This is a genomic window from Xanthomonas maliensis (assembly GCF_009192945.1).
In the GTDB taxonomy this organism is placed as follows: Bacteria; Pseudomonadota; Gammaproteobacteria; order Xanthomonadales; family Xanthomonadaceae; genus Xanthomonas; species Xanthomonas maliensis.
The window spans coordinates 115344-159643 of the sequence record NZ_NSET01000053.1 but is presented as its reverse complement, the minus strand read 5'-3'; the positions used below and the strand labels follow the sequence as shown (position 1 = coordinate 159643).

Below are 44300 nucleotides of genomic sequence, written 5' to 3'. Positions count from 1 at the left end.
TCGCCGCGCAGTTGCACGCCACGCATCTGCAGGGCGGTCGCAGCCGCAGGCAGAAAGCGCGCGGCGACATCGGCGTGGACCAGCAAGGTCTCCAGGGAATTGCAGGCCGATGGACGTGTGGTCTTGCCGTCGACCAGCAGCCTCATCGCCAACTCCAGGTTCGCCGAGGCATCGACGAACAAGTGGCAGACCCCCTTGTAGTGCTTGATCACCGGCACGCGTGCGTGTTCGGCAACGAAGCGAATCAGGCCCTCGCCACCGCGCGGGATCGCCAGGTCGACGATGTCGGTCAGCTGCAGCAGCTCCAGCATGGTATCGCGACGCAGATCTTCGACCAGGGTGAGTGCCGCCTGCCCGATGCCGGCAGCCTCCAACGCCCCTTGCAAGGCGCGCGCAATGGCGGTGTTGGAATGGATCGCCTCGGAACCGCCGCGCAGGATCACGCCGTTGCCGGCCTTGATGCACAGCGCCGCCGCGTCGGCGGTGACGTTTGGGCGTGCCTCGTAGATCATCGCCACCACGCCCAGTGGAACGCGGACCTTCTGCACGCGGATGCCGTTGGGACGGGTGTCGTCGCGGGTGACCTGTCCGACCGGATCGGGCAGCTGCGCCACCTCGCGCACGGCGGCGGCGATGCCGGCCAAGCGCTTGTCGTCCAGCGCCAGGCGGTCGAGCATGGCCGTACCGGTGCCCTTCGCGCGCGCGGCATCGAGGTCGCGCGCGTTGGCGGCGAGAATCGATGCGGCGTCGGCCTCCAGCGCGGCTGCCATCGCTTCGAGCAGGTCACGCTTGGCCTGTGCAGGCAGTTGCGAGAGCACCTGCGCGGCCTCCCGGCACTGCAGGGCCAACGTTCTGATAGTGGACATGGTCAACACATTCGGCCAGCAAGACTGCAGCAGAAAATAGCGTAAAGCGCGGCAGAGAGCGAAAGCCGTCGCGCCTGCAACGATTTCTCCCGGCGCATCGCGCCCGCGCGCAACTAGGCGCAGCGAAGATGGCCTCGTCCCGCCCGCTGCACGGACAACGCTCTGCGCTACAGCACCACCAGGTCGTCGCGGTGGACGACATTCTCGCCGTAGCTATAGCCCAGCACGCTGGCGATCTCGCGCGAATGGCGGCCAGCGATGCGACGAATATCGACCGCGGAATACTGACTGACGCCACGCGCCACGCAGGGCGCACCGTCGCTGCCGCCATGGCGGATCTCGACCATGTCGCCGCGACGAAAGTCGCCCAGTGCGCCAGCCACGCCGCCCGGCAGCAGCGAGGCACCCTTGCCGGTCAAGGCCGCGGCGGCGCCATCGTCGATCAGGATCGCACCCGCCTCCACCGGCGCATGCCGGAGCCAGTACTTGCGCGCAGCGATGCGCGTGCGGCCGGCATGCAGCCGCGTGCCATACAGGCGATCCTGCGCCAGTGCACGCACCACCTCGCCGCTGCGGCCGTTGAACAGATAGGTCTCGATACCGGCGGCACCGGCCTTGGCGGCCGCTTCCAGCTTGGTGCGCATGCCACCGGTGCCCACCGTGCTGCCGCTGCCGCCGGCCATCGCCAGCACCGCAGGCGTGAGCTCGGGGACATCGGCCAGCGGTTGCGCAGTGGGGTTGCTGCGCGGATCAGCGCTGTACAGGCCGTCGATATCGGTGGCGATGAACAACGCATCGGCATCGACCAGGGCCGCCACGATCGCCGCCAAGTTGTCGTTGTCGCCCAGCTTGAGTTCGTCCACCGAGACGGTGTCGTTCTCGTTGACCACCGGCAGTGCGCCCAGCCGCAGCAATTCCTGCAGGGTGGCGCGCGCGTTGAGATAGCGACGCCGGTTGCGCAGATCGTCGTGGGTCAGCAGCACCTGCGCCGCCGGGCGTTCGAAGAACCGCTGCCACAGCGCGATCAGTTGCGCTTGCCCAAGCGCCGCCAGCGCCTGCCGCGCGGCCATCGCCGCGCCGGCGTCGGCTGCCCGCGGCAGGATGGCACGTCCGGCTGCCACCGCGCCGGAGGACACGATCACCAACTCGCGCCCGGCCGCCAGATTGGCCGAGACGAACTGGGCCAGACCCAGCGCGAAACGTGGCGACAACCCGCCGCCATCGGCGGCGAGCAGACTGCTGCCGACCTTGAGCACCGCACGCCGCCAGGGCGGCAGCTGCTGCGGCGGGAACGGCGAAGCGACGGCGGCGGCCTGCGGGGTCATGGTCGCGATCTCAGCGGATGGTCCATTCGTGCACGCTCAGGTCCGAGACCTGCATCGTCGCCAACGGATCAGTGGCGACGATCGCCTGCGCCTGCGCCAGGCTGTCGACATTGCACAGCACATAGGCGCCACCGCTGCCGTCGCTGAAGCCGCCGGTGAGATGCAGCCGGCCTTGCGCGCGCAGCGCATCGAGAAAGTCGCGATGCGGCTGCACCGCGGCAGCGTCGAAGTTCGGCCGACGCATGGCCAGCACCAGGTAGAGCGTGGTCATTGCAGCACCTCCGCCGGCACGATGTCGCGATCGCCATGGCTGTACGGCGAGGACACGACCCGCAAGCGCACGTCCGCCTGCAAGGCGTCGTGCAGCTGGTGGGGCGCGCCCGGCGGAACATGCAGACCGTCGCCGGCGCGCAAGACGTGCGTCGTGCCGTCCAGTTCCAGCATCGCCTGGCCATCGAGCACACGAAAGAATTGCCGCGCACGCAGATGGCGACGGCGGGTTTCGCTGGCCAAGGGCGGCACGCGCTCCTCGATCACGCTCAACTCCGGCAGGCCCAGCAGGTGCCAGCCATCGCAGGCGCCACCCCAGCGATCATGCGGCGCCGACGATCGATTGATGACGGCCATCAGGCCAGCGCCTCCCAGCGCGCCTGCAGCACGTCCAACTGCAGGTCGGCTGCCGCGCCCGGGGACACGCGCGCGGCCAGGCTGCCCTCCGGTGTCCTGCCCTGCCCGGCCGTGTCGGCACTGGCGGCAGCGGCCTTGTAGGCCTCGCGGAACGGCACTCCTGCGACGGCCGCTTCCACCGCGACATCGGTGGCATACATGCCGGAGTCGATCGCCGCGCGCAGACGGTCTTCCCGCCATTCCAGATTGGCCAGCAGCGCCGGCAGCAGCTCCAGCGCCGCCAGTCCGCGCGCAAAGCCGTGCACGAGGGCGCCCTTGCTGTTCTGCAGGTCGCGGTGATAACCGGAGCTCAGCGACAGCAGTTGCTCGATCTCGGTGCGTGCGGCGGCGACGCTGGCGTGGGTGGCCCGCATCAGCTCGATCACATCGGGATTGCGCTTGTTGGGCATGATCGAGCTGCCGGTGGTGTACTGCGCCGGCAGCGCGACGAAGCCGAATTCGCCACTGGTGAACAGCGACAGATCCCACGCGATGCGACGCAAATCGAGCGTGGCGCCGCCCAGCGCTTCCAGTGCAGCCAGCTCGAATTTGCCACGCGACAGCTGCGCGTACATCGGCGAGACCTGCAGCCGTGCGAAGCCCAGCGCCTGGGTGGTGTGCGCGCGGTCCAGCGGCAGGTTGACGCCGTAGCCGGCAGCCGTGCCCAGCGGATTGGCATCGATCAGCGTCAGCGTGTCGGTGGCGCGGATCGCGTTGTCGATGAAGCCCTCTGCCCAACCGGCCCACCACATGCCTGCCGAGGACACCACGGCGCGCTGGATGTGGGTGTACCCGGGCACCGGCAAGTCCTTTTCGGCCTGCGCGCGATCGAGCGCGACGCGCGCGATCTCGCGACTGAGCTCCGCCACGCGCGCCAGCTTGTCCTTCAACCACAGCCGGGTTGCGACCAGGATTTGATCGTTGCGGCTGCGGCCGGTGTGGATGCGCCGGCCGGCATCGCCCAGGCGTTCGGTCAGGCGCGCCTCGATCGCCGAGTGGCAATCTTCGTACTGCGCATCCAGCACGAAAGCGCCGCTGCGAAAGTCCTCGGCCAGCAGTGCCAGCTCGCGCTTCAGTCCGGCCAGCTCGTCGGCACTGAGGATGCCGATATGCTGCAGGCCCTCGGCATGCGCGGTACTGGCGGCGATGTCGTGCAGGAAAAATTCGCGATCCAGCACCACGTCATCGCCCGCCAGGAAGGTCTGGATCTTGGCATCGACAGCGACACCGGGTTTTTGCCACAACAGGTTGGTCATTGGGTCCTCTTTTCAGGACCCGGGGCTCGGGACCCGGGACCCGGAAAAACAAAAGCATCGGCTCTTGCTCTACCTGGTCACGGGCCCGGGTCCCGGGTCCCAACAATCACAGTGAAATCGCAGTCAACTCATCCAAACCGAAACAGCAGCGTTTGCCCTTGCTCCTCCGGGTCCCGGGTCCCAGGCCCCGAGTCCCGAAAATCACACTGGAATGGCAGTCAACTCATCCAAACCCAGTGCCAGGTTCAGATTCTGCATGGCCTGCGTCGCCGCGCCCTTCAGCAGGTTGTCCAGCGTCGCCACCACCACCACCCGCTTGTTGCCCGGCGCCAGCGTGATGCCGCCGATCTGCACGCCGTGCCGGCCGGCGATGTGGCTCACCCACGGCGCCTGGTCGACCAGCTCGATCAACGGCTCGTCGACGTAGCGCTGCGCATAGCGCGCCTGGATCTGCTCGCGCGTCAGCGGCTGCTGCAGCCATAGGTTGATGGTCATGGTGATACCGCGGAAATGCGGCGCCACGTGCGGCATGAACTCGACCGGCACGCCGAGCTGGCGCGAAACTTCGCGCTCATGCATGTGATCGGTGAGCGCGTACGGCATCAGATTGTCTGCCAGCAGCGCGGGATTGTTCTTGTCCGACGGCGTGGTGCCGGCACCGGAATAGCCGGAGACGCCGAAGCACTGCGGTGGCCCGGCCAGTTGCTCCAGCAACGGCGCGATCGCCAGCTGCATCGCGGTGGCATAGCATCCGGGATTGCTGATGCGCTTCTGCCCGGCGTAACGGCCGCGGGTCAACTCCGGCAGACCGTAGTACCAGCCGGCATCGAAACGGTAGTCGGCCGACAGGTCGATCACGATCGTATCCGGCGCCTGCGCGTCCAGCGCCTCCACATAAGGCGCCGCCTTGCCGTTGGGCAGCGCCAGGATCACCACGTTGGCGCGCTTGGCCGCCACCGCGTCGGCAGTCAGGCTCTCAAAGCGCAGCGCACCGGCGTAGCCAGGGTTATGCTCGGCCACCGCTTGGCCATCCAGCTCGCGCGAGGAGACGAAGGCCAGCTGCAGTTGCGGATGCGCGGCCACCAAGGTGATCAATTCGCTGCCGGTGTGGCCGCGCGCGCCGACGATGCCGACGGTGTAGGAAATGCTCATGCGTGTGCTTCCAGGCGATGGCGCAGGTGGCGTTTCACGCCCTGCCATTCGCTGTCGATGATGGAGAAAACGACGGTATCGCGAGGCGTGCCGTCGGGGTGACGTTTATGATTGCGCAGGATGCCGTCCTGCTTGGCACCCAAACGGGCGATCGCGGTGCGCGAGGCATGGTTGAACCAGCTGGTCTCGAAGGCCACGCTGAGGCAACCCAGGGTCTCGAAGGCATACCCGAGCAACAGCAGCTTGGCCTCGGTGTTGACGCCGCTGCGCTGCACCCGTGGCAAGTACCAGGTGTAGCCGAGCAGCAACTTCGGCACGTCCGCTTCGAGCCCGTAGAAGCGCGTACTACCGACGATGGCCCCGTCGCAGTCGCGCACCACGAACGGCAGCGAGTGGCCGGCCGCCTGCGCCTGCAGTGCCGCTTCCACATATGCCGTCGCCTGCGCCGCTGCCGGCACGCTGGTGTACCACAGCTGCTCCAGCCCGCTGCCATCCAGTGCGGCGCCCAATGCATCGGCATGGCCAGCCTGCAATGGTTCCAAGGTGACGTGGACGCCGCACAGCGTCGGCGCTTCGCGCCACAGCGGCGGCAACGCGAGGGGGCTCATGCTCAGCCTTCCAGGGTCGGTTGGCGGGTGGCGCAATGCGCCACGCACTGCTGGATCTGCGCGAAGCTCTCCAGCCCGTACCAGAACACCTTCCACTTCTCCTGCTTGAAGCAGCCGTCCGATTCAGCGTAGTAGAAGATGTTGACCTGGTTGTTGTGGCGCGAGCGCCAGAACAGTTGCGGAGTTTCCTCGCGCATCACGTTCCAGACCGCACGCCCCAGGCCCTCGCCTTGCGCGTCGTCGAGCACGGCGAACTTGTCCAGGTAGGTGTAGCCCTCGGCCTCGGTCAGGATCACCGCGGCGCGATAGTTTTCGCTGACGTAGGCGCGCAGCAACACGGTCTTGTCGAAATAGTCCGGCACCAATGTGCGCCCGAAGCTGGACTCGATCAGCCGCTTCATCCGCTCCAGATCCAGTTCGGCCCAGCGGGTGGCGCGCAGCACGCGCTCGCCGCGGCGCACCAGCGTGCCCGAGCCCTTGTGGGTGAACAATTCCTTGGCCAGGTCCGCCGGGCGGGTGATCGACACCGAGGATTCCAGCGGCAGCTTGTCCAGCAGGTCCTTGATCTGCTCGATCTTGACCTTCATGCCGCCGTGGATCCACGGCTGCTCGATCAGGTGCGCGTACTCGGTGGACAGATTGATCGAGTCGATCACCTTGCCGTACTCGTCGAGCAAGCCACCGGTACCGGTGAGGAAGATGATCTTGTACGGCTGCAGCTCGCGGACCAGCTCGTTGGCGGCAAAGTCGGCATTGATGTTGAGGATCTGCCCACTGGCGGTTTCGCCCAGGCTGGTGATCACGGGGATCGAACCGGCTTTCAGGCTGGCTTCGATTGGCGCCAGGTTGACCTTGCGTACCTCGCCGACCAGGCCGTAAGTCGCCTGGTCCAGGTACTCGGCCTCGAACACGCCGCCGGTGATCGAGGTGGCGCGCGCACCGTTCTGCTGCAGCGCTTCGACCAACTTCAGATTGGACGCCTGGAACACCCGGCGCACGATCGCCAGGCCTTCCGGCGAGGTCACGCGTAATCCATTGACGGTCTGCTTGACGATGCCGGCGGCCGACAGCTCGGCATCCAGCTGCGGGCCGGCGCCGTGCAACACGATCGGCGTCAGTCCGACCTCCTGCAGGAAGGTCAGCGAGGAGGTCAGGTCCTCCAGCTCGTCGCGCAACACCGCGCCGCCGACCTTGACCACGGCGAAGCGCTTGGCATCCAGCTGCGAGAAGCGCTTGAGGTATTGGCTGATCTCCTTGGCACTGGCCATGCTGGAGAGCAGGCGCACGATGGTCTGGCGGGTCTGGATGTGGGGAGCGGCAAGGTTCACGGTGGTGGGATCTGTGGAAGGTGGAAACGGCCGGCACGCAGCCGGCGGCGGCGTGACGGCATCAGGAACGGCGATTGATGATGCGGTCGACCGAGGTCGCGTAGCGCTGCAACTGCTCCAGCGTCACGAACTCGTCGGCGGTGTGCGCCTGGGCGATATCGCCTGGGCCATAGACCAGCGCGGTGTAACCGCCGGCGGAGAACAGCGACGCCTCGGTCCAGAAGTCCACCGCATTGCCGATCGGCAACTCCAGCGCGTCGGCGACGTCGCGCGCGGCCAACCGGCGTTCTTCGGCACGGGCGATGTCCCCCGACGGCAGGCTCGGCCCACGGAAAGTCTCTTCGAAATGCGCCGCGGTCGGTTCGGCGAAGCCGGCAAAGGTGGCCAGCAACGCATCGACGTCCATCGACGGCAATGGCCGAAAGCCGAAGCGCAGCTCGGCCGCTGGCGCGATCATGTTGGCCTTGATGCCACCGTCGACCCGGCCGATGTTGAAGCGCAGCCCGGTCAGCCCGCCGAAGCGCGCATGCGCCAACGACTCGACGTGGTCCAGCGCCTTGCCACCCCAGCGCATCGCCTGGTGCAGTGCGCTGGCAGCCGGATCCTGCTTGCCGGAGGCATGCCCAGCGCGGCCGGCGAAGCGCATCAACACCGAGCTGATGCCGCGATGGGCCAACACTGCTTCGCCCATGGTGGGTTCAGCGACGATGATCGCTTCGTAGGCCGGGACCCGGGAAGCAGCGGCGGAAGCCGCGGGATGAGCGGCCAGGAACTCGGCGATGCAGCGTGGGTCGTTGGCTTCCTCGTCGCTGGAGAACAGGAAGGCAGCATCGCCATCGCCGGCATTGGCGGCGGCGATCAACGCCGCTGCCGCGCCCTTGATGTCGCACACGCCCAGGCCGACCACGCGGTCGTCGAGCCGACGCATCACATGCGGATCGGCGCTCCAGTGCGGCGAATCAGGCACCGTGTCCAGATGCACGTTGAACAGGTACGTCGGCGTGCCGCGTACCGCATACAGGCTCACCGCGCCAGCACCGTGGTCGATCACCTGCACCGCGAAGCCGGGCAGCTGGGCACGGATGTAGTCGAAGATGCCGCCCTCGGCGGCGATGGCGCGCGGCGGATTGCGGGTGTCGAAGGACACCAGCCGGTCGAGATGCGCGAGTGTGGATTCCAGCAGGAGTTCGGTCATCGGGAGAGCAACGATGTCAGTTCACCGCAGCGTCGCGGTAGAGGTCGGGATGGGAGATTTCCATCAGCGTCTGCGGCCGCGCAGGCGCGGCGAAGCCGTATTGCGCATACAACGCATGCGCGTCGGCCGTCGCCAGCATGAAGCGGCGCAAGCCCTGCAACTGCGGATGGCCGATCACGGCCTCCATCAGCTGTTTCGCATGGCCCTGGCCGCGATGCTCGGGCAGCACGAAGACATCGGCCAGGTAGGCGAAGGTGGCGCAGTCGGAGATCACCCGTGCGAACGCCACTTGCCCCACCCCATCGAGGTAACCGCCGAAGCACAGCGAGCCGGCGATCGCCCGCTGCACCGTCCCCAGCGGGATACCGGGCGACCAGTACGCCTGCTCGGAGAGGAAGCGGTGGATCATCACCAGGTCCAACTCGGCGCGATTGCTGCTGATGCGGAGGGTGCTCATCGAAATCCTCGAAACCATGCTGCTCAGTGCGCCGTCCTGCCCGCGGAGGCGGACAGGACGGACCGCGACCCCGGCCATCGGCCGGGGTGCCAGGCTCAGCGATTGACCTGCGCGTACAACGTGGAGCTCATGCCGAACAGCTTGATGAAACCTTCGGCCTCTTCCACGCCCCAGTCCGCCGACTGCGCATAGGTGGCGCCCTTGGCATTGAGCAGGTGCGGCGAGCGCACTGCCACCGCGTCGACACGGCCGCCGCGGGTCTCCAGCGTCACGTCGCCGTTGACCTTGGCCTGCGAGGAGTGCAGGAAGGCCTCCAGGTCGGTCTTCAGCGGGTCGTGGTAGAAGCCTTCGTACACCAGCTCCACCCACTTGCGCGCCACGTCCGGCTTGAAGCGGTTCTGCTGCTTGGTCAGCACCGCATCTTCCAGCGCACGATGCGCGGCCAGCAACGAGATCAGGCCCGGTGCTTCATAGACGATGCGGCCTTTCAGACCGATCACGGTATCGCCGGTGTAGACGCCGCGGCCGACGCCATAGCGGGCGAACAAGCCGTTCAAGCGCGCCAGGATCTGTGCGCCCGGCAACTCCTCCCCATCCAGCGCCACCGCTTCGCCCTCGACGAAGCGCAGCGTCACCTGCAGCGCCTCTTCCGGCCATTCGCTGCGCGGCGCGCACCAGCCACGCGCGCCCTCGCCCGGCACTTCCCATTTGTCGATCTCGCCGCCGGACATGGTCACGCCGAGCAGGTTCTCGTTGATGGTGTAGCTCTTCTGCTTGGCGCGCACGCCGAAGCCGCGCTCTTCCAGATACTGCTGCTCGTAGGCGCGGGTCTGGGTGTGCTCCTTCTGGATCTCGCGGATCGGCGCAACGATGCGGTAGTCGCCCAAGGCCTTGACCGCCAGGTCGAAACGCACCTGGTCGTTCCCCATGCCGGTGCAGCCGTGGGCGATGGCGCGCGTGCCCAACTCCTCGGCGCGCTTGAGCGCGGCATCGACGATCAGGTAGCGGTCCGAGACCAGCAGCGGATACTGGCCCTGGTACGCCTCGCCGGCCCAGACGAACGGTTTGACGAAGCCCTCCCAGATCGCCGGGCCGCCGTCGACGGTGAGGTGGCTGGCCGCGCCGAGTTCGGCGGCGCGCTTCTCGATGAAGTCCCGTTCCTCGGCATCCACGCCGCCGGTGTCGGCGAACACGGTATGCACCGCGTAGCCGCGCTCCTGCAGGTAGGGAATGCAGAAGCTGGTGTCGAGTCCACCGGAGAAGGCGAGGACGATGTCGTTGCTCATGGCTATGGAGTCCTGGGGTCGGTCAAGCGGGAGAGGAAGGGAAACGGGCGCAGCGGGAGCGTCATGGCTCCGCTGCGCACGTCTGGGCGGTCAGCTCCGCCAATCCGGCATCGGCCGGTCGGCGGCGGCGTTGCAATTCGGCGATCACGCTGCGCCGGGTGGCCGGCGACTTGTTCTGGCCAAGCTTGAACTTGCCGTCGATGCGTGTCGGCACGATGGCAATGCCGACCACCGCACGCAGCAGGCTGTCGAGATAGTCGGCAGGGGCGTCGTCCAGCGACCAGGGCTGTGGTTCGTCGGCCTCGTGGCGCGCAGTGAGCGTGCGCAGGAAGCTCCGCAGCCAGGTGGCATCGTCATGCACCTGCAACCGACCGTGCACCTGCACCACGGCGTAGTTCCAGGTCGGCACTTCGCGTCCGGTCAAGGCCTTGTCCGGGTACCAGTTCGGGCTGACATAGCCATCCGGCCCCTGGAACACCGCCAGTACCGGCGCGGCGTGCAGCCGCGCCAGCGGGTTGCCGCGCGCGACATGGCCGCACAGCACGCCATCGATCAGTTCCAGCGGCAGGTGCTCGGCCGCCGGACCATCGGCACCGGCGCTCACCACGCTGGCGAACGGATGCGCGCGCATCAGCGCGGCAAGTCGCTCGGCACGGCTTTCGCGGAAGGCGGAGGGCAGGTACATGGCGAGATCGCGCTGACTTAGCGCTGGCCGATCAGCGCAGCCATCACCGCCTTCTGCACATGCAGGCGGTTCTCGGCTTCGTCGATGGCGATGCAGCTGGGCGAGTCCATCACCGCATCGGTGGCCTTGACGTTACGGCGCAGCGGCAGGCAGTGCGAGAACACGCCATTGTTGGTCAGCGCCATCTTGGCCTCGTCGACGATGAAGTGCTTGTACTGATCGCGGATCGGCTTCTCCGGCTCCCAATTGCCGAAGAACGGCAGCGCCCCCCAGCTCTTGGCGTACACCACATCGGCACCAGCGTAGGCGCTCTCGATATCGTGGCTGACCTGCAGCGAGCCGCCGCTCTCGGCGACGTTCTGCGCGGCCCAATCCATGTAGCGCTGATCCAGGATGTAGTCCGGCGTCGGGCACAGCAAGGTCACGTCCATGCCCATGCGGGTGGCGATCGTCAACGCCGAGTTGGCGACCGCGGTGTTGAGCGGCTTGGGATGGTAGGTCCAGGTCAGCACGTACTTCTTGCCGCGCAGGTCCTGGGTGCCGAACCGCTCCTGCAGTGCCATCGCATGCGCCAGCTCCTGGCACGGATGGGTGATCGTCTCCATGTTGATCACCGGTACCGGCGAATACTGGGCGAAGGCCTTCAGCACGACGTCCTGGCGGTCGTAGGCCCAATCGACGAACTTGGGGAAAGCGCGCACGCCGATCAGGTCGACATAGCGACCGAGCACGCGCGCCACTTCGGCGATGTGCTCTTCGGTATCGCCATCCATCACCGTGCCCAGGTTGAATTCGATCGGCCAGGCGTCCTTGCCGGGTTGCAGCACCACCGCATGGCCGCCAAGCTGGAAGGCGCCCAACTCGAAGCTGGTGCGCGTGCGCATGGACGGGTTGAAGAACACCAGCGCGATCGACTTGCCCTTCAGCTCGCTACCGAGCTTGTTGCGTTTGAACAGCGCGGCCTGGGTCAACAGCGCGTCCAGTTCGGCACGGCTCCAGTCCTGGGTGTTCAAGAAGTGCTTCAGTGACATCGATCGATCCTTTGCTGCATGCTTCTGCTGCGTGATCCGCCAGGAGCGACGGGGTGCGCGGAATGCGCGTTTCTTGCGGTTGAAACCTTTCCGGCGCCCGAAACGAAAAAACCCAGCCGGGGCTGGGTTTTCAGAACGGACAGCACAACACTCCGGTCACCCAGCGAAACTGTGGGATTCCGGTCGGCGGGCACGCGAGGTCATCCCGGAGGCCATCCGGGCGGCACTGGTGTCGTGTTGGAAGGGGTTTGCCTGCATAGGGCGCGAATCCTCGCACGCATGCGCCTACTGTGCAACCGCTGCCGTGCTCAGCGCGGCGGCGCGACGATGGCGTCAGGGATATAGGGCGTCACCGAGACCCGGATGCGCAGCCGGTTGCCGGGGTCTTCCGGCAGCCGCGAACGGTATTTGGTGCCCTTGTAGACATAGTCGACGTCGTAGGCGATCGGCCGCCGGAACTCACGCGGCACCTCCACGACCTGGCAGTTGCGGCGGGTGCTGGTCGGCGGCACTGCCACCGGTGGCAATTCGGGGCGCCGCGAAAACATCTCCTTGACCGAATCGAGCACCCGGTCGATACGCCCCTCGTTTTCCTCCGGGGGCGGTGGCGGCCGTGCCGCGGCCTCTTCGGCGGCGCATTGCTCCTCCATCCGGGTCGCGCGCAAGGTCTGGTAGACCGGCTCGACGTTGAGCACCTGGGCGTAATCCAGCTTGACGTTCTCGATGACCACCACGCGGTTCTTCACGTCCGACTCCGCTGCATGCGCCTGAACCAACGGGCAGGCCAGCAAGCACAGCAGCACGGGAAACGGGGAAGGTCGCATCAGTACCTGGACGGCGCAGCGAAGCAGTACGTAAGTGTATGGACCTTGTGATGTCCGGGGCTGAACGCAGCCCATCCAGTGACCATTCTGGCCGGACGGTTCGCCGCGCCTGCGCGAGGGGCTAGAATCGCCGGGTTACCCCTTTTCAGATGCCGATGAGCCTGCGCCTGCACAACAACCTGACGCGGCGGGTCGAGCCGTTCGCGCCGCTCGATCCGTCCTGCCCCACCTTGTATGTGTGTGGCCCCACTGTCTACAACTTCGTGCACATCGGCAATGCCCGCGGCCCGGTGGTATTCGGCGTGCTGGCGGCGCTGCTGCGGCGGCGGTATGGCGCCCTGCGCTACGCGCGGAACATCACCGACGTCGACGACAAGATCAATGCCGCCGCACAGGCGCAAGGCGTGCCGATTAGCACCATCACCGACCGCTTCGCCGCCGCCTACCGCGCCGACATGGCCGCGCTGGGCGTGGCCGCGCCGGATATCGAGCCGGAGGCCACCGCCCATATCCCGCAGATCGTGGCGATGATCGAACGCCTGGTCGACTCCGGCCATGCCTACGCCGCCGAAGGCCATGTGCTGTTCGCGGTGGCCTCCTTCGCCGACTACGGCAAGCTGTCGCGGCGCGATCCGGAAGAGATGCTTGCCGGGGCGCGGGTGGACGTGGCGCCGTACAAGCGCGACCCGGGCGACTTCGTGCTGTGGAAGCCGTCCAGCGCCGAGCTGCCCGGCTGGGAGTCGCCGTGGGGACGCGGCCGCCCGGGCTGGCACATCGAGTGCTCGGCGATGGCCGCTGCCCATCTGGGACCGACCATCGACATCCATGCCGGCGGCGTGGACCTGCAATTTCCGCATCACGAGAACGAGATCGCGCAAAGCGAATGCGCCCATGGCGGTGCCACCTTTGCGCGGTTCTGGCTGCACAACGGCATGCTCAACTTCGGCGGCGCCAAGATGAGCAAGTCGCTGGGCAATATCGAGACAGTGCACGACCTGATCGCCAAGCATCCGCCCGAGGCCTTGCGCTACGCCTTGCTCACCGCCCACTACCGTCAGCCGCTGGACTGGTCCGACGCACTGATCGAACAGTCGGTGCGCACGCTGGACCGGCTCTACGGCACGCTGCGCGACCTGGCCAGCGTAGACGCCGAGGCGGCGATCCCGGAAGAGATCGATGCCGCGCTGGACGACGACCTCAATACGCCGCTGGCGCTGTCGGTGGTGGCCAATCTGGCCGCGCAGGCACGGCAGCGCCTGCAGGAACTCGCTCCGGCCGGCGGAGCGGATGCGGCGCTGCGCACGGCCAAGAGTCGACTGCTGGGTGCGGGGCTGGCGTTGGGCTTGCTGCAACAGGACCCCCAGGCTTGGTTCCAGGGCGCTGGCGACGACGACCAGGCACGCATCCAAGCGCTGATCGACGAACGTGGCCAGGCCAAGAAAACGCGCGATTTCGCCCGCGCCGATGCCATTCGCCAGCAGTTGGCCGACGAAGGCATCGTGCTGGAAGACACGCCGCAAGGCGTACGCTGGAAACGCGCCTGAGTTTTTTCCCTCTCCCACCGGGAGACGCTGGCGCGCAGCGCCGGATGAGGGTACGGCGGCGCCGAATAAGACGGCGGCTGTCGCGACTGCCGTCGAATTTTCGCGAGGCTGCGCCGTCCCCTCACCCCAATCCCTCTCCCGAGGGAGAGGGCTTACATCGCTTGATCCTGGATTACTGATGACCGATACCCATTTCCCGCTCGAACCCACCGCCGCCGCCGCCCAGGCCGCCATCGCCGAAGAGTTTTCCTTCTTCGGCGACTGGTCCGAGCGCTACCAATATCTGATCGACCTCGGTCGCAAGCTGCCGGCCTTTCCCGAACAGTGGAAGAGCGAGGAGCATCGCCTGCATGGCTGCCAGTCGCTGGTGTGGATCGTGCCGGAAGGCAATGCCGAGCGGCTGGACTTCCATGCAGTCAGCGACTCGGCGATCGTTTCCGGCCTGATCTACCTGGCGCTGCGGGTGTATTCCGGCCGTAGCGCAGCGGAGATCCTGGCCACCGAGCCGGACTACATCGCCGGCATCGGCCTGGCCAAGCACTTGTCGCCGACCCGCAGCAACGGCGTGGCGGCGATGCTGGCCTTCATCCGCGACACCGCGCGCGCGCAACAATGAGCATCCCTGCCCCGCCGCCGCTGTCGTTGCGCACCCTGCTCGCGCATCCGGGTTTCGGCCTGGTACTGCTGTATCGCGTCAGCGCGATGCTGTCCTACCAGATCGTCGCGGTCACGGTGGGTTGGCATATCTACGAAATCACCCGCAACCCGCTGTCGCTGGGCCTGATCGGGTTGGCCGAGATTCTGCCGTTCTTCTGTATCGCCCCGTTCGCCGGCTATCTGGTCGATCATCTGCCACGTCGGTATCTGGGCGTCACTGCGGCACTGGGTCTGGTGACCACCGCAACCCTGTTGATGGCCATCACCCAGCGCTGGTTGCCGACCAGCGGCGTGTGGGCGATCTATGCCGCGATCGCGCTGACCGGTGCGGCGCGCGCCTTTCTGTCGCCGGTCTATAACGCCCTGTTCGCGCGCGTGCTGCCCCGCGAGGCATTCGCGCGCGGCTCCAGCCTCGGCAGCGTGACCTTCCAGGCCGGCATGGTGCTCGGCCCGGCGCTGGGCGGGCTGCTGGTCGGCTGGGGCGGCAAGGGGCTGGCGTACGGCGTGGCGGCCAGCGTTGCATTGCTGGCCATTGTCGCGCTGCTGCTGCTGCGGGTGAGCGAGCCGGTGGCCGAAGGACCGCGCGCACCGATCTTCCGCAGCATCGCCGAGGGCGCGCAATTCGTGCTGTCCAACCAGATCATGCTGGGCGCGATGGCCCTGGACATGTTCTCGGTGTTGCTGGGCGGCGCGGTCTCGATGTTGCCGGCCTTCATCCACGACATCCTGCATTACGGCCCCGAAGGCCTGGGCATCCTGCGCGGCGCGCCGGCGCTGGGATCGATCCTGGTCGGCCTGTGGCTGGCCCGCCACCCGCTGCAGCGCAACGCCGGCCGGGTCCTGCTGCTGGCAGTGGCGGGGTTCGGCGTGTGCACGATCACGTTCGGCCTGTCGCGCCATTTCTGGTTGTCGGCGGCGATCCTGCTGGCCTACGGCATGTGCGACGGCGTCTCGGTGGTGGTCCGGCAGACCATCCTGCAACTGGCCACGCCCGATGCGATGCGCGGCCGCGTCTCCTCGATCAACGGCATCTTCATCGGCTCGTCCAACGAATTGGGAGCCTTCTACGACGGCGTCATGGCGCGCCTGGTCGGATTGGTACCAGCAGTGGTGATCGGTGGCTGCGTGACCCTGGGCGTGGTCGCCACCACCGCCTGGAAGGCGCCACGGCTACGCAAGCTGGACCTGCGCGACCTGCAGTGACACGCCTGCCGCCGGTGCCGCTCAGCGTACGCTGACCGCCGCCGCGTTCCAGCCATGCGCGCAGTCGGGCGCGCCCGCCGGCTGCTGCAGACCGCCCTTGCCTGCCAGGAACTGGCAGGTGGCGGCAAACACCGCTGGTACCGCCTTGGATCGCACCGGCGAGGCCAGCACGTGATTGCCCGCGTCGGCAAAATCCACCGCCTGCCGCGCAGCCGCAGGCGTTCCCAACTGGCGGAACATTGCCTGCATCGCCGCCACCGACACCGTGCCGTCCTGATGCTGCGCATCGTGATAGTAGTAGCCCAGGAACACCGGCACGTGGATTCGCGCATAGGTCGACGGCCGCATGCCGCCGCGGGTCAGCGCAGCCAGCGCACGATAGCCATCCAGATGCGTCGCATCGGCCCAGTAGGGACTGTCGACGGCATGGCGCAGGACCGGGTCGCCAGCATTGCGCGTCCATGCCAGCAACTGCGCGCCCCATGGCCACAACATCGGCTGCAATTGCTCGTTACGCTCGCGCACCAGCGGCGACCACAGCACCAGCGCCTGCACGTGCTGGGGATGCGCGGCCACGGTCTGCACGGCCAGCGCGCCCCCCATCGAATTGCCGATCACCACCACCCGCTCGCCCAACACCTGCGCCACCGCCAAGGCCTCCGCCGCCCCTTCGAGCAAGCGCGCGGCATCGATCCCGCGCAAGGCATCGGCGGCCACCAGGCCATGCCCTGGCAAACGCGGCAGGTAGAGGTTGCAACCGAAGCTGCGCGCCAGCCGCTGGTGCGTCGGCGCCCCTTCGCCCTGGCTTGCGGTGAAGCCGTGCAGATAGACCATCGCGCAGGCGCGCCGACCAGGATGCAGCGGGTCGGCCCAGACGATACGCGCCTGGTTGTCCGCACGCAGTCCCGGCGTCGCCCGCTCGCGCGCATCGAGCCAGGCCTGCAACGCGCGCGGGTCCTGCGGCACCTGTGGCAGCGCCACCTGGGGCAGCACCGTGTCCACGCGCGGCCCCAGCGCCACTACCAACACCCCAGTCGACAGCACCAGCAACAGCGCGAGGATCCAGCGACCAATCCCTTGCGAGCGCCATGCTGGCTGACGCCCAGGCGCTGACGTCGCGCGCTCCCGGCTAGCCATGTTGCGTCCACTGCAGACGTCGCCGTGCACCCGGCCATCGCAATGCAACCGCACGCCACCGCGCGAGTGCAGACAGATTGCATCGCGGCGGCGACGGCGACGGCCACCCAATTGGCCTGAAACAGGTACGCGGCAACGCGAACATCAACGGTAGACGGTGACGTGGCCAGCCGCCACGGGCGAAGTCTACGCCGCGGCCATGACACGTAGATTTAGAGCGTGTCATGCACGTTGAGATGAGATGCGCTGAGCAGTGCAAGATCGCTGCGCGTGCTGCAGCACGCCGCGGGCAGGCGACAAACACAAAGCCCCGCACATGGCGGGGCTCGATCACGACCGACAACGGCGTACGAACTCAGTCGCCCTGCTGCTTCTGCAAGTGCTCCCAGCGCTCCTGCGCATCGATGGTGCGCTCTGCGGTCAGACGCGCCTCCAGGCGGTCCAGGCCGATCTCTTCACCGGTGTCCACGCAATACCCGTAGTCGCCGGCTTCCAGGCGCTTGAGCGTGCTGTCGATCTTGCCGATCAGCTTGCGGTAGCGATCGCGGGTGCGCAGTTCCAGCGAGTTTTCGGTCTCGCGGGTGGCGCGCTCGGCTTCATCGCCGATATCACGCACTTCTTCGCGCAGGTTCTCGATGGTCTGCTTGGATTCTTCGACCAGGTCATTGCGCCAGCTTTGCAGCCGCTGACGGAAATATTCCTGCTGCAGCGCGCTCATGTACTCCTCGTCCGGCGTGGGCTTGTAGCCTGCAGGCAGGATCGGGCGACCGGTGGCGTCGTCGGTCTTGTAATCGACCACCTTGTACTTGGTCTTGGGGGTCGGATTGGACGGCTTGGAGGTCACGGCCACGGCCACCTTGCCGACCGGACGGGTCGCGGCGGGCTTGGCGGGAGTCTCGGACTTGGTGGGGGTCTTTGCGGAAGATTTCGAAACGGGCACGGGATTCTTGACTGACGGGGTCGCAGGCTTCGCCGACTTGGCAGGAGCGGCCACGGGGGTCGCTGCTGCTGCAGGCTTGGTCGCCTTGACCGGGACTGACTTGGCCGGAGCCGGCGTCGCTGCCGGCTTCGGTACGGACTGGGTGGCCGCCGGCTTGGCGACCGGCTTTGCTGCCGGCTTGGCAGCGGTCGGGGCCGGCTTGCTCGCCGCCGGCTTGGCAGCGCTCTTGGCGACGGGGGTCTTGGCGACGGGTTTTGTGGCCTTGGTGGCCTTAGTGGCTGCAGGCTTGGCGGCGGGCGCGGGCTTGGCGACCGCCTTCTGCGCGAGGACCTTCTTGGCAGGCGCCTTCTTGGCAGGCGTCTTCGTGGCAGCCAGTTGCTTGGAGACCGCCGCAGTCTTCTTGGCCGCGGGTTTGGCAGCGGCAGGCGCCGCAGCCTTCTTGACGACGGGCTTGGCGGACTTCTTGGCGGCCTTGACGGCCTTTTTTGCAGGTTTTTTAGCAGCCACGAATCGCTCTTCCTTGGTTCCCCCGGGGCCCGGGAAAGCGGGACTTTATAGCCTACTGCGCTGATCCCCGGCAACCACGTATTAATCCAACTGGCATATCATTGGCAAGTGATCGGACGCCTGCTCATCGCGCTGTTGCGTTTCTACAAGCGCTTCATCAGCCCCCTGCTAGGGCCGCGCTGCCGTTTTGCGCCCAGCTGTTCGGAGTACGCGATGACCGCCATTGCCCGCTTCGGGCCGTTACGCGGCAGCTGGCTGGCCGCGCGCCGGCTGGGCCGCTGTCATCCCTTTCATCCAGGGGGGTACGATCCCGTCCCGGATGCGCCCAACGACACCTCTTCTTCTTGCCGCTGCACAGGACCCCACCCATGAGCCGAACCGTCATCGTCAATGCCCGAATGGTCAACGAGGGCAAGGAGTTCGACGCCGATCTGCTGATCGAAGGCGAACGCATTGCGCGAATTGCAGAGCACATCACGCCAGCTGCAGGCGACCAGGTGGTGGATGCCGCCGGGCGGTGGGTGCTGCCCGGCATGATCGACGATCAGGTGCACTTCCGCGAACCCGGATTGACCCACAAGGGCGACATCGCCAGCGAATCGGCCGCGGCCGTGGCCGGCGGGCTGACCAGTTTCATGGACATGCCCAACACCAACCCGCCGACGCTGGATGCCGCCGCGCTGCAGGCCAAGTACGACGCCGCCGCCGGGCGCGCCTGGGGCAACTACGGCTTCTATCTTGGCGCCAGCAACGACAACCTTGCCGCGATCCAGCGCCTGGATCCAAAGACCGCCCCCGGCATCAAGGTGTTCATGGGCGCGTCCACCGGCAATATGCTGGTCGATGATCCGCAAACGCTGGACGCGATCTTCCGCGACGCGCCCACCCCGATCATTACCCATTGCGAAGACACCCCGACCATCGATGCAACGATGGCCGCGTTCAAGGAAAAATACGGCGACGCGCTCAGCGCCGAGATGCATCCGGATATCCGCTCGCGCGAGGCCTGCCTGAAGTCCTCGCAACTGGCAGTGTCGCTGGCGCGCAAGCACGGCACGCGCCTGCACGTCCTGCATATTTCCACCGCCGATGAACTGGCGTTGTTCGAGGCCGGCCCGCTGGTCGACAGCGACGGCCGCCTGCGCAAGCGCATCACTGCCGAAACCTGCATCCACTTCCTGCGCTTCGATCGCAGCGACTATGCGCGACTGGGCAACCTGATCAAGTGCAACCCCGCGATCAAGGATGCCGAGGATCGCCTGGCGTTGATCGCCGCGCTGGCCGACGACGTGATCGACGTGCTCGCCACCGACCATGCCCCGCATACCTGGGAAGAAAAGCAGAAACCCTATGCACAGGCGCCGTCGGGATTGCCGCTGGTGCAGTACGCACTGGTGGCCGCCCTGGAGCTGGTGCACGAAGGCAAGCTGCCGATCAGCCGCATCGTGCAGAAGTTTGCGCATGCCCCGGCACAGCTGTTCGACGTCTCCCAGCGCGGCTTCCTGCGCGAAGGCTACTTCGCCGACTTGGTGCTGATCGACAACACACCGTTCACCGTCAAGCGCGAGCAGGTCCTGTCCAAGTGCGGCTGGTCGCCGTTCGAAGGCACCACGTTCCGCTCGCGGATTGCCTCGACCTGGGTCAATGGCCACCAGGTGTGGGATGGCGAGCGCCTGGTCGGCGCCGCTGCCGGCCAACGCCTGACCTTCGACCGTTGATGCGCGCGATCCTGATCGGGGCCTGGCTGGCGTTGGCGCCGTGTGCGTTGGCCAGCTTGCCCGCGTTGGCGCAAGCCAGCGATGCCCAGCGTGTGGTGTTTCCTACCGCCGCTTCGCAGGGCGCGATGGTGATCGGCAAGGTGCCGGTCGGCAGCCAGGTGCGCTACGCCGGCCGCACACTGCGGGTCAGCGACTATGGCAGCGTGGTGTTTGGCATCGGTCGCGATGCCACCGGCCCATTGCAGGTGGATGTCACCCGACCCGACGGCGGCAGCGAGCAGGTCCGGATCGCAGTGACACCACGCGACTGGCCGATCGAGCGTGTCAACGGCGTTCCGCCCAAGACGGTCAATCCGCCACCGGCGATCGCCGAACGCATCAAGCGCGAGCAGGCGCAGGTCACTGCCGCGCGCGATCGCGACGACCCGCGCACGGACTTCGCTGTGCCGTTCATCTGGCCGGTCCAGGGACGCATCAGCGGCCGCTTCGGTAATGCGCGCGTCTACAACGGACAACCAGGCGCCGGCCATTCCGGTATGGATATCGCCGTGGCTACCGGGACGCCCGTCAAGGCGCCGGCGCCCGGCGTGGTCACCTTCGCCGCGCCGGATCTATACCTGACCGGCGGCACGGTACTGCTGGATCACGGGTTTGGCATCAGCTCCAACTTCCTGCATCTGTCGCGAATCGACGTCAAGGTCGGCGACCGGATCACGCAAGGCCAGGTGATCGGCGCAGTGGGAGCGACCGGACGCGCAACCGGGCCACATTTGCATTGGGGAATGAATTGGTTCGATACACGCATCGATCCGTTATTGGTGCTGGAGCGCGGTCAATAGGTCAGCCGCAACCGCTGTGTCTGCTATCGCGCGCGCGGCGGCGCAGCCAACTCCCGCGGCCTTGAGATTACTGCAGCGCGCAGCCGCCAACGCTGCGACGGGCCGACCTTGTGTTGCACTGGTCAGCCGCGTTTGACAGCAACGTCCGCGGTTCAACCAACCCCGCAAGCTTTCCGCCGGATCAATCTTTCAACGCGCCATCGTCAGCCCGCGCGGCCGCATACGTGCTGGTCGGCAACTCGTTCGCGTGCGGATGCCGCAACGCCTCGCGCATCGCGTCGGGCAAGCGGTCCGCATCCAGCAGCACCTTGCCGGAGTGCACTGACCGCACGACGGAGACAGGAACGGCAAAGTCGCCGCCATTTTCGATATTGATGACCAAGGCATCGCCGCCGTCGCGCACCTCTCGGATCGCGCCCACACCAACGTCGCCATCGCGCAGGAAGACCATCTGACCCACTTCGATCTGTTGCATGCCGACCTCCGTTAACCTGTTGCCCGCCATCTGCGAGGATGCCGATCATGCAGGCAGTCGCTGTTGGCCAGTGGTGAATGGGCCGTCAGCGCGATGTCGGCAAGCGCGACACAACAGATGGCTGCAACAGTCACACCGGGCCCATCGATGCACAGAAAAAACGCTCAGGCGTTCGCACTAGGACGTTGCAGCCATGTTCTGAAGCCGCCAGCGCTTGATCTCATCGCGGCGCATGCAGCAGCGACCCCATGCATGCGCCGACCGCTGTTCAGCGCAGAGGGACGTCGGCGACCTTGTCCTGGTAATCCTTCTTGGGATCCATGCCCAGCAACACCTTGATGCCGGCCAGCAGGCTGGAGCCGTTGAGCCAGATCTGTGCATGGTCGGGATCCAACCGCAGCAGCGCCAGCTTGGGATCGTTCTTGCCTTGTTCGTACCATGCCGCCACATGCGGATTCCACAGCCGGTCGACGACCGCTGGATCGGTATCCTCGCGCAGCGAACCGCTGATGCTGGCGAACAGATCGTGCCCCTTGCTGCTGAAGGCACCGATCACCCGGCGGCCCTGCCCAAGCATGGCAATCAAGGCGTTGTCCTTGGAGGTGAAGAACCAGATCGGCCCACCGCTATCGCCTTCGATCTGGGCCGTCATTGGACGCGCATGCCCGTCCTCGACGCCGTCCAGGCCCAGCATCACCGTGCGATCGGACTTCAGCGCCTTCCAGAATTTGTCCTGCAGTTCCTTGGGGTCTGCCATTGGATTCCCGCCATGTCTCGTTAAAGAACCAGGAGTCTGGGAGCAGTGTTGCCCACAGCGCGTGAGGATGGCGATGCTGGACGAGCCGCCCCAACCGTTGTGCATCTGCACATTCGGCGGGCGCGCGGCGCACGTCCTGAAGACGCGCTCACACCTGAAATGTGATCGCGCACAAGGCTCGTGCGTAGCGCGCCTGCGCCGCAGCGGCTAGCCATTGGCGCAGCGTATGTTCCCTCACCGGCCGCGTCCGCATCGCTGCCAGTCACGGCAGGCGCTCCCCCTTTCCCGCACGCCGGCGCGCAACAAGCCGATGCTCGTCGAGCGTCGGCAACCACCACCCACCTCAACGCGAGCACCGCCCAATGACTGCATCGCATCGCCCGAGCTATCCCCTTGCCCTTCTCGTGCTCGGTCTGTTAAGCGCCAACGCTTTCGGCGCGACCGGGACCGCCACGCGGCCGCAACTCACCAGCGCCGAGGCAAGCAATTACACGATCGCCAAGGCACTGGCAAAGACCGGCACCATCGGTGCATTGACGACCGACAACTGGAACCCGACCGCAGGCGTGAGCACTCTCAGCGCCGATTTCGCGGTCGCCGCAGACGGCTCGACCAAGTACCGCACCGTGCAGGCAGCGGTCGATGCCGCAGTGGCGGCCGGCGGCAGCACGCGCCGCTACATCAGCATCAAATCGGGCACGTATGTGGGCCTGGTCTGCGTCCCGAGCAATGCGCCGCCGCTCACCCTGTTCGGCCTGGGCAACGGCGCTGGCGACACCATCATCCGCTTCAACAACGCCAATCCCACCCCGAAGCCGGCCGGCACCGCCAGTCACCCCTGCGCCAGCAATGCCTCGGCAACCACGGTCGGCACTTCCAACAGCGCCACGCTGACGGTCCGCGCCAATGGCTTCCAGGCACGCCACCTGCGCATCGACAACAACTACGTCGAAGGCACCTATGCCGACAACAACCAATCGGCGGTTGCGCTGGCGGTGCGTGGCGACAAGGCCAGCTTCGAGGACGTGGTGGTGACCGGCAACCAGGACACCTTGTTGATCAGCGCCAACAGCGCCAACGCCATCATCCGCGCATACTTCAAGAGCAGCACGATCGAAGGCGATGTCGATTTCATCTTCGGCTCCGGCGTGGGCGTCTTCGATGGCGCCACCATCCGCTCCACCGGCGCACGCCTGGGCAGCAGCCGTGGCGGCTACATCTTCGCGCCGAGCACGCGTCCGGGCAGCAGTTATGGCTTCCTGGCAATCAACAGCAACTTCGTCGGCAGCGACGGCAGCCCCGACAACGCCACCTACCTGGGCCGTGCTTGGGACGAAAGCGTCGGCAGCCTGAGCAGCTACGTCAACGGCACCTCGCCGAACGGGCAGGTCACCGTGCGCGACTCCACGCTCGGCAGTCACGTGCGCAAGACCGCACCGTGGAACGCCTCGACGGTCAACCGGCCTTACTGCAGCAGCAACTGCACGTACTCGGCCAACCGCTTCTACGAATACAACAATCAAGGCGCCGGCAGCGCCGACTGAGGCATTGCGCGACGCCAACGGCAACGCGCCCGTTAGCGGACGCGTTGCGACCTCACCCCTGGCGCATGTCGCAGCCATCACGATGGCTGCGACATGCGCGAAACGCTGACTGCGAGCGAATGGGGCATCTGCGCGGGCATGACCAGGTCTGCGCTGCCTGCGTCGAGTGCTGGCTCCATCGAGGATGAACACCGACCGCACACGCGCCATCACGATGCCAATCACTTCGGCAATGCGCGCGTGGTTTCGCCATGCAAGCTCCGGTGAATCGCCTCCTCCCGCTACGTTCGCGCCACGCTGCTGATTCCAGTGCAGCAGATGCGGCGAGGTCAGCGGCGGCAAGCCTTTCGCCACTGCCAGCTGACGTTTTCTCTACCTGATGTCTTTCCCCAGTCGGGGATGGTATGCGCCACCGATATCGTCTTGCGCGGATCTTCCCCCTCTCGCTGAGCTTGCTCGGCGCTGCCGGCCAGGCATGCGCCACGCCTCCGCAGGACCTGGAGCACTCGGATAACGCGCATCGCGTCTCCACCCGTTGGGGCGTGATCGAGCAGCCGAGCGTGGCGACGCCGGTGTGCGCCACGCGCAAGGCGACGCTGAGTCCGTTGGATGGCGCACTGGACACGCTCGACCAGGATCCGCGCCACTCTCAGCCAGACACCGCACGTCTGCAGGCAGCCATCGACGACTGCCCCACCGGCAGTGCGGTTCGCCTGATCGTTGGCGACGCCGGCGAATCCGGCTTTCTGACCGGGCCACTCACTCTCAAAAGTGGGGTCACGCTGTGGATCGATCGTGGCGTCACCGTGTATGGCTCGCGCAATCCGCAGGACTATGACAATGGCGCAGGCATTTGCGGCACCGCCAGCAATGACGCGACCAAGTCCTGTAAGCCGCTGATCCACGCGGTCAATACGGCGCACAGCGGTATCGTCGGCGCAGGCAGGATCGACGGTCGCGGCGGCAGCACGCTCACCGGCGGGCCCAATGCAGGCAAGGCCAGCTGGTGGGACCTGGCCTATCTCACCGTCACCCAGGGCCTTATCCAGCACGTGCCACGGCTGCTGCAGGTCGACGACAGCAGCGACTTCGTCCTGTATGACATCACGCTGGAAAACTCACCGAATTTCCACGTCGCCACCGACAACGTGGTTGGCCTGATCGCCTGGGGAATCAAGATCCTGGCGCCCAGCCTGGCTTACACGCGCCCTGGCTATCACTGCCCGGCCGGAAGTACGCCCGACGTGAATCCGCATGCCACCTGCTTCACCCCGGACACGGCCAAGAACACCGATGGCTTCGATCCTGGCCAATCGAAGAACGTACTACTGGCCTATTCGTTCATCGGCACCGGCGACGATGGGGTCGCGATCAAGGCGCATGCGAGCGGCAAACGCAGCATCGCGTCGGAAGACATGCTGTTCGTCCATAACCGGTTCTATTACACCCATGGCTTTTCGCTCGGCAGCGAAACCGATTCGGGCATCCGCCATATTTTGGTGCACGACCTGAGCATTGACGGCTTCACAGCCGATACCAGCAAACGGGATGGACCGACGAGCAACGGCCTGCGGGTGAAGTCCGATGCCACGCGCGGCGGCCAGGTGTCCGATGTCATCTTCGAAGACATCTGCATGCGTCGTGTTGCGCGACCACTGGTCTTCGATGCCAACTACGCCAATGCCACCGTCCGGAACAAGCCACCGAATTTCCGAAATATCCTCTTGAGGAATGTGCATTCGCTGGGAGCCGGTGCGTTCGGCGGCGGCGAACTGAGCTTCTATGGCTATCGCGATACCACCAGGACCCTGCCGATCGTCGTTGCACTGGACAATGTGGTGCTGGATGGTGGACCGGTGTCGTTTGCGCCACCGCACTTCGGCGGGCCAGTCAGCGATCCCGGGGCGACGCACTTCATCTTCGATGGCGGACCGGTGAGTTTCTTCGACCAGCTAGCCCCATCGGTCGCGAACGACGTGCAGTTGCTCGGCAGGCCCGGCGTCGGCGAACCGCTGGATTGCAGTCAGGCCTTCATCGACTATCGCAGCGTGCTGCCAGACGCGCCGATCTGAGGCGCCGGCGCGGGTCCATCGAGAAACAGTACAGCGACCGTCGCGATCGCCGGCACAGCACCTAGTCCGCGCCGCTGGCCGCGCGCCAGCTGTGCCAGAGTTGCTGCAACGGCGGCGCGTAGGCAGGCTTGCCGGCCAGTTCGCGTCGCAGCCGCAGTCGCGCCAAACGCGACCAGACCCGATGTGGGCGCGCCAACGCCGGCTTGCCCGGCCAGGCCCGCAACAACTGCTGTCGCCAATCGGCACTCCCGATGCCTGCCGGTGCCGCCGCTTCACCCGCCGCACGCTGGCGCGCATCCAGCCATTGCACCGCCACCACGCGCGCCTCGCCAGGCGCGCGGCGCTCGAACAACACCGCTTCGACGGCGATCACCGCTTCTGCGAACGGCTGCAAGGTCTGCAGCGCCTGCGCCAGCGTCGCCGGGGTGGAACGGGCGGCCTGCACTGCCGGCAAGGTCTCGGCCAACGCGGCCCAGGGGGCGCGTACCGGTTCAAGCACGCGACCGAGCGGATGGCGCGAGCGCTGCCCGGACCAGTCGCGCAGTTCCTGTTGCCACCAGGCCAGCTTGGCGTCGGCCGGCAACGGATCGCCGGCGATGTTCATGATGTCTTCCCATTCCTGCAGCAAGGCAAACCAGGCCACGGCCAGCGGCCGCTGCGACGACGGCACGAACGGTTCGGCCACCGCCCACTCCGGCCACCGGCTTCGCCATTTGTCGAGGAAACTATCGAGCGCGCTGGAGTGACTCATGCGGGGTCCAGAAGAAGTACAAACGGCATCAGGTGCGCGGCCACGCGGCCGGCTCCCATAAGGCCTGCGGCTGCTGCAGCACGCAGTCGGCCTGCCAGCTGAGCGGATCGTCGTCGTGCAGGCGATACCCCCACAGCGCCGCGATCGACGGCATGCCAGCGGCGCGCGCAGCCTGGATATCGCGTTCGTCGTCGCCGACGTAAGCGCATTGCGACGGCGTCACGCCGAGGCGTTCGGCCGCGACCAACAACGGCAGCGGATGCGGCTTGCGCTCGGCCAAGGTATCGCCGCCGATCAATACCGCGCAGCGCTGCTCCCAGCCCAGCTGCGGCAGGATCAGCCGGGCCAGGTATTCGGGCTTGTTGGTGACGATGCCCCAGCGGCTGCCGGCCTGCTCCAGCCGCAGCAGCACCTCCTCGACGCCATCGAACAGTTGCGCGCAGCTGCCGATCAATTGCGCGTAACGCTGCAGGAATTCCGGAATCAAGGCGTCGCGCGCGGCGGCGTCCAACTCGGGGAACGCGACCGACACCATCGCCCGTGCGCCCTTGGACACCATCGGACGAATGCACGCGGAGGTGGTCGGCGCGCGGCCACGCGCAGCGAGCATGGCGTTGACAGTGGCCAGCATGTCAGGCGCGCTGTCCAGCAGGGTCCCGTCCAGGTCGAACAGCGCAACGGCGGGAAATACGCCAGCGGCGCTCACGCCCGCCGTCGTGCCGGCGTGCTCAGTCATGCGCCAACGCGGGCTTGACCGCATACGCCAGGTAATTGACCTCGGTGCGCGACGACAAGCGGGCGCGGTTGCGCCAGGGCTCGTAGAGCATGCCGCTGACATCTTCCAACTGCAGGTCGGCGCCGCGCAGCCAGGCCGCCAGTTCGGCCGGCTTGATGAAGTCCTTGTACTGATGGGTGCCCTTGGGCAGCAGCCGCGCGATGTATTCGGCACCGACCACCGCCAGCGCGAACGCGGCCGGGGTACGGTTGAGCGTTGACAGGAACAGCTTGCCACCGGGTTTGAGCAACCGCGCGCAGGCGGCAATGATCGCGGCCGGGTCCGGGACATGCTCGAGCATCTCCATGCAGGTCACCGCATCGAAGCCTGCCGGCTGCTCGGCGGCCAGTTCTTCCACCGCTTGCACGCGGTAATCGACCTGCACGCCCGATTCCAGGCTGTGCAGACGCGCCACCTTGACCAGGTCCGGCGCCAGGTCGATCGCGGTCACCTGCGCGCCCAGGCGCGCCATCGACTCGCTCAGCAGGCCGCCGCCACAGCCAACGTCCAGCACACGTGCTCCGGCCAGGCCGACACGCGCGGCCACATAGTCCAGCCGCACCGGATTGAGCGCGTGCAGCGGCTTCTGTGGACCGTCCGCATCCCACCAGCGGTTGGCCAGCGCAGCGAACTTGTCCAGCTCGGCCTGGTGAAAATTAGCGGCGGCGGGGGTGGTCGGGCTCATGCGATTCTCCGTGGGAACGCCGCGCTCAGGCGCGGATGGTGCGGATACGGTCGCGCCACTGGCGCGCATTGGCGATCAGGGCGGCGGTGTCCATGTCGATCAGCTCGCGCTGCACCAGCTTGGGCTTGCCGGCGATCCACACATCGGTCACCTGCTGGCGACCGGCCGCATAGATCAACTGCGACAGCACATGATGCAGCGGCTGCGTCTCCAGCGCGGCGAGATCCACACAGACCAGGTCGGCCTGCTTGCCGACCTCGATCGAGCCGATCCGATCGCCCAGGCCCAACGCACGGGCACCGCCGAGCGTGGCCGCACGCAAGGTGGTGGCCGCATCCAGCGCAGTGGCATCGTTGGCCACCGCCTTGGCCAGGATCGCCGCGGTGCGGTTTTCGCTGAACATGTCCAGATCATTGTTGCTGGCACAGCCGTCGGTGCCGATCGCCAGGTTGACGCCAGCACGCTGCAGCGCGCATGCCGGACAGAACCCCGAGGCGAGCTTGAGGTTGGATTCCGGGCAATGCACAACGCTCACGCCGCGCTCGGCGCACAGGTGGATCTCCGCATCGGTGAGTTGGGTCATGTGCACGGCGATCAGGCGATCGTTGACCAGCCCCAGCCGGTCCAGCCGCGCCAGGGGGCGCTGACCGTACTGCTTGATCGAATCGGCCACTTCCTGCGCGGTCTCGTGGGTATGCAGGTGCACCGGCAGGTCGAGCTGGTCGGCCAGCATCCGCACGCGCTCGAAGTTGGCGTCGTTGACCGTATACGGCGCATGCGGGGCAAACGCGGTGCCGATCAACGGATCGTCGCGCCATTGATCGTGCAATTCGCCGGCACGGGCGAAATATTCGTCGTCCGAGGACGCCCAGGCGGTGGGAAAATCGATGATGACCGCACCCACCACCGCACGGAATCCATGGCGCTTGTAGACCGCCGCCTGCACATCGGCGAAGAAGTAGTTCTCGTTGACGCAGGTGGTGCCGCCACGCAGCATCTCGGCGATCGCCAGCGTGGTGCCGTCGGCGACGAACTCGGGGCCGATCACCGCGGCCTCCACCGGCCAGATGTGCTGCTGCAGCCACACCATCAGCGGCAGATCGTCGGCGACCCCGCGCAGCAGGGTCATCGGGTTGTGGGTATGCGCGTTGACCAGGCCCGGCAGCAACGCCGCGTCCGGGCGCGACACGGTACGCGCGGGGGCGAACCGCGTGCGTGCCTCGGCGGTCGGCAGCACCGCGACGATTTCGCTGCCGCGCACCGCCACTGCGTGGTCTTCCAGCACCACCGCATGCGGCTCGATCGGGACCACGTAGCCGGCTTCGATCAGCAGGTCGCAGGATTCGGGGATGGAGGTCATCGCGGGTGCTCGGAAAAGGGAAGGATCACGGTGCCGCCTGCGCCAGGCGGATGCGCCGCTGGTACACGCGCATCACCACCCACTGCAGCAGGAACACCGCCAGGAAGCCGAAGCGGCCCAGCCAGGGCGCCGCGATGCCCACGGGAATGCACAGCGCGAACACCACCGGTGAGACCGCCACGCGCATCTTCATCGCCTGCGCCTGCAGCGAACCCAGCCGCTGCGCCAGGCCTTCCTTGCGCACCGCATAGGCATGCAGCCAATACGCTGCCAGGCCGATCGCGGCCAGATGCGCGCAATACACCGAGAACGCCTGGTTGCTGCCGAAGTACTCCGAATACAGCGCGGTGGAGAACGGCAGCAGCCCGATCAGCATCAGTTGCAGCACGTTGAGCCAGATCAGGCGGTCGTCGAACTGGCGGATATGGCGGCACAGCTGCAAGTGCGACTTCCAGAACAATGCGGTGACCAGGAAGCTGACCGCGAAGCCGATGAACAGCGGCAACATCCGGCGCAGCGCGGCCAGGACGCTGCCGGCCGCCTCGATCTGGCCATGGTCCGGGACCTTGATCTCCACCGCCAGCAGGGTGATGGCGATGGCGAAGACCGCATCGCTGAAGAACACGACCCGGTCGTGCGGGTACTTGGCGTCGGCGCTGTCGACGTGGCTCATCGTCGCGGGGCTCCTGGAAGCGGATCGAGCGGCATCGCCATGCGGCGACGTTGCATTGCACATGCATGGCGGGCGCGCGACGCCTGCCCGCGCCGGCAGGCGGTGCGGCGTCGCAACGCCGCGCCGCTGTGGACTTACTTGACGCGCGCCGAATACTCGCCCGAGCGGGTGTCGACCTTGATCACTTCGTCCTGATTGACGAACAACGGCACGCGCACGACGGCGCCGGTCTCCAGCGTGGCCGGCTTGCCACCGCCACCGGAGGTATCGCCACGCACGCCCGGGTCGGTCTCGACGATCTTCAGTTCGACGAAATTCGGCGGCTGTACCCAGATCGGCGCGCCGTTCCACAGGGTCACGATGCAGGCTTCCTCGCCCTTGAGCCACTTGTCGGCACCGCCCATGCCGGCCTTGTCGGCCTGGACCTGCTCGAAGGTTTCCGGATCCATGAAGTGCCAGTACTCGCCGTCGCTGTACATGTAGTTCATGTCGGTGTCGACCACATCGGCCAGTTCGACATCGTCGGTGGCCTTCATCGTCATTTCCACCACGCGGCCGGATTTGATGAAGCGGTACTTGACGCGGGTGAAGGCCTGGCCTTTGCCCGGCTTGACGTACTCGGTTTCGGTGATGACCGCCGGTTCGTTATTGACCAGGATCTTCATGCCGTTCTTGACGTCGTTCATGCCAACAGTGGCCATGGTGCAGCTCCTCGATAAGACGACGACCCGCCACAGGTCGGCCGGTCGGATAGAATGGGGCGCCCGCCGCAACCGGCGGGCATTGGTTTTGTGACCGCACATGATAACCGCAGCCCCCCTCGCCTTACAGCCATCCCCGTCCCCGCTGCAGCCGACCGGCTGGCAACAGCAATGGCGTGATGCCGTGCGCGATCCGCGCCAGTTGCTGGCCCAACTGGGCCTGGCGGGAGCGGCGGCCGGCATCAGCGATGCGGCGGCGGCACAGTTTCCGCTGCGGGTTCCGCGGGCGTTTATCGCGCGGATGCGCCATGGCGACCTCGCCGACCCCTTGCTGCGCCAGGTCGTGCCGCTGGACGATGAAATGCAGGCAGCGCCGGGCTTTACGCTGGACGCGGTCGGCGATGCTGCCGCGCGCACCGCAACCGGAGTCATCCAGAAATACCGCGGGCGAGCGCTGCTGATCGCCACCGGCAGCTGCGCCGTGCATTGCCGCTACTGCTTCCGCCGTCACTTTCCCTATGCCGAGGAAACCGCCGCCCGCGATGGCTGGCGCGCCGCGGTGGCGGCAATCGCCGCCGACCCGGATGTCGACGAAGTGTTGCTCTCCGGTGGCGATCCACTCTCGCTGGCCACCGGCAAGCTGTCCGAGCTCACCGATGCCCTTGCCGCCATCCCGCATCTCAAGCGCCTGCGCATCCATAGCCGGCTGCCGGTCGTGCTGCCGGCCCGCGTGGACGCGCCGTTGCTGGCGTGGTTGCGTGGGTTGCCGTGGCCGGTCGCCTTCGTGATCCACGCCAATCACGCCAATGAATTCGACGCGGAGGTGGACGCCGCCATGATGGCGTTGCGCGCGGCCGGAGCGCAGTTGCTCAACCAGGCCGTGCTGCTGCGCGGGGTCAACGACAGCGTCGAGGCGCTGGCGGCATTGAGCGAGCGCAGCTTTGCCGCCGGCGTGCTGCCCTATTACCTGCATCAGCTCGACCGCGTCGCCGGAGTGGCGCATTTCGAGGTCGGCGATGGGCGCGCGCGCGAACTGCATGCCGCGCTGGCCGCGCGCCTGTCCGGTTATCTGGTCCCGCGACTGGTGCGCGAACTCCCGGGCGATACCGGCAAGCGTCCGCTCTAGCGCGTGTGATGCGCGTTGAGGTGAGTGCGGGGGGTCCTGCGGCGCGTCGAGACCCGCACCGATGTTGGCAGCGACCGGTATGCGGCGCTCCGAGCAGCCGACTCGAACGCCGACAGCCTCAGGCTGCGGTCATCCACCCCACTGGACCGCCACGCCCGGCTAACCGGCCGCGATCAGCTTGGCCACATCCGTGGCACTCAACGGGCGACTGAACCAGTAGCCCTGGCCGAGATCGCAACCACGGTCGCGCAGCAGGTTGAACTGCGCCTCCTGCTCGATCCCCTCGGCCACGACCGTGATGCCCAGCGAGTGCGCCATGCCAATGATGGCAGTGGTCAACGCCAGGTCGTCCGGGTCTCGCTGCAGGTCGGCGATGAAGCTCTTGTCGATCTTGACCCCGTCCACCGGCACCTGCCGCAGGTGGCTGAGCCCGGAAAAACCGGTGCCGAAGTCGTCCAGCCACACCTTGAGCCCCATCCGGTGCAACTGGTCGAGCAGGCTGGCAGCCATCATCTCGTCGCCGATCACCGCCGTCTCGGTCAGCTCCAGATGCAGGCGCGATGCCGGCAAGCCGGACTCCTCCAGACAGGCAGCGACCTTGTCGATCAGATCGCCGCTGCGCAGCTGGCGCGGCGAAACATTGACCGAGATGAACAAGCCCTCGCCCAACAGCGGCCACTGCGCCGCCTCCAGGCACGCGGCGCGCAACACCTTCGGCCCGATCACTTCGATCAGCCCGCTCTGTTCGGCGATGTCGATGAAGGTCGACGGCGGAATCGTGCCCAGCGCCGGATGCTGCCAGCGCAGCAGCACCTCCACGCCGACCAGCACGCGGTCGCGGGTGCGGTAGATCGGCTGATAGACCAGGCGCAGTTCGTCGCGATCCCAGGCGCCGCGCAGCTCGTGCTCCATGTGCACCCGCCGCTCCACCGCGTGGTCGGCCGCGCGGCTGTAGAAGCGATGACAGTTCTTGCCGGCCATCTTGGCCTGGTACATGGCGATGTCGCCGTTCTTCAACAGCGCGGTGGCATCGTTGGCATCGTCGGGGAACAGCGTGATGCCGATCGAGGTGCCAAGGAACACCTCCCTGCCCTGCACGTTCAGCGGACGGCTCAGCTCATGCACCAGGCGGTCGGCCAGCTGGGCAGCCAGCAGACTGACATCGCCGTTCTGCAGCAGGATCACGAATTCGTCGCCCCCGAAGCGCGCCAGCACCGCATCCTCGCCCCCCAATGCAGCCACTGCCCGGCTGATGCGGCTGGAGAACTGCAGCAAGGCCTCGTCGCCGGCCTCGTGTCCCAGGGTGTCGTTGACCCGCTTGAAGTCGTCGATGTCGGCAAACAGCAGCGCCAGTTTGCTGCCGGTCTGACGCGCGTTATCCAGGGTCTGGGTCAGCCCTTCGCGGAAGCCGAGCCGGTTGGTCAGGCCGGTCAACGCATCGGTATAGGCCATGTGCCGCACTTCGCGATCGTGCCGGGCGATGCTCTCGCTCATCCGCTCGAACGCCGAGATCAGTTCGCCGATTTCGTCGTTGCGCTCGTGCGAAGGCAAACGCACCGCGTAATCGCCGCGCTCGATCTGCCGCGCGGCCGCGGCCAGCTGGCGCACCGGAGCGACCAGGGTGCGCTGCACATAGATCGCCAACATCACCCCCAGCCCGACCAACGCCGCCAGCAATACCAGCAACCACCCCAGATCACGCTTGCCGATGGCATTGAGGTTGGCGACCAGGTTGAGGTTGGCGCCGGACTCCACCTTGCGCACCCGCTCGCGCGACATGCCCACGCGCACCCCGCCAATGCGCTGGTCGCCGATATGGATCGGCATGGTCACCTCCAGCACCTCGGGCGAGGACTGCAGCAGCATTGCCTGCGCAGCGATCGCCTTGGCCGCCAGCGGATCGCGCATCGGCTGGCCATAGTGCGGCAGACGGGGCGCACCGTCGTGGACCAAGCGCCCACGCTGGTCGAACACCAGCACATAACTGACCACCTGCTGGCGCGACGCATTGCGAACCAGCGCGCCGACCGTGGCCAGGTCCGAGTAGTACAAGGGATTGGCCAGGCCATTGGCCAGTTCGGTCGCCAAGGTCTCCCCGCGCGTGCGCAGGCTGCGGTCGAACAACTCGTGGAGGATTTGTTCGCTCAGACCGCGCACTTCGCGCTGCATCGAGCTCTGACGCTGCAGCAAGGAGGCCAGGATGGCGCCGACCAGCAGCAACGTCAGCGCCATGACGAGCAGGAAGCGTGCCTGCAAGCCGAAACGCAGGCGGCTCATTCCACTTGCGCCTTGAGCTGTCGCAACTCGCGCCCCAGCACATCCAGGCGATGCAGGCTGGCGCCATCCAGCGGATGGAAGCCGTCAGTGCCGAAGAAGCGTCGCAAGGCCGGGCCGGCCACCGGGTCGGTGGAGGCCTGCAGCAGCACCGCCCGCAGGCGTTGCTCGACCGCCGGATCCATGCCCGCGCGCACCATCTCCACCGCCCGCGGCACCGGCGCACTGCGATGGATGATGCGGAATTCGCGCTTGAACGCCGGCGGCATGTGTCGCTCGTCGTCCCAGTCCAGATTGCTGAAGGCACCGGCATCGACCAGATGCCGTTGCACATAGGCGGCGATGTTCACTTTCGAGCCGACCAGCACATACCCGACCGAACCGGCCACCTGCGCATCATCCGGCGACAGCAGGATTTCGCACGACAGCCGGTTGCGCATCAGCTCCAGCATCGGCAACAGGTAGCTGCTGGTGGACGACACGTTCTGCAACGCCAAGGTATGCCCACGCAACTCCGCCAGCGAGTGGATCGGGCTATCGCGCCGCACGAAGAACACGGTCTGGAAGTCGCGCACGCCGCCGCGCCCGGTCATCAGTAACGGGTGCGCTCCACCGCGTTGCTGCAGCAGCATGGCCGCACCGGTGGCTTCGCTGACCCAATCGACCCGGCCGCGGCGCAGGTAGCTGGCCATCTGCCGAGTATCCGGTGCCATCAGGATCTCGCCACGACGGATGCCCACCCCGCGCATGCGCGGCACCACGTAGTCCAACAGCGGTTTGAGCTGCGCGTAATGGGTGGACGGATCATCGCTGATCCTGCCCAGCACCAGCACCGAGGAAGGCGCGGCGGCCGCCGTCCAGGCGAAGCCAGCCCAGCCCAGTAGCCCGCAGGCCATCAGACACCATCGTAGACCGCGCAAAACGGACACTCCCCTAGAGTCGCCGACAGCCTAGCCGAATCTCTACGGATGTGACAGCCGTCATTGTCCTTCGCGTCTGGCCAGGCCGGCCATGCGCTGGGCATCGGCCAGGATGCCGCGGACCAGCCGCACTTCCTGCTCGCTCATCTGCGCACGCAGCAGCAGCCGACGCAGCTTGCGCATCGCCGAATCCGGCGTACGGCCCTTGTGGAAGTCGATGTCGTCCAGGGTCTGCGCCAATTGCCCGAACAGCCCTTCCATCTGCGCATGGCTGGCCAGCCCCTCGCGCAGGCCATCGGCCGCCGGTGCCGCCGTGTCGGCCGACGCGCCGGCCTGGCTGGCCAGCAGCGCCAGCCGGACCTCATAGGCCAGCACCTGCACCGCGGCGGCCAGGTTGAGCGAACTGAACTGGGGGTCGGAAGGGATATGCACGGCGGCATGGCAGAGCTGCAACTCGTCGTTGGTCAGCCCGGTGCGCTCACGGCCGAACACGATGGCCACCTCGGCCGCCGCAGCCGCATTGGAAACGGCACGGTGCGCGCCATCGGCGGGCAGGAGTTCCTCCAGCGCGACCCGTCGCGCACGCGCGGTGCAACCCATCACCAGCGTGCAATCGGCGACCGCTTCGGCCAGGGTGGCGACGATCGGCGCATCGCCCAACAGGTCTTCGGCACCGGCCGAGCGCCGATAGGCGTCCTCGTCCAGCGCGCGCTCCGGCGCGACCAGCACCAGACGGGCCAATCCCATCGTTTTCATCGCACGCGCTGCCGCGCCGATATTGCCGGGGTGCTGGGTGCCGACGAGGACGAAACGGATGTGCTGACTGGCGGACATGAACGGAGAATCGGGAGCGGTACGGCCGTAGATGGTAAACTGCCCGACCGGCCTTGCGCCGGCTTGCTCTTTCACCTCCGCCAATTCGCCTTCTGCCTTCACGGGAGCCTTTGCCATGCAGAAACCCGCCGTCACCGTCATGGTCAAAGCCGCCCGCCTCGCCGGCAACGTCCTGTTGCGCAACATCAACAAGCTCGAAGCGCTCAACGTGGTGCAGAAGGGGCGGATGGACTATGCCAGCGAGGTGGATGCCGATGCTGAGAAGGTGATCGTCAAGGAGCTCAAGCGCGGCTATCCGGACTATGCGGTGTTCGGCGAGGAAGGTGGCGCACAGGGCGGCAGCAATAGCCGCTACACCTGGGTCATCGACCCGCTCGACGGTACCAGCAACTACCTGCGCGGCTTCCCTCACTACTGCGTGTCGATCGCGCTGGTGGAAAACGGCGAGCCCACCGATGCGGTGATCTTCGATCCGCTGCGCAACGAGCTGTTCACTGCCAGCCGTGGCGCTGGCGCGGTGCTCAACGATCGCCGCATCCGCATCTCCGACCGCAAGGATCTGGAGGGAGCAATGGTCCACACCGGCTTCCCGCCGCGCGAGCGCGCCCGCGCCAGCGCCCAGCTCAAGTGCGTGGATGCGCTGCTGGTGCAGGCCGAGGATGTGCGCCGCACCGGCTCGGCTGCGCTGGATCTGGCCTACGTGGCCTGCGGTCGCGCCGACGCCTATTTCGAGGCGGGGGTGAAGGCCTGGGATATCGCCGCTGGCGTATTGCTGGTGCGCGAAGCCGGCGGCCGGGTCTGCGACTACAAGGGCGCCACCCCGGCACGGATGGACCAACTGGGCCCGGAAACCCGCCAGATCGTCGCCGGCAACATCAAGGTCAGCGAAGCCCTGCAGAAGGTCATCGTCAATACCGGCTACGCGCGCGAATTCGACGCCAAGTTCTGATCCAGGCACGCCGCCGCACGCTGGCACACAAAAAAGGCCGGGATCGCTCCCGGCCTTTTGCATTACACCATCACGCAGATCAGGCGATCGCGGCGTGGTAGCGGCGCTCGACCTCGTCCCAATTGACGACGTTATAGAACGCGCCGATGTAGTCGGGGCGGCGGTTCTGGTACTTCAGATAGTAGGCATGCTCCCACACGTCCAGGCCGAGGATGGGGGTGTTGCCTTCGAACAGCGGGCTATCCTGGTTGGCGGTGCTTTCCACCACCACCTTCTTGTCCGGGGTGACGCTCAGCCAGGCCCAGCCCGAGCCGAAACGGCTCAGCGCAGCCTTGGTGAAGGCTTCCTTGAACTTCTCGAACCCGCCCAGGTCCTTGTCGATGGCCTTGGCCACCTCGCCCTTGGGCGCGCCGCCGCCGTTGGGCGACATCACGGTCCAGAACAGCGAGTGGTTGGCGTGGCCGCCACCGTTGTTGCGCACCGGGCCCTGCAGGTTCTCCGGCAGGCTCTTCAACTTGGAGACCAGCTCCTCGACCGGCAGATCGGCGTATTCGCTGCCTTCCAACGCTGCATTGACGTTGTTGATGTAGGTCTGGTGATGCTTGGTGTGATGGATCTCCATCGTCTGCGCATCGATGTTCGGTTCCAGCGCATCGTAGGCGTAAGGCAACTGCGGGAGGGTATAGGCCATGAGGGTCTCCTGGACGTCTCGCCCGGCGACAGGCCAGGCGTTGCGGGGTAGATGGTAAGGACGTCGACTGCGCTTACCAAGGGTGTCGCGAGGGAAACTTCGTCCCAGCGCACCGATGGCAGCGCGTGCGTCGCACACCTTGCACCAGATGGCGGTTACTTGGGCGTGAATCGTCGGTCTGCCCGATGTTCAACGGCGACACAGTCGCGTCACGCCATACTCCTGGTTCGTAGTCATCAGATTGCCAAACGTCCATGCGCAAACCCGCGTTGCTGATCCTCGCCATTGCGGTGCTCGCTGCTGGACTGTGGGGCATGCGTGTGCTGCAGACGCCCAAGCCGCAGTTCGCACCCAACCTCACCGCGACCCAGCCGGCGGCGCAGACGCCGACGCCCGCGCCACCGCACTTGCCAGCCTTCCTGCCGCCGGAGGCGATCGCCACCATCGTCTTGATCCAGCGCGGCGGTCCCTTTCCGCATCCGCAGGATGGCAGCGTGTTCGGCAACCGCGAGCATCGATTACCGGAGCGGCCGCGCGGGGAGTATCGCGAGTACACCGTCGACACTCCCGGTCGCGACGATCGCGGTGCACGCCGGATCGTCACCGGCGGCGTGCCACCCGATGCCTGGTATTACAGCGACGATCATTACCAGACCTTCCGGTCGTTCCAGGGCCCCACGCCGGAGCAAACGCCATGAGCAGCGGCGACTTCGCGCTGGATCTGGCCGATCCCGCGCAGTCGGGGGTCTATCAGGTCGACACCACCGATCTGGACACGCTGGCGGCGTTGGCGCGCGCAGCCGGATTGCGGACGTTGCGCGTGGACCTGGCAGGCTGCGGCGACAAGCGCACCTTGCTACTGCGACTGGCGACCCAGCTGGATTTCCCGAATGGATTCGGCCGCAATTGGGACGCGCTGGCAGACGCGCTGCGCGATCTGGCCTGGCTGCCGAGCCCAGGTGGCTATGCGCTATTGCTGGACGGCTTGGAGACACTGGCCGCTGCCGCACCTGCCGACCGCGATAGCCTGCTGGACATCCTCGACGAAGCGGCCAGCAGCTGGGCCGCGCGCGGACGCAGCTTCGCTGCCTTCATCGCACCTGCCAACGCCTGCGGCTGACGTCGCCGCCGGCGCCCAAGCCAGCCTCAGCGATCCAGCTCGCTCCAGCGCGCATAGGCCGCGTCCAGCTCGGCCTGCGCCTGGCTCAACGCCGCCGTGTGCGCCGTGACCGCGTCGCTGCCGCCCTGGTAGAACGCCGGGTCGCTCATCGCCGCGGTCAAGCTGGCGACCTGTTGTTCGAGTTGCTCGATCCGGCCGGGGAGTTGCTCCAGCTCGCGCGCTTCCTTGTAGCCGAGCTTGCGGCGCGGCGCGGCCTCGCCATCCGCGGCACCGGCCGGCGACGGCGTGGTGGCGGCAGCCGTTGCCGAGGCGCGCGCCACCGCCATCGCGGCGCCGGCCGGCACGCGACGCTGCCGCAGCCAGTCGCTATAGCCTCCGACATAGTCGCCCACGCTGCCCTCGCCCTCCATCACCAGGGTCGAGGTCACCACGTTGTCGAGAAAGTCGCGGTCGTGACTGACCAACAGCAAGGTGCCGGTGTACTCGCCCAGCAGTTCTTCCAACAACTCCAGGGTTTCCACGTCCAGATCGTTGGTCGGCTCGTCCATCACCAGCAGGTTGGAGGGCTGGGCGAACAAGCGTGCCAGCAACAGCCGATTGCGCTCGCCACCAGACAGCCGGGTGATCGGCGCGCGTGCGCGCTCGGGGGTGAACAGGAAATCCTGCAGATAGGCATGCACGTGCTTTCGCTTGCCGTTGATCTCGAGGAAATCACGGCCCTCTGCCACGTTCTCGATCGCGCTCCAGTCCTCGCGCAAGGTCGCACGGTACTGGTCGAAATAGGCGATCTGCAGGTTGGTGCCGGTGCGGATCTCCCCCTGCTGCGGCTGCAAGTCGCCCAGCAGCAGCTTGAGCAGAGTGGTCTTGCCGCTGCCATTGGGACCGATCAGGCCGATGCGATCGCCGCGCATGATGACGGTGGAGAAGTCGCGCACCATCTGCCGCGCCCCGAAGGCGAAGTTCACGTCCTTGGCCTCGATCACCTTCTTGCCAGAAGATTCGCCCTGCGAGACTTCCATGCGCACGTTGCCGCTGAGTTCGCGGCGCTGGCCGCGCTCGCGCCGCATCGACTCCAAGCGTCGCACGCGCCCTTCGTCACGCGTGCGGCGGGCCTTGATGCCCTGGCGAATCCACACTTCCTCCTGCGCCAGCAACTTGTCGAAGCGGGCGTTCTCCTGCGCCTGTGCGTTGAGCCGCTCCTCGCGGCGGCGCTCGTAGTTGGCCCAGTCGCCGGGCCAGCTGGTGACCTGGCCGCGATCGATCTCGACGATGCGGGTCGCCAGCGCGCGCAGGAACCGGCGATCGTGGGTGACGAACAGGACGCTGCCGCTCCAGCCTTTCAGAAAGCCCTCCAGCCAGTCGATCGCTTCGATGTCGAGATGGTTGGTCGGCTCGTCCAGCAGCAGCACGTCCGGGGCCGAGACCAGCGAACGCGCCAGCAGCACCCGGCGCTTCATGCCGCCGGACAGCCGCGCAAACTGCGCCTCGCCATCCAGTTCAAGCTTGGTCAGCGTCTCGGTGACGCGTTGATCCAGTGCCCAACCGTCGGCCGCATCGATCTTGGCCTGCACCTTGCCGAACGCATCGCCGTCGAAGACGTCGGCATGGCTCAGTTGATGGAATTCGGCCAGCCAATGACCCAATTCACCCAGCCCGTCGGCTACCACGTCGAACACGCTGCCGCCGGTGCCCTGCGGCACCTCCTGCTCCAGCCGGGCGATGCGCACGCCTTGCTGCACGCGCACTTCGCCGTCGTCGGGCTTGAGCTCGCCGGCGATCAGCTTCATCAAGGTCGATTTGCCGGCACCGTTGCGGCCGATCAGGGCGATACGCTCGCCCGGCTCGATCGTGAGGTCGGTTTTTTCCAGCAACAAGGGGCCGCCGACGCTGAAGTCGACGTTCTGCAGAGTGATCAGAGGCATCCGCATAGTGTACGGGCTGGCCCGCGCGCGTGCTCATTCGGTGGGCAGTGCACCGAGCAGCGCCTGCAGGCCCGGCAACCACTGCCTGCCAGGGTGACGCAACAACCACAAGGTGCGCTGCAAGGGCGGCAGTGGCGTCTGCAGGACCTGCAGCCGCCCCAGCGCCAACGGCTCCTCCAATGCATGGCGCGACAGGCAGGCCAGGCCGAGGCCGGCGATGGCCGCCTGCTTGATGGCTTCGGTATTGCCCAATTGCAGGCTCTGCGCGAAGCCGCCCAGATGCGGCAGCAAGAGCTGATCGACCGCCGCGCGGGTGCCCGAGCCGGGTTCGCGCAGCAGCCAGCGCGCGCGCTGCAGCGCCGGCAGCGACCAGCGCACCGGCGCATCGGCAGCGGCGACGATCACCAGTGGATCCTGCTGCCAGGGCAGCACCTGCAAGCCATTGGCCGAACAAGGGCCTTCGATCACACCGGCATCCACGTCCAGCCGCTGCACCGCCGCGACCACCCCGGCGCTGTTGTCGATCCGCAGGTCGACCTCGGCCTGCGGTACCTGTTGTAGCAGGGCCGCAATCCGCGATGGCAGCAGGTAGTTGCCAATCGTGGTGCTGGCGGCCAACACCAGCCGCAACGGCGTGCCCGGCCACGGCGCGCTGCCGGCGGCCAGTTGCCGTTCCAGGTCGGTCGCATTGACCAACACGGCGCGCGCCGGTTCACGCAGCGCGCGGCCATGCGCGTTGAGCACCAGGCGCCGGCCGACGCGGTCGAACAGCGGCGTGCCGAAATGCGCTTCCAGCTCCTGCAGCGCGGCGCTGCTGGCCGACTGCGACAAGGCAATCGCCTGACCGGCCGCGGCGGTGCTGCCGCGATCGGCGATGGCGAGGAACACCTGCAGCTGGCGCAGGGTTAGCCGCATTCGATAACCCATTTCATAGGTAGATCCAAAGGATTTTACTTGTTTTACAGGTTACGGTCAGGCGCGCAGGCTGTCTGTACTCCCCTATCGCACGACACCGCCGATGCCCCGCCTGCCCATGTCCATCACCCTGCCCTCGCCAGGCGGGCACCGACACTCCTCCGTCCCTGGCCTGTTGCTGACGGCGCTGATCGCCACAGCCGCGCAGGCGCTGGCACGACTGCCGTGGTTGCAGACGCATGGTCTGAGCGCACTGACGGTGGCGATCGTCGTCGGGATCGTTCTGGGCAATACCGTGTATCCCCGACTGGCGGCACCGTGCGCAAGCGGCGTGGCCGCCGCCAAGCAGTGGTTGCTACGCGCGGGCATCGTCCTGTTCGGCCTGCGCCTGACCTTCCAGGACATCGGCCAGGTCGGCGTGGCGGGGGTGCTGGTGGACCTGCTGGTGGTCGCCAGCACCTTCGGCCTGGCCTGCTGGCTGGGGGTGCGCGTCTTCCGGATGGAGCGCGCCACCGCCATGCTGATCGGTGCCGGCAGCGCAACTTGCGGGGCTGCGGCGGTGATGGCGGTTGAACCGGTGGTCCGCGGCCGTCCGGCACAGGTCAGCGTGGCGGTGTCGACGGTGGTTGTGTACGGGACCGTCGCGATGTTCCTGTATCCGGCGCTGTATGCGCTGGCGCAGGCCCACGGCTGGCTGGCGATGGATCCGCGGGCCTATGGGCTGTTGACCGGCGCCACCGTGCATGAAGTCGCGCAGGTGGTGGCGGCCGGCCACGCCGTCAGCCCGGCTGCTGCCGACACCGCGGTCATCGTCAAGATGGGGCGGGTGATGCTGCTGGCGCCGTTCTTGATCGCGCTGTCGTGGTGGTGGGTCCGTCACGATCGAGCGCCCTCCGGCGGCGCGGCGCGCATCGTGGTGCCGTGGTTTGCATTTGGATTCGTCGCCGTGGCCGGCGTGAATTCGCTGCCCCTGCTGCCGCCGGCGGTGCGCGCTGCGTTGCTGTCGCTGGACTCGGTTTTGCTGGCGATGGCGATGGCCGCGCTGGGCCTGACCACCCACGTCTCGGCCCTGCGGCAGGCCGGCCTCAAGCCGCTGTTGCTGGCGCTGTGTCTGTTCGTCTGGCTGCTGCTGGGCGGCCTGGCCATCGACCAACTGGTGCGGGCAATACTGGGTTGAACCTGGCGCATGTCTGCTGGCAGCACCGGCGGCGGTCGGCGGAATCGCGCCGTTGCCGAGTGCCGACGGTGCGCACATCGCGTCGCGGCGTCGCGGCAAGCCGTTGTGTGAAGCGGCGCAGGTACAATGGGCAATGACTGATTTCTCGAACCTGCCGCTCAGCCAGGCACTGCGGCCCGGCCTGGACGCCCTGGGATACACCACCCTCACCCCCGTGCAGGCGCAAAGCCTTCCGGCCATCCTCGCTGGACAGGATGTGATCGCCCAGGCACCGACCGGCAGCGGCAAGACCGCCGCGTTCGGCCTGGGGCTGCTGCATCGGCTCGATCCGGCCGAGCCGCGCGCGCAGGCGCTGGTGGTCTGCCCGACGCGGGAGTTGGCCGACCAGGTCGGTCAGCAGCTACGCAAGCTGGCCACCGGCATTCCCAACATGAAGCTGCTGGTGCTCACCGGCGGCACGCCGTTGGCGCCGCAACTGGCCTCGCTGGAGGCGCACGATCCGCAGGTCGTGGTCGGCACTCCCGGCCGCCTGCAGGAACTGGCGCGCAAGCGCGCCCTGCATCTGGGCCGCGTGCGCACGCTGGTGCTGGACGAGGCCGACCGCATGCTGGACATGGGCTTCGAGGAACCCATCCGCGAACTTGCCAGCCGCTGCGACAAGCATCGCCAGAGCCTGTTGTTCTCGGCGACCTTTCCCGAGGCAATTCGCAGCCTGGCGCGCGAACTGCTCAACACGCCGGTGGAAGTCACCGTCGCCGGTGCCGATACCACGCCGGAGATCGACCAGCAGTTCTTCGAGGTCGATCCGGCCTATCGCCAGAAGGCCGTGGCCGGGCTGCTGTTGCGCTTCAATCCCGAATCCAGCGTGGTGTTCTGCAATACCCGCAAGGAAGTGGACGAGGTCGCCGGCTCGCTGCAGCAGTTCGGTTTCTCGGCGCTGGCCCTGCACGGCGACATGGAACAGCGCGACCGCGACGAAGTGCTGCTGCGGTTGGTCAATCGCAGCTGCAACGTGCTGGTGGCCAGCGACGTGGCTGCGCGTGGCCTGGATGTCGAAGACCTGGCCGCAGTGATCAACTACGAACTGCCGACCGATGCCGAAAGCTATCGCCACCGCATCGGCCGCACCGGCCGCGCCGGCAAGCGCGGACTGGCGCTGAGTCTGGTCGCGCCGCGTGAGCTTGCGCGCGCACAGGCGCTGGAAGCCGAGGCCGGGCAGCCACTGAACTGGTCGCGCGCGCCCTTGGCCACGGCCCGTCCGGCGCAACTGCCGCAGGCAGCGATGACGACCCTGCGCATCGACGGCGGCAAGACCGACAAACTGCGCGCCGGCGATATCCTCGGCGCGCTGACCG

General features: G+C 66.9%; 44 protein-coding genes (1 of these 44 only partly in view). 14 read left to right on the top strand and 30 right to left on the bottom strand.

From position 1 onward, the window contains the following. The 14 genes from CKY51_RS16955 to CKY51_RS16890 form a co-directional block, all read right to left on the bottom strand. Positions 1–866 (bottom strand): glutamate-5-semialdehyde dehydrogenase (locus tag CKY51_RS16955; protein WP_152249534.1); only part of this gene is annotated, 866 nt, incomplete at its 3' end. Between the two features lie 167 nt (positions 867–1033). Next, positions 1034–2191 carry a glutamate 5-kinase gene (gene proB, locus CKY51_RS16950; RefSeq protein ID WP_022971993.1) on the bottom strand — a complete coding sequence of 386 codons (1158 nt, stop codon included), beginning with the start codon at positions 2189–2191 and terminating at the stop codon, positions 1034–1036. A 10-nt stretch (positions 2192–2201) separates the two neighbouring features. Next, the gene (locus CKY51_RS16945) at positions 2202–2462 is read right to left on the bottom strand and encodes a YciI family protein (RefSeq protein WP_022971992.1); all 261 of its coding nucleotides are present in this window, start codon (positions 2460–2462) and stop codon (positions 2202–2204) included. Beyond that, a complete protein-coding gene (locus tag CKY51_RS16940; protein ID WP_022971991.1) occupies positions 2459–2818 on the bottom strand; it encodes a cupin domain-containing protein in 360 nt (119 codons plus the stop codon). Before CKY51_RS16940 ends, CKY51_RS16945 begins: the two co-directional genes overlap by 4 nt. Beyond that, positions 2818–4113 (bottom strand): argininosuccinate lyase, encoded by a 1296-nt coding sequence (gene argH / locus CKY51_RS16935; RefSeq protein WP_022971990.1) that lies wholly within the window; start codon positions 4111–4113, stop codon positions 2818–2820. The genes CKY51_RS16940 and argH overlap by 1 nt, the downstream gene beginning before the upstream one ends. Before the next feature lie 201 nt (positions 4114–4314). Beyond that, the gene (argC, locus tag CKY51_RS16930) at positions 4315–5265 is read right to left on the bottom strand and encodes an N-acetyl-gamma-glutamyl-phosphate reductase (protein WP_022971989.1); all 951 of its coding nucleotides are present in this window, start codon (positions 5263–5265) and stop codon (positions 4315–4317) included. Continuing rightward, entirely contained in the window at positions 5262–5873 is a 612-nt protein-coding gene (locus CKY51_RS16925) for a GNAT family N-acetyltransferase (RefSeq protein ID WP_022971988.1), read from the bottom strand. Before CKY51_RS16925 ends, argC begins: the two co-directional genes overlap by 4 nt. Positions 5874–5875: 2 nt before the next feature. After that, positions 5876–7141, bottom strand: coding sequence for an acetylglutamate kinase (locus CKY51_RS16920; RefSeq protein ID WP_244952547.1), 1266 nt, complete (start codon positions 7139–7141; stop codon positions 5876–5878). 121 nt (positions 7142–7262) lie between these two features. Beyond that, the gene (locus CKY51_RS16915; protein WP_022971986.1) at positions 7263–8396 is read right to left on the bottom strand and encodes an acetylornithine deacetylase; all 1134 of its coding nucleotides are present in this window, start codon (positions 8394–8396) and stop codon (positions 7263–7265) included. 16 nt (positions 8397–8412) lie between these two features. Beyond that, positions 8413–8853 carry a GNAT family N-acetyltransferase gene (locus tag CKY51_RS16910; RefSeq protein WP_022971985.1) on the bottom strand — a complete coding sequence of 147 codons (441 nt, stop codon included), beginning with the start codon at positions 8851–8853 and terminating at the stop codon, positions 8413–8415. A gap of 95 nt (positions 8854–8948) precedes the next feature. After that, entirely contained in the window at positions 8949–10139 is a 1191-nt protein-coding gene (locus tag CKY51_RS16905) for an argininosuccinate synthase (protein ID WP_022971984.1), read from the bottom strand. Positions 10140–10200: 61 nt separating this feature from the next. Next, the gene (locus CKY51_RS16900; RefSeq protein WP_022971983.1) at positions 10201–10824 is read right to left on the bottom strand and encodes an FMN-binding negative transcriptional regulator; all 624 of its coding nucleotides are present in this window, start codon (positions 10822–10824) and stop codon (positions 10201–10203) included. Positions 10825–10841: 17 nt separating this feature from the next. Then, positions 10842–11855: an N-acetylornithine carbamoyltransferase gene (locus CKY51_RS16895; RefSeq protein ID WP_152249532.1), complete on the bottom strand. Its 1014-nt coding sequence runs from the start codon at positions 11853–11855 to the stop codon at positions 10842–10844. A gap of 308 nt (positions 11856–12163) precedes the next feature. Next, entirely contained in the window at positions 12164–12658 is a 495-nt protein-coding gene (locus CKY51_RS16890; RefSeq protein ID WP_022971981.1) for a hypothetical protein, read from the bottom strand. Between the two features lie 176 nt (positions 12659–12834). Here CKY51_RS16890 and cysS point away from each other — a divergent pair, with 176 nt between their 5' ends. The 3 genes from cysS to CKY51_RS16875 all read left to right on the top strand — a co-directional run bounded on the left by cysS (position 12835) and on the right by CKY51_RS16875 (position 16083). Then, entirely contained in the window at positions 12835–14223 is a 1389-nt protein-coding gene (gene cysS / locus CKY51_RS16885) for a cysteine--tRNA ligase (protein ID WP_031339488.1), read from the top strand. Between the two features lie 178 nt (positions 14224–14401). Continuing rightward, positions 14402–14839: a SufE family protein gene (locus tag CKY51_RS16880; protein ID WP_031339486.1), complete on the top strand. Its 438-nt coding sequence runs from the start codon at positions 14402–14404 to the stop codon at positions 14837–14839. Then, positions 14836–16083, top strand: coding sequence for an MFS transporter (locus tag CKY51_RS16875; protein ID WP_022971978.1), 1248 nt, complete (start codon positions 14836–14838; stop codon positions 16081–16083). Before CKY51_RS16880 ends, CKY51_RS16875 begins: the two co-directional genes overlap by 4 nt. A 21-nt stretch (positions 16084–16104) precedes the next feature. Here the strand turns inward: CKY51_RS16875 and CKY51_RS16870 are convergent, their stop codons facing one another. After that, positions 16105–17220, bottom strand: coding sequence for an alpha/beta hydrolase (locus CKY51_RS16870; RefSeq protein WP_081641363.1), 1116 nt, complete (start codon positions 17218–17220; stop codon positions 16105–16107). A gap of 355 nt (positions 17221–17575) precedes the next feature. Further along, positions 17576–18667 carry an RNA polymerase-binding protein DksA gene (gene dksA, locus CKY51_RS16865; protein ID WP_022971976.1) on the bottom strand — a complete coding sequence of 364 codons (1092 nt, stop codon included), beginning with the start codon at positions 18665–18667 and terminating at the stop codon, positions 17576–17578. Between the two features lie 90 nt (positions 18668–18757). Between dksA and yidD the strand changes: the two genes are divergently transcribed. The 3 genes from yidD to CKY51_RS16850 are packed head-to-tail and all read left to right on the top strand — an operon-like array spanning position 18758 to position 21224. Further along, on the top strand, positions 18758–19039 hold the full coding sequence (gene yidD, locus CKY51_RS16860) for a membrane protein insertion efficiency factor YidD (protein ID WP_081641362.1): 282 nt from the start codon (positions 18758–18760) through the stop codon (positions 19037–19039). Then, the gene (locus CKY51_RS16855) at positions 19036–20385 is read left to right on the top strand and encodes a dihydroorotase (RefSeq protein ID WP_022971975.1); all 1350 of its coding nucleotides are present in this window, start codon (positions 19036–19038) and stop codon (positions 20383–20385) included. Before yidD ends, CKY51_RS16855 begins: the two co-directional genes overlap by 4 nt. Then, positions 20385–21224: a M23 family metallopeptidase gene (locus tag CKY51_RS16850; protein ID WP_022971974.1), complete on the top strand. Its 840-nt coding sequence runs from the start codon at positions 20385–20387 to the stop codon at positions 21222–21224. The genes CKY51_RS16855 and CKY51_RS16850 overlap by 1 nt, the downstream gene beginning before the upstream one ends. A gap of 181 nt (positions 21225–21405) precedes the next feature. On the opposite strand, the gene CKY51_RS16845 is transcribed toward CKY51_RS16850, so the two are convergent. Both CKY51_RS16845 and CKY51_RS16840 read right to left on the bottom strand, forming a co-directional pair. Continuing rightward, entirely contained in the window at positions 21406–21699 is a 294-nt protein-coding gene (locus tag CKY51_RS16845) for a hypothetical protein (protein WP_022971973.1), read from the bottom strand. Between the two features lie 268 nt (positions 21700–21967). Next, positions 21968–22456, bottom strand: a complete 489-nt coding sequence (locus tag CKY51_RS16840) for a pyridoxamine 5'-phosphate oxidase family protein (protein ID WP_152249529.1) — start codon at positions 22454–22456, stop codon at positions 21968–21970. A 404-nt stretch (positions 22457–22860) separates the two neighbouring features. Between CKY51_RS16840 and CKY51_RS16835 the strand changes: the two genes are divergently transcribed. Then, positions 22861–24000, top strand: a complete 1140-nt coding sequence (locus CKY51_RS16835; RefSeq protein WP_022971970.1) for a putative acyl-CoA thioester hydrolase — start codon at positions 22861–22863, stop codon at positions 23998–24000. A gap of 404 nt (positions 24001–24404) precedes the next feature. Then, a complete protein-coding gene (locus CKY51_RS16830; RefSeq protein WP_152249528.1) occupies positions 24405–26072 on the top strand; it encodes a glycoside hydrolase family 28 protein in 1668 nt (555 codons plus the stop codon). Positions 26073–26133: 61 nt separating this feature from the next. Here the strand turns inward: CKY51_RS16830 and CKY51_RS16825 are convergent, their stop codons facing one another. The 6 genes from CKY51_RS16825 to efp form a co-directional block, all read right to left on the bottom strand. Next, the gene (locus tag CKY51_RS16825) at positions 26134–26823 is read right to left on the bottom strand and encodes an isoprenoid biosynthesis enzyme family protein (RefSeq protein ID WP_022971966.1); all 690 of its coding nucleotides are present in this window, start codon (positions 26821–26823) and stop codon (positions 26134–26136) included. 28 nt (positions 26824–26851) lie between these two features. Further along, positions 26852–27559, bottom strand: a complete 708-nt coding sequence (locus tag CKY51_RS16820; protein WP_022971965.1) for a phosphoglycolate phosphatase — start codon at positions 27557–27559, stop codon at positions 26852–26854. Next, the gene (ubiG, locus tag CKY51_RS16815) at positions 27552–28283 is read right to left on the bottom strand and encodes a bifunctional 2-polyprenyl-6-hydroxyphenol methylase/3-demethylubiquinol 3-O-methyltransferase UbiG (RefSeq protein WP_022971964.1); all 732 of its coding nucleotides are present in this window, start codon (positions 28281–28283) and stop codon (positions 27552–27554) included. The genes CKY51_RS16820 and ubiG overlap by 8 nt, the downstream gene beginning before the upstream one ends. Before the next feature lie 25 nt (positions 28284–28308). Next, positions 28309–29643 carry a TRZ/ATZ family hydrolase gene (locus tag CKY51_RS16810; RefSeq protein ID WP_022971963.1) on the bottom strand — a complete coding sequence of 445 codons (1335 nt, stop codon included), beginning with the start codon at positions 29641–29643 and terminating at the stop codon, positions 28309–28311. A gap of 25 nt (positions 29644–29668) precedes the next feature. Then, the gene (locus tag CKY51_RS16805) at positions 29669–30316 is read right to left on the bottom strand and encodes a TMEM175 family protein (protein ID WP_022971962.1); all 648 of its coding nucleotides are present in this window, start codon (positions 30314–30316) and stop codon (positions 29669–29671) included. Between the two features lie 134 nt (positions 30317–30450). Then, a complete protein-coding gene (efp, locus tag CKY51_RS16800) occupies positions 30451–31017 on the bottom strand; it encodes an elongation factor P (RefSeq protein WP_152249527.1) in 567 nt (188 codons plus the stop codon). 100 nt (positions 31018–31117) lie between these two features. On the opposite strand from efp, the gene epmB reads away from it, so the two are divergent. Beyond that, positions 31118–32143, top strand: a complete 1026-nt coding sequence (gene epmB, locus CKY51_RS16795) for an EF-P beta-lysylation protein EpmB (protein WP_022971960.1) — start codon at positions 31118–31120, stop codon at positions 32141–32143. Between the two features lie 159 nt (positions 32144–32302). Here the strand turns inward: epmB and CKY51_RS16790 are convergent, their stop codons facing one another. Genes CKY51_RS16790 through CKY51_RS16780 form a run of 3 tightly spaced genes read right to left on the bottom strand, consistent with a single transcriptional unit; the run spans position 32303 to position 36171 of the window. Next, the gene (locus tag CKY51_RS16790; protein ID WP_022971959.1) at positions 32303–34420 is read right to left on the bottom strand and encodes a putative bifunctional diguanylate cyclase/phosphodiesterase; all 2118 of its coding nucleotides are present in this window, start codon (positions 34418–34420) and stop codon (positions 32303–32305) included. Continuing rightward, the gene (locus CKY51_RS16785; RefSeq protein WP_031339474.1) at positions 34417–35346 is read right to left on the bottom strand and encodes a phosphate/phosphite/phosphonate ABC transporter substrate-binding protein; all 930 of its coding nucleotides are present in this window, start codon (positions 35344–35346) and stop codon (positions 34417–34419) included. The genes CKY51_RS16790 and CKY51_RS16785 overlap by 4 nt, the downstream gene beginning before the upstream one ends. Before the next feature lie 51 nt (positions 35347–35397). Then, entirely contained in the window at positions 35398–36171 is a 774-nt protein-coding gene (locus tag CKY51_RS16780) for an RNA methyltransferase (RefSeq protein WP_022971957.1), read from the bottom strand. Between the two features lie 115 nt (positions 36172–36286). On the opposite strand from CKY51_RS16780, the gene CKY51_RS16775 reads away from it, so the two are divergent. After that, positions 36287–37120 carry an inositol monophosphatase family protein gene (locus tag CKY51_RS16775; RefSeq protein WP_022971956.1) on the top strand — a complete coding sequence of 278 codons (834 nt, stop codon included), beginning with the start codon at positions 36287–36289 and terminating at the stop codon, positions 37118–37120. A gap of 79 nt (positions 37121–37199) precedes the next feature. Here CKY51_RS16775 and CKY51_RS16770 read toward each other — a convergent pair whose 3' ends face one another. Continuing rightward, positions 37200–37811 (bottom strand): superoxide dismutase, encoded by a 612-nt coding sequence (locus CKY51_RS16770; protein WP_152249525.1) that lies wholly within the window; start codon positions 37809–37811, stop codon positions 37200–37202. Positions 37812–38065: 254 nt separating this feature from the next. On the opposite strand from CKY51_RS16770, the gene CKY51_RS16765 reads away from it, so the two are divergent. Together CKY51_RS16765 and CKY51_RS16760 are read left to right on the top strand one after the other, a co-directional pair. Then, positions 38066–38509, top strand: coding sequence for a guanyl-specific ribonuclease (locus CKY51_RS16765; RefSeq protein WP_031339472.1), 444 nt, complete (start codon positions 38066–38068; stop codon positions 38507–38509). Beyond that, the gene (locus CKY51_RS16760) at positions 38506–38931 is read left to right on the top strand and encodes a barstar family protein (RefSeq protein WP_022971954.1); all 426 of its coding nucleotides are present in this window, start codon (positions 38506–38508) and stop codon (positions 38929–38931) included. Before CKY51_RS16765 ends, CKY51_RS16760 begins: the two co-directional genes overlap by 4 nt. A 26-nt stretch (positions 38932–38957) precedes the next feature. On the opposite strand, the gene CKY51_RS16755 is transcribed toward CKY51_RS16760, so the two are convergent. Both CKY51_RS16755 and CKY51_RS16750 read right to left on the bottom strand, forming a co-directional pair. Further along, entirely contained in the window at positions 38958–40853 is a 1896-nt protein-coding gene (locus tag CKY51_RS16755) for an ATP-binding cassette domain-containing protein (RefSeq protein ID WP_152249524.1), read from the bottom strand. Between the two features lie 33 nt (positions 40854–40886). Next, positions 40887–41768: a LysR substrate-binding domain-containing protein gene (locus CKY51_RS16750; RefSeq protein WP_022974649.1), complete on the bottom strand. Its 882-nt coding sequence runs from the start codon at positions 41766–41768 to the stop codon at positions 40887–40889. 118 nt (positions 41769–41886) lie between these two features. Here CKY51_RS16750 and CKY51_RS16745 point away from each other — a divergent pair, with 118 nt between their 5' ends. Together CKY51_RS16745 and dbpA are read left to right on the top strand one after the other, a co-directional pair. Next, positions 41887–42945 (top strand): YeiH family protein, encoded by a 1059-nt coding sequence (locus CKY51_RS16745; protein ID WP_022974650.1) that lies wholly within the window; start codon positions 41887–41889, stop codon positions 42943–42945. Positions 42946–43078: 133 nt separating this feature from the next. Further along, positions 43079–44300, top strand: the 5' portion of a protein-coding gene (gene dbpA, locus CKY51_RS16740; protein WP_022974651.1) for an ATP-dependent RNA helicase DbpA. Its footprint extends 155 nt past the window's final position; the window shows 1222 of its 1377 coding nt (coding positions 1–1222); it begins with the start codon at positions 43079–43081; its stop codon lies beyond the right edge, outside the window.

What these genes read in the sequence shown, in the direction of transcription:
- CKY51_RS16855 (WP_022971975.1), top strand. Translation starts at nt 19,036, where the DNA reads ATGAGCCGAACCGTCATCGTCAATGCCCGAATGGTCAACGAGGGCAAG.
- CKY51_RS16745 (WP_022974650.1), top strand. Translation starts at nt 41,887, where the DNA reads ATGTCCATCACCCTGCCCTCGCCAGGCGGGCACCGACACTCCTCCGTC.
- CKY51_RS16880 (WP_031339486.1), top strand. Translation starts at nt 14,402, where the DNA reads ATGACCGATACCCATTTCCCGCTCGAACCCACCGCCGCCGCCGCCCAG.
- CKY51_RS16945 (WP_022971992.1), bottom strand. Translation starts at nt 2,462, where the DNA reads ATGACCACGCTCTACCTGGTGCTGGCCATGCGTCGGCCGAACTTCGAC.
- CKY51_RS16755 (WP_152249524.1), bottom strand. Translation starts at nt 40,853, where the DNA reads ATGCCTCTGATCACTCTGCAGAACGTCGACTTCAGCGTCGGCGGCCCC.
- cysS (WP_031339488.1), top strand. Translation starts at nt 12,835, where the DNA reads ATGAGCCTGCGCCTGCACAACAACCTGACGCGGCGGGTCGAGCCGTTC.
- CKY51_RS16920 (WP_244952547.1), bottom strand. Translation starts at nt 7,141, where the DNA reads ATGGCCAGTGCCAAGGAGATCAGCCAATACCTCAAGCGCTTCTCGCAG.
- CKY51_RS16780 (WP_022971957.1), bottom strand. Translation starts at nt 36,171, where the DNA reads ATGTCCGCCAGTCAGCACATCCGTTTCGTCCTCGTCGGCACCCAGCAC.
- CKY51_RS16940 (WP_022971991.1), bottom strand. Translation starts at nt 2,818, where the DNA reads ATGGCCGTCATCAATCGATCGTCGGCGCCGCATGATCGCTGGGGTGGC.
- argC (WP_022971989.1), bottom strand. Translation starts at nt 5,265, where the DNA reads ATGAGCATTTCCTACACCGTCGGCATCGTCGGCGCGCGCGGCCACACC.
- CKY51_RS16895 (WP_152249532.1), bottom strand. Translation starts at nt 11,855, where the DNA reads ATGTCACTGAAGCACTTCTTGAACACCCAGGACTGGAGCCGTGCCGAA.
- CKY51_RS16775 (WP_022971956.1), top strand. Translation starts at nt 36,287, where the DNA reads ATGCAGAAACCCGCCGTCACCGTCATGGTCAAAGCCGCCCGCCTCGCC.
- CKY51_RS16760 (WP_022971954.1), top strand. Translation starts at nt 38,506, where the DNA reads ATGAGCAGCGGCGACTTCGCGCTGGATCTGGCCGATCCCGCGCAGTCG.
- CKY51_RS16845 (WP_022971973.1), bottom strand. Translation starts at nt 21,699, where the DNA reads ATGCAACAGATCGAAGTGGGTCAGATGGTCTTCCTGCGCGATGGCGAC.
- CKY51_RS16765 (WP_031339472.1), top strand. Translation starts at nt 38,066, where the DNA reads ATGCGCAAACCCGCGTTGCTGATCCTCGCCATTGCGGTGCTCGCTGCT.
- argH (WP_022971990.1), bottom strand. Translation starts at nt 4,113, where the DNA reads ATGACCAACCTGTTGTGGCAAAAACCCGGTGTCGCTGTCGATGCCAAG.
- CKY51_RS16790 (WP_022971959.1), bottom strand. Translation starts at nt 34,420, where the DNA reads ATGAGCCGCCTGCGTTTCGGCTTGCAGGCACGCTTCCTGCTCGTCATG.
- CKY51_RS16915 (WP_022971986.1), bottom strand. Translation starts at nt 8,396, where the DNA reads ATGACCGAACTCCTGCTGGAATCCACACTCGCGCATCTCGACCGGCTG.
- CKY51_RS16850 (WP_022971974.1), top strand. Translation starts at nt 20,385, where the DNA reads ATGCGCGCGATCCTGATCGGGGCCTGGCTGGCGTTGGCGCCGTGTGCG.
- CKY51_RS16840 (WP_152249529.1), bottom strand. Translation starts at nt 22,456, where the DNA reads ATGGCAGACCCCAAGGAACTGCAGGACAAATTCTGGAAGGCGCTGAAG.
- proB (WP_022971993.1), bottom strand. Translation starts at nt 2,191, where the DNA reads ATGACCCCGCAGGCCGCCGCCGTCGCTTCGCCGTTCCCGCCGCAGCAG.
- CKY51_RS16900 (WP_022971983.1), bottom strand. Translation starts at nt 10,824, where the DNA reads ATGTACCTGCCCTCCGCCTTCCGCGAAAGCCGTGCCGAGCGACTTGCC.
- CKY51_RS16750 (WP_022974649.1), bottom strand. Translation starts at nt 41,768, where the DNA reads ATGCGGCTAACCCTGCGCCAGCTGCAGGTGTTCCTCGCCATCGCCGAT.
- CKY51_RS16825 (WP_022971966.1), bottom strand. Translation starts at nt 26,823, where the DNA reads ATGAGTCACTCCAGCGCGCTCGATAGTTTCCTCGACAAATGGCGAAGC.
- CKY51_RS16875 (WP_022971978.1), top strand. Translation starts at nt 14,836, where the DNA reads ATGAGCATCCCTGCCCCGCCGCCGCTGTCGTTGCGCACCCTGCTCGCG.
- ubiG (WP_022971964.1), bottom strand. Translation starts at nt 28,283, where the DNA reads ATGAGCCCGACCACCCCCGCCGCCGCTAATTTTCACCAGGCCGAGCTG.
- CKY51_RS16810 (WP_022971963.1), bottom strand. Translation starts at nt 29,643, where the DNA reads ATGACCTCCATCCCCGAATCCTGCGACCTGCTGATCGAAGCCGGCTAC.
- efp (WP_152249527.1), bottom strand. Translation starts at nt 31,017, where the DNA reads ATGGCCACTGTTGGCATGAACGACGTCAAGAACGGCATGAAGATCCTG.
- CKY51_RS16770 (WP_152249525.1), bottom strand. Translation starts at nt 37,811, where the DNA reads ATGGCCTATACCCTCCCGCAGTTGCCTTACGCCTACGATGCGCTGGAA.
- CKY51_RS16905 (WP_022971984.1), bottom strand. Translation starts at nt 10,139, where the DNA reads ATGAGCAACGACATCGTCCTCGCCTTCTCCGGTGGACTCGACACCAGC.
- CKY51_RS16925 (WP_022971988.1), bottom strand. Translation starts at nt 5,873, where the DNA reads ATGAGCCCCCTCGCGTTGCCGCCGCTGTGGCGCGAAGCGCCGACGCTG.
- CKY51_RS16830 (WP_152249528.1), top strand. Translation starts at nt 24,405, where the DNA reads ATGCGCCACCGATATCGTCTTGCGCGGATCTTCCCCCTCTCGCTGAGC.
- CKY51_RS16870 (WP_081641363.1), bottom strand. Translation starts at nt 17,220, where the DNA reads ATGGCTAGCCGGGAGCGCGCGACGTCAGCGCCTGGGCGTCAGCCAGCA.
- epmB (WP_022971960.1), top strand. Translation starts at nt 31,118, where the DNA reads ATGATAACCGCAGCCCCCCTCGCCTTACAGCCATCCCCGTCCCCGCTG.
- CKY51_RS16820 (WP_022971965.1), bottom strand. Translation starts at nt 27,559, where the DNA reads ATGACTGAGCACGCCGGCACGACGGCGGGCGTGAGCGCCGCTGGCGTA.
- CKY51_RS16805 (WP_022971962.1), bottom strand. Translation starts at nt 30,316, where the DNA reads ATGAGCCACGTCGACAGCGCCGACGCCAAGTACCCGCACGACCGGGTC.
- CKY51_RS16910 (WP_022971985.1), bottom strand. Translation starts at nt 8,853, where the DNA reads ATGAGCACCCTCCGCATCAGCAGCAATCGCGCCGAGTTGGACCTGGTG.